Source organism: Nonomuraea sp. NPDC049637 (assembly GCF_040675235.1).
In the GTDB taxonomy this organism is placed as follows: Bacteria; Actinomycetota; Actinomycetes; order Streptosporangiales; family Streptosporangiaceae; genus Nonomuraea.
Genome location: NZ_JBFAOM010000053.1, coordinates 1 through 57,531, shown reverse-complemented (window position 1 = coordinate 57,531; position 57,531 = coordinate 1). Strand labels below are relative to the sequence as shown.

At 73.0% G+C, this 57,531-nt stretch carries 47 protein-coding genes (1 of these 47 only partly in view); 25 read left to right on the top strand and 22 right to left on the bottom strand.

Annotated features, from left to right (window positions below):
• From AB0J71_RS42850 to AB0J71_RS42825, 6 genes are all read left to right on the top strand, one after another.
• Positions 1–2,829, top strand: partial view of a LamG-like jellyroll fold domain-containing protein gene (locus AB0J71_RS42850; protein WP_364419872.1) — the 3' portion only. Its footprint begins 1,602 nt before the window's first position; 2,829 of the gene's 4,431 nt are visible here — the last part of the coding sequence; its start codon lies off the left edge, out of view; its stop codon occupies positions 2,827–2,829.
• Between the two features lie 76 nt (positions 2,830–2,905).
• Positions 2,906–9,763 (top strand): polymorphic toxin-type HINT domain-containing protein, encoded by a 6,858-nt coding sequence (locus tag AB0J71_RS42845; RefSeq protein WP_364419870.1) that lies wholly within the window; start codon positions 2,906–2,908, stop codon positions 9,761–9,763.
• Entirely contained in the window at positions 9,763–10,068 is a 306-nt protein-coding gene (locus AB0J71_RS42840) for a hypothetical protein (RefSeq protein ID WP_364419868.1), read from the top strand. Before AB0J71_RS42845 ends, AB0J71_RS42840 begins: the two co-directional genes overlap by 1 nt.
• A gap of 270 nt (positions 10,069–10,338) precedes the next feature.
• Positions 10,339–12,012 (top strand): BTAD domain-containing putative transcriptional regulator, encoded by a 1,674-nt coding sequence (locus AB0J71_RS42835; protein ID WP_352328102.1) that lies wholly within the window; start codon positions 10,339–10,341, stop codon positions 12,010–12,012.
• Between the two features lie 129 nt (positions 12,013–12,141).
• Positions 12,142–14,574 (top strand): S8 family serine peptidase, encoded by a 2,433-nt coding sequence (locus AB0J71_RS42830; protein ID WP_364419866.1) that lies wholly within the window; start codon positions 12,142–12,144, stop codon positions 14,572–14,574.
• A 56-nt stretch (positions 14,575–14,630) separates the two neighbouring features.
• Positions 14,631–15,719 (top strand): helix-turn-helix transcriptional regulator, encoded by a 1,089-nt coding sequence (locus AB0J71_RS42825; protein WP_352328104.1) that lies wholly within the window; start codon positions 14,631–14,633, stop codon positions 15,717–15,719.
• A gap of 43 nt (positions 15,720–15,762) precedes the next feature.
• Here the strand turns inward: AB0J71_RS42825 and AB0J71_RS42820 are convergent, their stop codons facing one another.
• On the bottom strand, positions 15,763–16,731 hold the full coding sequence (locus AB0J71_RS42820) for an NAD(P)-dependent oxidoreductase (RefSeq protein ID WP_364419864.1): 969 nt from the start codon (positions 16,729–16,731) through the stop codon (positions 15,763–15,765).
• 193 nt (positions 16,732–16,924) lie between these two features.
• Here AB0J71_RS42820 and AB0J71_RS42815 point away from each other — a divergent pair, with 193 nt between their 5' ends.
• On the top strand, positions 16,925–18,658 hold the full coding sequence (locus tag AB0J71_RS42815) for a hypothetical protein (RefSeq protein ID WP_364419862.1): 1,734 nt from the start codon (positions 16,925–16,927) through the stop codon (positions 18,656–18,658).
• Between the two features lie 60 nt (positions 18,659–18,718).
• On the opposite strand, the gene AB0J71_RS42810 is transcribed toward AB0J71_RS42815, so the two are convergent.
• Entirely contained in the window at positions 18,719–19,321 is a 603-nt protein-coding gene (locus AB0J71_RS42810; RefSeq protein ID WP_364419860.1) for a hypothetical protein, read from the bottom strand.
• A 236-nt stretch (positions 19,322–19,557) separates the two neighbouring features.
• On the opposite strand from AB0J71_RS42810, the gene AB0J71_RS42805 reads away from it, so the two are divergent.
• Positions 19,558–21,147, top strand: coding sequence for a lectin (locus tag AB0J71_RS42805; RefSeq protein WP_364419858.1), 1,590 nt, complete (start codon positions 19,558–19,560; stop codon positions 21,145–21,147).
• 76 nt (positions 21,148–21,223) lie between these two features.
• On the opposite strand, the gene AB0J71_RS42800 is transcribed toward AB0J71_RS42805, so the two are convergent.
• Positions 21,224–22,186, bottom strand: coding sequence for an NADP-dependent oxidoreductase (locus AB0J71_RS42800; protein ID WP_352331018.1), 963 nt, complete (start codon positions 22,184–22,186; stop codon positions 21,224–21,226).
• 99 nt (positions 22,187–22,285) lie between these two features.
• Here AB0J71_RS42800 and AB0J71_RS42795 point away from each other — a divergent pair, with 99 nt between their 5' ends.
• Positions 22,286–22,897, top strand: a complete 612-nt coding sequence (locus AB0J71_RS42795; protein WP_364419856.1) for a helix-turn-helix domain-containing protein — start codon at positions 22,286–22,288, stop codon at positions 22,895–22,897.
• Here the strand turns inward: AB0J71_RS42795 and AB0J71_RS42790 are convergent.
• The 4 genes from AB0J71_RS42790 to AB0J71_RS42775 all read right to left on the bottom strand — a co-directional run bounded on the left by AB0J71_RS42790 (position 22,860) and on the right by AB0J71_RS42775 (position 26,507).
• Positions 22,860–23,714 (bottom strand): dioxygenase, encoded by an 855-nt coding sequence (locus AB0J71_RS42790; protein ID WP_364419854.1) that lies wholly within the window; start codon positions 23,712–23,714, stop codon positions 22,860–22,862. The two genes, AB0J71_RS42795 and AB0J71_RS42790, sit on opposite strands and share 38 nt — an antisense overlap.
• A 107-nt stretch (positions 23,715–23,821) precedes the next feature.
• Positions 23,822–24,835 carry an NAD(P)/FAD-dependent oxidoreductase gene (locus AB0J71_RS42785; protein ID WP_352327315.1) on the bottom strand — a complete coding sequence of 338 codons (1,014 nt, stop codon included), beginning with the start codon at positions 24,833–24,835 and terminating at the stop codon, positions 23,822–23,824.
• A gap of 45 nt (positions 24,836–24,880) precedes the next feature.
• Positions 24,881–25,402, bottom strand: a complete 522-nt coding sequence (locus AB0J71_RS42780; protein ID WP_352327316.1) for an isoprenylcysteine carboxylmethyltransferase family protein — start codon at positions 25,400–25,402, stop codon at positions 24,881–24,883.
• A gap of 34 nt (positions 25,403–25,436) precedes the next feature.
• A complete protein-coding gene (locus tag AB0J71_RS42775; RefSeq protein ID WP_352327317.1) occupies positions 25,437–26,507 on the bottom strand; it encodes a type III polyketide synthase in 1,071 nt (356 codons plus the stop codon).
• Positions 26,508–26,633: 126 nt separating this feature from the next.
• Between AB0J71_RS42775 and AB0J71_RS42770 the strand changes: the two genes are divergently transcribed.
• The gene (locus tag AB0J71_RS42770; RefSeq protein WP_364419852.1) at positions 26,634–27,506 is read left to right on the top strand and encodes a UbiA family prenyltransferase; all 873 of its coding nucleotides are present in this window, start codon (positions 26,634–26,636) and stop codon (positions 27,504–27,506) included.
• A 59-nt stretch (positions 27,507–27,565) separates the two neighbouring features.
• On the opposite strand, the gene AB0J71_RS42765 is transcribed toward AB0J71_RS42770, so the two are convergent.
• The 3 genes from AB0J71_RS42765 to AB0J71_RS42755 all read right to left on the bottom strand — a co-directional run bounded on the left by AB0J71_RS42765 (position 27,566) and on the right by AB0J71_RS42755 (position 31,315).
• Positions 27,566–28,735 (bottom strand): NAD(P)/FAD-dependent oxidoreductase, encoded by a 1,170-nt coding sequence (locus AB0J71_RS42765; protein ID WP_352327319.1) that lies wholly within the window; start codon positions 28,733–28,735, stop codon positions 27,566–27,568.
• Positions 28,736–28,866: 131 nt separating this feature from the next.
• Positions 28,867–30,636 (bottom strand): glycoside hydrolase family 15 protein, encoded by a 1,770-nt coding sequence (locus AB0J71_RS42760; RefSeq protein WP_352327320.1) that lies wholly within the window; start codon positions 30,634–30,636, stop codon positions 28,867–28,869.
• A gap of 76 nt (positions 30,637–30,712) precedes the next feature.
• Positions 30,713–31,315: a hypothetical protein gene (locus AB0J71_RS42755; RefSeq protein ID WP_352327321.1), complete on the bottom strand. Its 603-nt coding sequence runs from the start codon at positions 31,313–31,315 to the stop codon at positions 30,713–30,715.
• Between the two features lie 63 nt (positions 31,316–31,378).
• Here AB0J71_RS42755 and AB0J71_RS42750 point away from each other — a divergent pair, with 63 nt between their 5' ends.
• Positions 31,379–32,809: a PLP-dependent aminotransferase family protein gene (locus AB0J71_RS42750; RefSeq protein WP_352327322.1), complete on the top strand. Its 1,431-nt coding sequence runs from the start codon at positions 31,379–31,381 to the stop codon at positions 32,807–32,809.
• Positions 32,810–32,836: 27 nt separating this feature from the next.
• Here AB0J71_RS42750 and AB0J71_RS42745 read toward each other — a convergent pair whose 3' ends face one another.
• Both AB0J71_RS42745 and AB0J71_RS42740 read right to left on the bottom strand, forming a co-directional pair.
• Positions 32,837–33,451, bottom strand: a complete 615-nt coding sequence (locus tag AB0J71_RS42745; protein ID WP_352327323.1) for a trimeric intracellular cation channel family protein — start codon at positions 33,449–33,451, stop codon at positions 32,837–32,839.
• Positions 33,452–33,462: 11 nt separating this feature from the next.
• Positions 33,463–34,953, bottom strand: a complete 1,491-nt coding sequence (locus AB0J71_RS42740; protein ID WP_364392921.1) for an oligopeptide:H+ symporter — start codon at positions 34,951–34,953, stop codon at positions 33,463–33,465.
• 148 nt (positions 34,954–35,101) lie between these two features.
• Between AB0J71_RS42740 and AB0J71_RS42735 the strand changes: the two genes are divergently transcribed.
• The 3 genes from AB0J71_RS42735 (at position 35,102) to AB0J71_RS42725 (ending at position 38,821) form a co-directional block, all read left to right on the top strand.
• Complete coding sequence (locus AB0J71_RS42735; RefSeq protein WP_352330866.1) at positions 35,102–36,946, top strand: AMP-dependent synthetase/ligase; 1,845 nt, start codon at positions 35,102–35,104, stop codon at positions 36,944–36,946.
• Between the two features lie 89 nt (positions 36,947–37,035).
• Positions 37,036–38,172: a hypothetical protein gene (locus tag AB0J71_RS42730; protein ID WP_364419850.1), complete on the top strand. Its 1,137-nt coding sequence runs from the start codon at positions 37,036–37,038 to the stop codon at positions 38,170–38,172.
• A 154-nt stretch (positions 38,173–38,326) separates the two neighbouring features.
• Positions 38,327–38,821 carry a hypothetical protein gene (locus AB0J71_RS42725; RefSeq protein WP_352331503.1) on the top strand — a complete coding sequence of 165 codons (495 nt, stop codon included), beginning with the start codon at positions 38,327–38,329 and terminating at the stop codon, positions 38,819–38,821.
• Positions 38,822–38,967: 146 nt separating this feature from the next.
• Here the strand turns inward: AB0J71_RS42725 and AB0J71_RS42720 are convergent, their stop codons facing one another.
• Positions 38,968–39,621 (bottom strand): NAD(P)H-binding protein, encoded by a 654-nt coding sequence (locus AB0J71_RS42720; RefSeq protein ID WP_364419848.1) that lies wholly within the window; start codon positions 39,619–39,621, stop codon positions 38,968–38,970.
• 111 nt (positions 39,622–39,732) lie between these two features.
• Between AB0J71_RS42720 and AB0J71_RS42715 the strand changes: the two genes are divergently transcribed.
• The 3 genes from AB0J71_RS42715 to AB0J71_RS42705 all read left to right on the top strand — a co-directional run bounded on the left by AB0J71_RS42715 (position 39,733) and on the right by AB0J71_RS42705 (position 42,034).
• Positions 39,733–40,098 carry a helix-turn-helix domain-containing protein gene (locus AB0J71_RS42715; protein ID WP_352330878.1) on the top strand — a complete coding sequence of 122 codons (366 nt, stop codon included), beginning with the start codon at positions 39,733–39,735 and terminating at the stop codon, positions 40,096–40,098.
• A gap of 126 nt (positions 40,099–40,224) precedes the next feature.
• Entirely contained in the window at positions 40,225–41,214 is a 990-nt protein-coding gene (gene moaA, locus AB0J71_RS42710) for a GTP 3',8-cyclase MoaA (protein ID WP_352330876.1), read from the top strand.
• 1 nt (position 41,215) lies between these two features.
• Positions 41,216–42,034, top strand: coding sequence for an NTP transferase domain-containing protein (locus AB0J71_RS42705; protein ID WP_364392914.1), 819 nt, complete (start codon positions 41,216–41,218; stop codon positions 42,032–42,034).
• Positions 42,035–42,348: 314 nt separating this feature from the next.
• On the opposite strand, the gene AB0J71_RS42700 is transcribed toward AB0J71_RS42705, so the two are convergent.
• A complete protein-coding gene (locus AB0J71_RS42700) occupies positions 42,349–42,663 on the bottom strand; it encodes a DUF3099 domain-containing protein (RefSeq protein ID WP_352331545.1) in 315 nt (104 codons plus the stop codon).
• A gap of 99 nt (positions 42,664–42,762) precedes the next feature.
• On the opposite strand from AB0J71_RS42700, the gene AB0J71_RS42695 reads away from it, so the two are divergent.
• The gene (locus AB0J71_RS42695; RefSeq protein WP_125642491.1) at positions 42,763–42,975 is read left to right on the top strand and encodes a dodecin; all 213 of its coding nucleotides are present in this window, start codon (positions 42,763–42,765) and stop codon (positions 42,973–42,975) included.
• Between the two features lie 197 nt (positions 42,976–43,172).
• Here the strand turns inward: AB0J71_RS42695 and AB0J71_RS42690 are convergent, their stop codons facing one another.
• Positions 43,173–44,531, bottom strand: a complete 1,359-nt coding sequence (locus tag AB0J71_RS42690) for a metallopeptidase TldD-related protein (RefSeq protein ID WP_352327884.1) — start codon at positions 44,529–44,531, stop codon at positions 43,173–43,175.
• Positions 44,532–44,545: 14 nt separating this feature from the next.
• Positions 44,546–46,039 (bottom strand): TldD/PmbA family protein, encoded by a 1,494-nt coding sequence (locus tag AB0J71_RS42685; protein WP_352327883.1) that lies wholly within the window; start codon positions 46,037–46,039, stop codon positions 44,546–44,548.
• Positions 46,040–46,116: 77 nt separating this feature from the next.
• Here AB0J71_RS42685 and AB0J71_RS42680 point away from each other — a divergent pair, with 77 nt between their 5' ends.
• The gene (locus AB0J71_RS42680) at positions 46,117–46,812 is read left to right on the top strand and encodes a beta-ketoacyl-ACP reductase (protein ID WP_352327882.1); all 696 of its coding nucleotides are present in this window, start codon (positions 46,117–46,119) and stop codon (positions 46,810–46,812) included.
• Position 46,813: 1 nt separating this feature from the next.
• Positions 46,814–47,578 (top strand): enoyl-ACP reductase FabI, encoded by a 765-nt coding sequence (gene fabI / locus AB0J71_RS42675; RefSeq protein ID WP_352327881.1) that lies wholly within the window; start codon positions 46,814–46,816, stop codon positions 47,576–47,578.
• A 7-nt stretch (positions 47,579–47,585) separates the two neighbouring features.
• On the opposite strand, the gene AB0J71_RS42670 is transcribed toward fabI, so the two are convergent.
• Together AB0J71_RS42670 and AB0J71_RS42665 are read right to left on the bottom strand one after the other, a co-directional pair.
• Positions 47,586–48,473, bottom strand: a complete 888-nt coding sequence (locus AB0J71_RS42670) for a hypothetical protein (RefSeq protein WP_364419846.1) — start codon at positions 48,471–48,473, stop codon at positions 47,586–47,588.
• Positions 48,474–48,600: 127 nt separating this feature from the next.
• The gene (locus AB0J71_RS42665; RefSeq protein ID WP_352327879.1) at positions 48,601–49,548 is read right to left on the bottom strand and encodes an aldo/keto reductase; all 948 of its coding nucleotides are present in this window, start codon (positions 49,546–49,548) and stop codon (positions 48,601–48,603) included.
• 146 nt (positions 49,549–49,694) lie between these two features.
• Here AB0J71_RS42665 and AB0J71_RS42660 point away from each other — a divergent pair, with 146 nt between their 5' ends.
• Genes AB0J71_RS42660 through mshC form a run of 5 tightly spaced genes read left to right on the top strand, consistent with a single transcriptional unit; the run spans position 49,695 to position 53,602 of the window.
• The gene (locus AB0J71_RS42660; protein WP_352327878.1) at positions 49,695–50,381 is read left to right on the top strand and encodes a histidine phosphatase family protein; all 687 of its coding nucleotides are present in this window, start codon (positions 49,695–49,697) and stop codon (positions 50,379–50,381) included.
• 9 nt (positions 50,382–50,390) lie between these two features.
• Complete coding sequence (locus AB0J71_RS42655) at positions 50,391–50,939, top strand: DUF3090 domain-containing protein (protein WP_352363409.1); 549 nt, start codon at positions 50,391–50,393, stop codon at positions 50,937–50,939.
• Positions 50,936–51,700 carry an SCO1664 family protein gene (locus AB0J71_RS42650; RefSeq protein ID WP_352327876.1) on the top strand — a complete coding sequence of 255 codons (765 nt, stop codon included), beginning with the start codon at positions 50,936–50,938 and terminating at the stop codon, positions 51,698–51,700. Before AB0J71_RS42655 ends, AB0J71_RS42650 begins: the two co-directional genes overlap by 4 nt.
• 31 nt (positions 51,701–51,731) lie before the next feature.
• Positions 51,732–52,388 carry an NRDE family protein gene (locus tag AB0J71_RS42645; RefSeq protein ID WP_352327875.1) on the top strand — a complete coding sequence of 219 codons (657 nt, stop codon included), beginning with the start codon at positions 51,732–51,734 and terminating at the stop codon, positions 52,386–52,388.
• Entirely contained in the window at positions 52,385–53,602 is a 1,218-nt protein-coding gene (gene mshC / locus AB0J71_RS42640) for a cysteine--1-D-myo-inosityl 2-amino-2-deoxy-alpha-D-glucopyranoside ligase (protein WP_364392907.1), read from the top strand. Before AB0J71_RS42645 ends, mshC begins: the two co-directional genes overlap by 4 nt.
• Before the next feature lie 222 nt (positions 53,603–53,824).
• On the opposite strand, the gene AB0J71_RS42635 is transcribed toward mshC, so the two are convergent.
• The 4 genes from AB0J71_RS42635 to AB0J71_RS42620 form a co-directional block, all read right to left on the bottom strand.
• Positions 53,825–54,787, bottom strand: coding sequence for a UDP-glucuronic acid decarboxylase family protein (locus tag AB0J71_RS42635; RefSeq protein WP_364392904.1), 963 nt, complete (start codon positions 54,785–54,787; stop codon positions 53,825–53,827).
• Positions 54,784–55,656: a glycosyltransferase family 9 protein gene (locus AB0J71_RS42630; protein WP_364419844.1), complete on the bottom strand. Its 873-nt coding sequence runs from the start codon at positions 55,654–55,656 to the stop codon at positions 54,784–54,786. The genes AB0J71_RS42635 and AB0J71_RS42630 overlap by 4 nt, the downstream gene beginning before the upstream one ends.
• Positions 55,647–56,321, bottom strand: a complete 675-nt coding sequence (locus AB0J71_RS42625; protein WP_352325665.1) for an SDR family oxidoreductase — start codon at positions 56,319–56,321, stop codon at positions 55,647–55,649. Before AB0J71_RS42625 ends, AB0J71_RS42630 begins: the two co-directional genes overlap by 10 nt.
• Positions 56,318–57,531 (bottom strand): PfkB family carbohydrate kinase (locus AB0J71_RS42620; protein ID WP_364419842.1); only part of this gene is annotated, 1,214 nt, incomplete at its 5' end. The genes AB0J71_RS42620 and AB0J71_RS42625, both read right to left, overlap by 4 nt.

Here is a 57,531-nt window from a genome sequence, read left to right as displayed (position 1 = left end):
GCGGGCACGGGCATGGTGGGCGAGGACGGCCCCGTCGACCCGCCGACCACCTACGCCACGGACGGCGCCCCCGGCGACGCGTCGAAGATCGCCACGATCGGCACCGAACTGGGCCAGGGACAGCTCACGCTGACCCCCGACCCGGCCATGCTGGCCGCGGCCGACACGACGTTCCCCGTCTACATCGACCCGATGTACCGCACGCCGATGAGCTCGGCGAACCTCATGGTGGCCAGCAGCGGGTTCGAGATCTACAACTTCACCAAGGACCAGGGCATGGGCCGATGCCCGATCGGCCTGCCCTCCAGCGGCAAGAGCTGCGGCTCCCCGCACAAGAAGCGGCTGTTCTACCGCGTCCCCACCGGCTGGCTGGCCGGCAAGCAGGTCCTGTCCGCCGAGTTCCACGTACGGGAGGTGTGGGCCGCCTCGGGCAGCAAGCGGCCGGTCAACATCCACCTGGCCAAGGCGTTCGGCAAGCACTCCACCTGGAACTCCACCTCCGACAACTGGCTGCGCAAGCTGGACAGCCGCAACGTGGCCAAGGGGTGGTCGGGCTGCGCCGCCAAGTCCTGCCCGGCCGGTGACGTGCTGTTCAACGTGACCTCGGGCGTCAAGGAGGCGGCGCAGAAGGGCTGGCGGGACACCACGTTCGGCCTGCGCGCCGCCGACGAGGGCGACCAGCTCGGCTGGAAGCGGTTCGAGTCGCGCGCCTACCTGCGGGTGCACTACAACCGGCCGCCGCTGCAGCCGAAGATGAGCCAGCTGGAGATGGAGCCGGGCGGCCCGTGCAAGGGGCCGGGCAACCCGTCGGTGTTCAACTGGTCCACGCCGAAGCTGATCGCCAAGAACCTCCGCGACCCCGACACCTACAACCGCACGGCCGACAAGGTGCAGGCCGAGTTCCTGGTGTCGTGGAAGAACGCCGCCGGCCAGAACAAGGAATGGCGGTACCTCACGCCGGCCAAGAGCGCCAGGTCCGGCAAGGCGGGCAACAGCTTCATGGCGCAGGTGCCGCGCGGGCTGCTGCCGGAGAACACCGTCGTCAACTGGCAGGTCCGCGCCCAGGACAGCCGCAAGGGCAAGGGGCCGTGGAGCTCGGCCGGGGCGGCGACCGCCTGCTACTTCGTCTTCGACACCAAGGCGCCGCCGCTGCCGGTGATCACCTCGTCCGGCGCCGACGGGTACGTCGCGGAGAACCCCCTCGACCCGGCGCAGACGCCGCAGGACGGCATGGGCCGCTACGGCCGGTTCGTCATCACCTTCGACCCGTCGGTGACCGAGTGGGCCTACGCGGTCAACGACGACCCCGCCCAGTTCCGCAAGAGGACCGCCGGCAGCGCCACCGAGACGGTGCAGATCCTGCCCAAGGTCGTCGGCAGCAACAGCCTCTACGTCCGCGTCAAGGACCAGGCGGGCAACTACTCCAAGGGCTCGGCCGTCTACCGGTTCCGGGTCGCGCCCGGCCGCGGGCCGAAGGCCCACTGGAAGCTCAACGACCCGGCCGGCGCCACCACCCTGGCGGAGACCGGCGGCCGCTACCCGGCCCGTACCGCGGGCACGCCGCAGCTCGGCGTGGCCGGTTCCCGCGGCACGGCGATGGCCGGCAACGGCACCACCGCCTACGCCCGTACCGACGCCGCGGTGCTGGACACCACCAAGAGCTTCACGGTGACGGCGTGGGCGAAGCTGCCGGACGTCCTGCCCTCGTCCTACGCCACCGTGCTGGCCCAGGACGGCGGCAACGTGTCCGGCTTCTGCCTGCGCTACGACGCGCCGAACCGCAAATGGGTGTTCTGGCGCATGAACGCCGACTCGACCTCGGCGGCCTCGGCCAGCGCGTGGTCGGCGAAACAGGCCAGACCCGGCGAATGGACGCACCTGATGGGCGTCTTCGACTCGGTGGCCAAGAAGGTGCGCATCTACGTCAACGGCGAGCCCGGCACCGAGATGGACTACACCAGCGCCTGGGCGGCCAACGGCCCGCTCACCATCGGCCGGGTCCTGTGGGGCGCCCAGCCGCTCGACCACTTCCCCGGCAAGATCGACGACGTCCGCGTCTACGACCGGGTCGTCAGCGTCGAGGAGGCGGCGGCGCTGTCCAAGGAGATGCTGACGGTGACGCACAAGTGGCACCTCAACAACGTCCCCGACGACAGCGGCGAGGCGCCCAGAACCCCCGTCAAGCTGTACGGCGCGGCCCGCTTCGTGGCCAGGACCCCCATGAGCAACAGCGTCGTGCCCGGCTCCCTGCGCCTGCCGGGCGCGACCGGCGACTACGCGGCCGTCGAGTCGGCCGTGCTCGATCCGCGGGAGAGCTTCACACTCTCGGCCTGGGTGGAGACCAGCGGCCAGGCGCGCAAGGCGATGACCCTGCTGAACCTGCCCATGGCCACCGGCAGCGCGCTGACGGTGAAGTTCGACCCCGCCCGCGGCGACCCGGACATGGGCGAGACCGGCCGGTACGTCGTGGAGATCCCCGGCGGCGCCGCCGTGGAACACCCCGCCTTCCACACCGGGTTCGGCGACTGGGACCACCTGGCGATCGTCTACCGGGCCCGGGAGAAGACGCTGGAGTTCTGGGTGAACGGCACCCTCGAAGCGGCTCCGGAGGCCGAGGTCAAGTCCTACCGCAACGACGTCGCCCTGTCGGGCCCCATCACCTCGGCCCAGCTCGGCCGTGGCGGGACGGGCCTGAACTGGTCGGGCCACGTCGACGACGTGTGGGTGCTGCGCGGCCCCGCCGACGAGAGCCTGATCGACCTGCTGGCCCTGTGGTCGGAGATGTCGGTCGTCTCCGAGGACGCGCTCAACGACAACACCCCCGACTGACCCGGTGCGGGGGCGCCGCGCCGGCGCCCCCGCCGTCCCTGCTGCCGCTTCCGCTCTCTTCCCTGGGAGGTACGGCATGCGCGTCCATGCCGCACGCCGACGTCGCTCTTCCTGGTCCCGGCTGCTCCGCGCGGCCCTCACGCTGCTGCTCACGGTCGGCCTGATGGTCGTGCCCGCGACGCTCCCCTCCGCGAGCGCCGCCGCCGAGCGAAACCGGCCCAAGCCCGTCGACCGGGAACGGGTCGTGCCCGGCCGGCCCGCCGCGGTGAAACCACGCATCACCGAGCCGAAGGCCCCCGACCCCGTGGCGGCCTGGCCCGCGCCCGGCACGGCCGAGGTGGACCTGGCCGCCGCCACAGCGTCCGCCCCGCCCGCCGCACCCGCCGGAAAGGCGGGCGCGCTGTCCGCGACGCCCGCCGACGCCGCCTCCGCCGCCGGGCGGGTGCGCATCCAGACCCACGACCGCGCGGCCTCGCAGCGCGCGGGGGTCGGCGGCCCGATCTTCACCGCGGCCCGCACGTCGGGACCGCCGGGCAAGGTCACGATGAAGGTGGACTACGCCCCCTTCGCCGAAGCCTACGGAGGCGGCTTCGGTTCCCGGGTGCGCCTGGCGGCCCTGCCCGCATGTGCCCTGACCAGCCCGGACAAGGCCGAGTGCCGCCGGGCCGTGCCGCTGAAGGGCCGCAACGACACCGCGACCAGGACGCTCAGCGCCGACGTCGACCTCGCTGCCGAGCCGATGGTGCTGGCCGTCACCTCCGGGACGTCGGGGGACAAGGGCGACTTCGGCGTCACCTCGCTGTCGCCGTCGGCGACCTGGCAGGTCAGCCCGCAGACGGGCGACTTCACCTGGTCCTACCCGCTGCGGGTGCCCCCGGTGCCGGGCGGGCTGGTGCCGAACCTGGTGGTCAACTACTCCGCGGCCTCCATCGACGGGCGCACCGCGACCACCAACAACCAGGCGTCCTGGCTCGGCGACGGCTTCGAGCTGTCGCCCGGGTACATCGAGCGCAAGTACAAGTCCTGCAAGGACGACGGCGTCCCCAAGGACCCGACCTACCAGGTCGAGCCGATGGACCAGTGCTGGGCCTACGACAACGCCACGCTCGCCCTCGGCGGATCGGGCGGCGAGCTCGTCCCGACCGGCCCCGACACCTGGGTCCTGGCCAGGGACGACGGCACCCGGGTCCAGCGCCTCACCGGCACCGCCGCCGACACCGCCAACGGCGACGAGGACAACGAATACTGGCGCGTGACCACCGCCGACGGCACCCAGTACTACTTCGGCAAGAACCGCCTGCCGGGCTGGACCTCCGGCAAACCCCAGACGAACTCCGCCTGGGACGTCCCGGTGTTCGGCGACGACGCCGGCGAACCGTGCCACAAGGACGCCTTCAAGGACTCCTGGTGCCGTCAGACCTGGCGGTGGAACCTCGACTACATCGAGGACACCCACGGCAACGCGGTGACCTTCTACTACGCCAAGGAGCAGAACCGCTACGGCCGCAACCTGCGCGCCGCCGACGACACCGCCTACGACCGCGGCGGCTACCTCACCTCCATCCAGTACGGCCTGCGCACCGGCGACCTGTTCCCGGCCACGCCGCCCGCCCGGGTCGACTTCACCAACGCCGAGCGCTGCCTGCTGACCGCGGCCGAGTGCGCCGACATCTCCGCCCATCCGGTCCGCTGGCCGGACGTGCCCTGGGACATGAACTGCGACGAGGGCACCGAGTGCAAGGACGGCAAGGGCACGGCCTCGCCGAGCTTCTGGACCCGCAAGCGCCTGACGAAGGTCACCACCAAGGTCGTCAACGCGGCGGGCACCGGCCACCGCGACGTGGACTCCTGGGAGTTCAAGCACCTGTGGGGCGTGGCCGACGTGGACCGGCAGCTCAAGCTCACCGACATCGTCCACACCGGGCACGCCGGTGCGGCGCCGGTCACCATGCCGCCGGTGAGCTTCGTCTACCAGCAGCTGGCCAACCGGGTGGACAAGCTCGGCGACGACGTCGGCCCGTTCGTCAAGGAGCGGGTGGCCTCGATCCAGAACGAGACCGGCGGCAAGCTCGACGTCACGTACTCGGAGATGGACTGCAGCCCCTCCGACGTGCCGCAACCGGCGAGCAACCGGCGGCTGTGCTTCCCGACGTTCTGGCAGAACTCCAACGGCGGCGCCGACCCGAGCCTGGACTGGTTCCACAAGTACGTCGTCCGCGAGCTGATCCAGACCGACCTGACCGGCGGCGGCTCGGACATGGTCACCCGCTACGACTACAGCATCGGCAAGCCCGCCTGGCACTACGCCGACGACGACGGCATCACGCCGGAGAAGTTCAAGACCTGGTCGAACTGGCGCGGCTTCGACAAGGTCCGGGTGATCGGCGGGGCCACCAGCGCGGCCAGCGGCGGCACGCCGTCCCAGACCGACTACTGGTACTTCCAGGGCATGAACGGCGACCGCGCGTCGGTCTCCGGCGGCACCAAGACCGTCACCGTGGACGACGGCGAGGGCGGCACGTACACCGACCACGAGTCCCTGCACGGCACCACCCTGCGCACCGTGACCTACGACAAGGCCGGCGGCGTGCCGGTGAGCAAGTCGATCAGCACGCCGTGGTACCACCAGACGGCCTCCAGGTCCCGCCCGTGGGGCACGATCACCGCCAACCTGACCGGCACCAGGTCCACCCGCACCTTCGGCCTGGTCGGCCTGTCCTGGCAGCAGACCCGCTCGACCGTGACCGAGTTCGACCTGACCACCGGCGCCGCGCTCACCACCGACGACGAGGGCGAGGTGGGCGTCGCCGGCGACGAGGAGTGCACCAGGACCGAGCTGACCGCCGACGGGGCGCGGGTGCTGCGCCTGCCGGCCCGGGTGACCACGGTGGCCCGCCGCTGCGCCGACACGCCGAACCTGCTCACCGACCTGATCGCCGACGCGCGCACCTACTACGACGACAAGGCGTTCAAGGCCGCGCCCGTGCACGGCGACGTGACCAGGACCGAACGCGGGAACGCCGCCTCGGCGACCGCGATCACCGGCTACCAGGTGATCGCCCGGTCGACCTACGACGACCTGGGACGCCCCAAGACCGTCGCCGACGCCGCCGGGCTGACCACCTCCACCGACTACACCGAGGCGCACGGCGTCACCACGCAGGTGGTCACCACCACCCCGCGGGCCCGCGCCGACGACCCCGACTCGGCCATGGTCACGACCCGGGTGCTCGACCCGGCGTGGGGCCTGGCGACGCGGGAGACCAACGCGGCCGGAAAGGTGACCGTCGCGCAGCGGGACGCGCTGGGCCGCACCTCGAAGGTCTGGGGGCCGGGCCGCACGACCAGCATGACGCCCGACAACGAGTACCAGTACCTCGTCAACGCCGGCGCTATCGTGGCCGTGGGCGCGAAGACGCTGACCGGCGAAGGCGGCCAGCAGACGTCGTACACGCTGTTCGACGGGTGGCTGCGGCCCAGGCAGTCGCAGGCCCCCGGCAAGAACGGCGACACCAGGGGCCGGATCGTCTCCGACAGCGTCTACAACGGGGCCGGGCAGGTGCACTACACCTTCGCGCCCTACTACGCCGACGGCGACCCCGAGCCCAAGCGGTTCGGGGTGGCCACCGTGGGCGCGGTGGAGTCGCAGCTGTGGAACACCTACGACGGCCGCGGGCGGCTGCTCGCCGAACGGCTGCTGTCCGGCAACAGCGACGGCGACGTCAACGAGCTGTGGAACACCCGTTACGAGTACGGCGGCGACTGGACCAAGGTCGTGCCCCCGTCCGGCGGCACCCCGGTCACCACCTACACCGACGTGCACGGGCGTACCCGTGAGATCCAGCAGCAGACGGCCGCCGGGCCGGTCGTCACCAAGTTCGCCTACAACCACCGCGGCCAGCAGGAGTCGGTGACCGGCCCCGGCAACCAGGTCTGGTCCTACAGCTACGACCTGCTCGGCCGCCGGGTGCAGTCGAACGACCCCGACCGCGGCGTCGAGAAGACCGCCTACGACAACCTCGACCGGCCGGTCCTGACGACCGACGCCCGCAACCAGAAGATCGGCATCGAGTACGACGGGCTCGACCGCATGGTCGCCAAGTACGACGCCACCACGTCGTCGCCCGGCACCAAGATCGCCGAGTGGGTGTACGACACCGTCCGCAAGGGCCAGCTCACCAGCTCCACCCGCATCGTCGGCACCGACCGGTACACCACGCAGGTGGAGGCGTACGACAACCTGGACCGCCCGCAGCGCAGCCGGGTGGTCCTGCCCGCCGTCGAGGGCGGCCTGGCGCCCGCCCAGGGGTACGTCTTCGACACCAGCTACAACCTCGACGGCAGCGTCGCCGCGAGCAGCAGCCCCGCCGTCGGCGGGCTGCCCGCCGAGAACATCGCCTACACCTACGACGACCTCGGCCGCCTGGTCTCCACCAAGTCCCAGCTGTCGACGTACCTCGTCGGCACCGACTACACCAAGACCGGCCGGGTCATCGGCCTGCGCATGCAGTCCGGCGGCGACGGCAAGCAGATCGACCAGACCTTCGACTACGAGTTCGGCACCGGCCGCCTGGCCAAGGCCACCACCTGGCACTTCGGCATGGCCGGCACCGACCGCAGCACCCAGTACGCCTACCAGCCCGCCGGGAACATCACCCAGATCAAGGACACCTCCCGCGACGGCGTCGACAACCAGTGCTTCCGCTACGACGAGCTGTCCCGCCTGTCGGAGGCCTGGACCCAGGACGGCGACGCGGCCTGCGCCGCCACCGGCGCGAACGCCACCGTCGGCGGCCCGGCCCCCTACCGCGCCGCCTACACCTACGACGACACGGGCAACCGCCGCAGCGAGTCCCTCTACGGCGCCGGCCCGGCGGGCGGCGTCCAGCAGTCGGACCGGACCTACGTCTACGACCCGGCCAAGGCCCACCGCCTCACGACGGTCCCCGGCGCCGCCTCCTTCGCCTACGACGCCTCCGGCAACACCGTCGAGCGCCGCACCCAGGCGAGCAACCAGACGCTGACCTGGGACGCCGAAGGCGAGCTCGTCAAGGTCAACGACGACAAGAAGGGCGAGACCCGCTTCCTCTACACCGCCGACGGCGAGCGGCTCATCCGGCGCGACAAGGACGGCACCACCCTGTACCTGCCCGGCCTGGAGGTGCACCTGGTCAAGGGGGCCACCAGCCCCACGGCCAGGCGCTTCGTCGGCAACGCCATGCGGACCACCACCGGGGTCACCTACGTCCTCGGCGACCACCACGGCACCGCCGAACTGGCCATCAACGCCGAGACCGGCGCCCTCAGCCAGCGCCGCTACACCCCCTTCGGCGCCCTGCGCGGCAGCCAGGGCGCCTGGCCCCAGGACCACCAGCGCGGATTCGTCGGCGGCATCAACGACACCAGCACCGACCTGACCACGCTCGGGGCCCGCAGCTACGACCCGCTCACCGGCCGCTTCATCTCCGTCGACCCCCTCATCCAGATGGGCGACTCCCAGCAGATGAACGGCTACAACTACGCCAACAACAATCCCCCCACCCTGGCCGACCCCACGGGCCGGAAACCCTGCTGCACCGGCGTCGGCTGCTTCCACTCCATCGCGCCGCCCTGCGCGCCCGGGGACTACGACAACCCCGAATGCGAGGGCCCCTGCGATCCGGGCGGAGCCAGGAAGAATCTCGGCAACGCCCGCGACTCGCAACAGAACGAGCGGCAGCAACAACAGCAGATCGCCAAACGGAACGCGGTGCTCGAAGCCTTGAAGGCCGCAGGCATCGGATTCATCAAAGATTTCCTGAAAATAGATGACATAAAAGGCTGTTTAGGCGGCAGCGTCGGCAGTTGCGTCAGCCTGATCCTGGAATTCGTGCCGGCCAAGAAGATCGGCGGCCTGATCTGGAAACTGGCCACCAGGGTCCGGATGGGCATCAAGATCTACAAAAAGGTCCAGGGCATCATCACGGCGGCCCGCCGCGCCATCGAGGCCATCGACGCCAAGATCGACGACATCAACAAGAAGATCGCCGCCCTGGACGGGCTCCTCGCCCGCGTGGCTAAACGCAGCAAGAATCCGTCGGCGGGCGGCTCCTGTCCCTTGTCCAACAGTTTCGTCCCGGGAACCAAGGTCCTGCTCGCCGGCGGCCTGACCAAACGCATCGACCAGCTGAAACCCGGCGACAAGGTCATGGCCACCGACCCTGAGACCGGTCGTACCGAGGCCAAGGAGATCACCGCCACCATCGCCGGTGAGGGCCCCAAGAACCTGGTCACCGTCACCGTGGACAGTGGCGGCGGCAACACCCGTGACATCATCGCCACCGACGGCCACCCCTTCTGGGTGGCGGACGCGGGCAGCTGGCGCGAGGCCAAGGATTTACGTCCCGGCCAACTCCTCCGTACGGCCGCCGGCACCTACGTCCAGATCAAGGCGGTCAGGGCATGGACAGCCCAAGCCCGCGTCCACAACCTCACCGTCGCCGACCTCCACACGTACTATGTGGTGACCGGGGACACCTCGGTCCTCGTTCACAACTGCGGAATCATCGCCGACAACGACCTCATGGTGAAGGCGATGGGGGGCCACACACAGGCGTTGGCCGAGATCCAGAACGCCTCGACGGTGTACATCACGCCGAACCAGCGGCACGAATTCCTCAATGTCACCAATGGGCTGAACGCGAGGCGTCGTTTCCTCGAGGAGAACAACATCCAGACGATCACCGGTCAGCAGGCCGAGGCGTGGGCCTCCTCCGCGGAGTTCCGGGCGGCCTTCAATGCCGTGGTAGGAGCGAAGGGACGGGGTGACGCCGCGTTGGTGGGCTTCGCGGCCGCCAGCGGTATGACAGCAGTGACGATGGAGCGAAACCTGACCAACTTCGTCACCCAGACCCTCCGGCTCCCGGGGGTGCCCCTCCGTAGGGTGATGCCCTAGTGAGCAGCTACAACCTGCTGTCCTTCACGGAGACGTGCCCCAGGTGCGGACATACCGGCGAGGCCGAGGCGGAATTCCAGTTCGGGCTCCTCGAACTGCGGCCTTACCGGGTGGGAGACCGTGTCGAGTGGGGGGCGAAGGGCCTGCGTTTTCCCTCGGCGCGCCCCGAAGGGGGCTACTTCGAAGGCGCCGGCTATGTCGAGTGCGAGAACTGCCGGAAGGATTACTGGGTCGTCATATCCGTCGAGGCGGACATCATCTCCGCAGTGCGCATCGACCATGGCAGAAAGGGCTACGTGGATTAGTGCCCGCCCAGTACGCCGGAGAGACCGGCTTCACCCCCGTGAAGCCGGTCTCGGGTACCGGGAATCGTCTTCTGGATGGGTCCGTGACGTGCTTTTATGTTTGAGTAGGCGTTACGGAATGCGACTTGCCTCATACCTGAACGCTTATTTGTCTCGTTCGCATATCGGCCGAGCCTCGGTGGGGCCAAGATTTTCGCCGGAAACAGCGGGATTTGTCTCGGTTGAATATCGGTTGACCGTGGGCTTCGACAGTCGGTCAATCATGGGGACGTGATCAATTCACCGTACGACGGCGTTCGGGTGCTGGGGGCGGTCGAGTTCCGGTGGGCGGGCGCGCCGGTGGTGTTGCGCAGGCGGCAGCAGCGGCTGCTGCTCGGCGTGCTGGCTCTGTCGGCCGGCCGGGTCGTCCCGCTCCAGCGCCTGGTCCAGGTGCTCTGGCCCGAAGGGGCGCCGCAGGGCGCGCGCAGGCAGGTCCAGGTGCTCGTGTCGCGGCTGCGCGGCCTGCTCGCCGGCGTGGCCGGAAGCGACGTGGAGGTCTTCGCCACCGGCTCCGGCTACGGGTTGCGCATCGATCCCATGGCCGTGGACGCGCACCGGTTCGCCGTGCTGAAGGAGCGGGCCGGGGCCAGTGACGACGACGAGGAGAAGGCCGGGCTGCTGCGGCAGGCGCTGGAGTTGTGGCGTGGCCCGGTGCTCGACGAGGCGGCCGTCGGCGCCGCCCGCGACACGCTGTGCGTCCGGCTGGAGGAGGCGCGGCGCGAGGCGATCGAGGAGCACGCCGAGGCGTCGTTGCGGCTCGGCCGGCACCGGCAGGTCCTCGGCGCGCTGGCCGAGGAGGTGGCGACCGCGCCCACCCGGGAACGGCTGGCCGGCCTGCTGATGCTCGCGCTCTACCGCTCCGGCCGCATCGCCGAGGCCCTGGACGTCTTCGAACGGTCACGCGCGCACCTGAACGAGGAACTGGGGCTCGATCCCGGCCCCGCCCTGGTACGGCTGCGCCTGGACATCCTGCGCGGCGACCCCCGCCTCGGCGGCCGGGCCGGGCCGGGCGGCGTCGGCGGCCCCGAGACCGTCAGGAGGTCCGGCGACCTGGAGGGGGAGGGGCTGGTGATGCTCGGCCTGGGCCGGATCCGCTTCGCCCAGGACCGCTTCGCCGAGTCCGTCGCCGCCTACGAGGAGGCCCGGCGGGCCTTCCAGCGGCTCGGCGACCGGCGGCACCTGGCGGCCGCCCTGTCCGGGCTGGGCACCGTGCGGGCCGAGGGCGGCTGGTTCGCCGAGGGGGAGACCGACCTGCTGGAGGCGGCCTCGCTCTTCTCCGCCCTCGGTGACCAGGCCGGGCACGCCCACGCCATCTACATGCTGGGCTTCGTGGAACGCGAACGCGGCGACGACGAACTGGCGTTGTGGCTGCTCAGCCGCGCGCTGCGGACGTACCAGAAGATCGGTGACCTGCGCTGCCAGGCGCTGCTGCAACGCAGCATCGGCCTGGTGCACCGGGCGAGGGGCGAGTACGGGCACGCCGCGACCAGGACCCGCGAGTCCCGCCGCCTGTTCGCCGCCCTGTCCGACCCGCACGGGACGGCCTACGCGGACCAGTCGCTGGCCAAGATCCGGATCCGCGTGGGGGACCTGCCGCAGGCCGAGCGGGCGCTCCAGGCGAGCCTGCGCGTCTTCACCCGCCAGGACGACCGCTTCGGCCGCGCGCTCGGCCTGCGGACGCTCGGCGAGCTGCGCCTGGAGCAGGGCGCGGCGGCCGAGTCCAGGGCCGCGCTGTCCGCCTCGCTCGACCTGTGGGACACGCTGGAGCTGCCGCTGTGGCGCGCCCGCACGCTCTCCGTGCTGGCCCGCCTGGAGTCGCGCAACGGCGAGGCCGCGCACGCCGGCGCCGCCCGCCAGGAGTCGACCGCCATCTTCAGCCGCATCGGCAGCCGCGAAGGCCGCTGACGTCCCCGGCTTCCGTCGGATATCCCCGGCATTCCCGACGCGAGGGCGCTGACGTCGCTGGCAAACGGGTGGCAACAGGGGCCGCGTACATTGCGCGGGCATCTTCCTCCCGCGCCGAAGGAGAGCCTCATGAGGCGATCTTCCACCGTCACGGTGGCCATCCACCGGGTGCTCGTCCTCACGGCGATCCTGCTCTCCTCGCTCGCCGTCGCGACCGGCTCGCCGGCTGCCGCGGCGGGGCAGCCGGCGGACGCCGGGCAGCGAGGGAACGGCCCGTGGGTGGAGCCCGGGCTGGCCCGCAAGCTCGACTCCGGAGGCAGGATCCGGGTCAACGTCGTGACCAGGGATCGCGACGAGCTGGCCGCCGTCTCCGGCTCCGGCGCCGGCCAGGTGCTCCAGACGCTGTCACGCCTGCCCGTGGTCACCTTGCGGACCGACCATGCGGGCCTCCAGCGGCTCGCCGCCCGGCCGGGTGTGCTCAGCGTGTCCGAGGACCGGCCGGTGCCGCCGGCCCTCGGGCAGAGCGTCCCGCTGATCGGCGGCGACCGCACCAGGGCGGCCGGGCTGACCGGCGCGGGCACCGCCGTGGCCGTGCTGGACACCGGCGTCGCCACCGGCCACCCCTTCCTCGGCGGCCGCGTGCTGGCCGAGGCGTGCTTCTCGCCCGCCGACCCCGACTACTCCGCCACCAGCCTGTGCCCGGACGGCGCCCCCAGGCAGGACGGCCCCGGCTCGGCCGACGCCGAGAGCGGCGGCTGCTCGGACGAGCTGCTGGACTGCTCCCACGGCACGCACGTGGCCGGGATCATCGCCGGCGACGGCGAGGGGATCGACGGCGACGGCGGGAGCGGGGTCGCGCCGGGCGCCGGCCTCGTGGCCATCCAGATCTTCAGCAGGTTCGACTCCGACGACTTCTGCGGCTCCGGCGGCGCGCCGTGCCTGCTCAGCTTCTCCAGCGCCCAGCTGGCCGCGCTGGAGAAGGTCCAGACGCTGAAGGCGACCCTGCCCATCGTGGCGGTCAACCTGAGCCTGGGCAGCGGCATGCACACCGCGGCCTGCGACACCGACCCGCGCAAGGCCGCCATCGACGCCCTGCTGGCGGCCGGGGTCGCCACCGTCGTCGCGGCCGGCAACGACGCCTACCCGAACGCGGTGGCCGCCCCCGCCTGCATCTCGTCGGCCGTCGCCGTGGGCAGCACCACCGACGCCGACGTCCTGTCCTCCTTCAGCAACCGCGGCCCGCTCCTGGACCTGCTGGCCCCCGGCAGCGACATCGTCTCCTCCGTGCCCGGCGACCGCTGGGCGTCGATGAGCGGCACGTCCATGGCCGCGCCGCACGTCGCGGGGGCGCTCGCGGTGCTGAGCCAGGCGTTCCCCGGGGCCGGCCCCGCGGCGCTGGAGGCCAAGCTCAAGGAGACCGGGCGCCCGATCGCCTACACGGGCGCCACCACGCCCCGCATCCAGCTCGACGCCGCCGCCCTGGACGCGACGCCCCGGCCGGGGCCCGACCAGTACTTCCACTCGCGGGGCAGGATCCTGGACAACGTCCGGATCAGCGCCAACTCCACCATGGCCGTGCAGGTGGCGGGCGTGGCGGGGCTGCCCGCGCAGGGCGTGCGGTCCGTCGCGCTCAACGTCAGCGCCAAGGGCGACTTCTTCAACACCGGGACGATCACCGTGCACGCCTCCGACGAGCAGGAACCGGACGGCAAGGTGCTCGCCTACGACACCTCCCGCTACGCCTCCACCATGATCATCGCCAGGGTCGGCGCGGACGGGAAGGTCAAGGTGGTCAACCGCGGGACGGGACCCGTCAAGGTGACGCTCGACGCGCACGGCCACACCCTCGACAGGGCGGCCGCCGCCGTGGGCGGCACCTACTTCCCCGTCACGCCCGCCCGGGTGGCCGACCACACCGTCATCCCCGCGCTGGGCAACTACGAGCTGTCCGTCGCCGGCATGAACGGCCTGCCCGCCGCCGGCGTCGCCCAGGTCGCCCTCACCGTGGTGCTGAAGAGCCCGTCGACCGGCACCGTACGCGTGTACGCCGCCGGCGAGGCCTACCCCGTGGACGCCAACATCGACTACCCGGCGAACCTCACCACGCAGTTCCACACGATCGTCAAACCGGGCCAGGACGGCAAGATCAACGTGCACAACCTCGGCTACGACAACGTCGAGATCTCCGTGGACGTCACCGGCTACTTCTCCGCCGAGCGGCGCGGCGGGCTGGTCAAGGCCGTCCGCCCCACGTCCGCGGGACGGGCCCTGGCGATCCCGGCGGGCGGCACCAAGGCCGTGCGCTTCACCGGCCTGCCCGCCTCCGGCGTCACCGCGGTCGCGCTGACCGTGGCCGCGCGGGGGGCGGCCGCCGGGACCGTCTCGGTGCTGCCGCAGAGCGGGCCCTCGACCGCCCGCGTCGTCTCCTACCCGGCGGGCAAGGACGCCGTCGGGTCCGCCATCGCCGCCGTACGCCCCGACGGGTCGGTGGTGCTGAAGAACGAGGGAACCGGGCAGGTGAGCGTCGACGTCGACCTGTACGCCTACTTCGCGAACGCCTGACCCCCGGTCACCCGCGCCTGGAACGTCCTGCGAACCCCGGAAAAGGAGGCGGGCGGATGAGCCCCGCAGTGGTGAACGGCATCCACGCCCGCATGCTCGCGGCCGAACTCAGCCTGCTCAAGGCCGCCTCCGGTCTCGGGCTGGTGCAGCTGGCCGGGCACACGCACTGCAGCAAGTCCTCGCTCCAGCGCTACCTCAGCGGCAAGCTGCTGCCGTCCCGCCAGGCCGTCGAGGCCATCAGCAAGGCATGCTGCGGCGACACCGCGCGCCTGGTGGCGCTGTGGGAGCTGGCCGTGGCCGGTCCTCCCGAGCGGCCGCGTCCGGCGCAGCTCCCGCACGACGTGCCGGGCTTCACCGGCCGCTCCGCCGAGCTCGCCCGCCTCGCGGGCCTGATGCCGGACTCCGGCAACGCCATCGCGATCGCGGTGATCGACGGCGTCGCCGGAGTCGGCAAGAGCGCGCTCGCCGTGCACTTCGCGCACCGCGTGGCCGGCCTTTTCCCGGACGGCCAGCTCCACCTCGACCTGCGCGGCTCCGACGCCGAACGGGGGCCGCTGCCGCCCGCCGAGGCGCTGGCCCAGCTCGTCCGGGCCCTCGCCCCGGACCTGCGGCGCCTGCCCGGCGACGTGGGGGAGCGGGCGGCCCTGTTCCGCAGCCTGATCGGCGGCCGGCGCATGCTCGTCCTGCTGGACGACGGCGCCTCCACGGACCAGGTCCGCGCGCTGCTGCCCGGCAACCCCGGCTGCCTGGTGCTGGTGACCAGCCGCCACCGGCTGGGCGGGCTGGTCGCCCGGGACGGCGCCCACCACATCGCCCTGGGCGCCCTGACCGCCGCCGAGTCCGCCGAGCTGCTGGCCGCCGCCGCCGGCGCGGAACGCGTGGCCGCCGAGCCCTGGGCCGTCGCCGGCATGACGCGGTTGTGCGGATATCTCCCGCTGGCGCTGCGCATCGTGGCCGAGCACCTGGTGGTGAACCCGTCGCTCACCATGACCGACCTCGTCGGTGACCTGGCCGCCGAACAAGGAGGCGCCGACCGGCCCGCCGCCGTACGGACGGTGTTCCCCGGGTCCTACCGCGCCCTGCCGCCGCCGGCCGCGCGGGCGTTCCGGCTGCTGGGCAGGCAGGGCTGCCTGGACCGGCGCTGAGCAGCCGCCGGGTGCCACGTGCGCCCCGTGCGGCCGGGCGCGGTCAGCGGGCGTGTCCCGCGCGCAGCCAGGAGACGTAGTCGGCGATCCCGGAGCCGGTGTCGTAGGCGGGCTCGAAGCCGGTGTCCTCGCGCAGCCGGGTGATGTCGAGGCACAGGTCGCGGCCGGGGCCGGCGGGGTCGCGGCCCTCCCGCAGCTCGACGTCCGCGCCGGGCACGGCCCGCCGGATCGCCGCGGCGACCTCGCCGTTGGTGGTCATCCGGCCGGTGGCGACGTTGTACGTGCGGTGGCGCAGCCGCTCGGCCGTCTGGAGCAGGGCGATGGCCCGCCCGCAGTCCTTGACGTAGCACAGGTCGCCGCCGTCCCCGGCGTACGCGCCCCACGCGGGGCTGGCCAGGTCCGGCGCGACTCCCTGGACGGCGGCGTGCACGAGCTGCGGCAGGAGGAAGAACGGCGAACGCGCGTGGCCGAGCGGCCCCCAGATCGCGCCGATGCGGAGGTTGACCACCTCCAGCCCGGCGGTCTCGGCCAGATGGCCGGCCATCAGCTCGCCGATCTTCTTGAACGTCGGGATCGGGTGGCCGGCCGACATCGTCAGCGGCAGGTCCTCGGCCAGCGGGCCCGGGGCCTCGACGCCGCCGTAGACGCCGATGGTGCTGGCCAGGCCGAGCCGGGACACCTGCCATTCGGTGGCGGCGTGGAAGACGTTGAGCAGGCTCGCGACGGACTTCTCGACCCCCTCGACCGGCTCGTAGGCGTCCACCGGCCAGGGCATCGAGCCCGCCAGGTGCACGATTCCGGTGATCTTGTGCCGGTCGCCCAGGGCGAGCAGCGCCGCCCGGTCGGTCAGGTCGGCCCGCTCGACGACGAGCCGTCCCTCGGCCTCGCCGGCCAGCGGCGCGGGCACCTCGGGGGCCCGGCGCTGGACGAGCACCACGGACTCGCCGAGGTCGAGCAGCGCTCGCGCGGTGTGTATGCCGATGAAACCGAGCCCGCCCGTGATGAGGATCATTACCGCAACTCCTTGTCATCAGTGCCACTGATCGTCAGTGACACTGATGATTAACGTAGTGCGAGGACCCGGCGGCTGTCCAGCGCGGGGCTCGCACGCCCGACGGCGAGGTGAACCTGGGGGCGGCGGATCCTCATTCATCCCGCTAAAGTTCATGATTCGGTACCGCTGCTGTCCCAGGAGTCACCGCCTCATGCCGAACGCCGAGCCCTTACGTCCTGGCGATCCCACGTCCTTGGGGGCCCACCGGATCACCGGATGGCTGGCCTCCGGCGGGCAGGGGGTCGTCTACCTCGGCCAGGGGCCGGACGGGCGGCCCGTGGCCGTCAAGGTCCTGCACGGGATCGTGGCCGGTGAGCGGTTCGCCGCCCTGACGGAGGCGGCCCGCCGGGTGGACTCGCCGGGCGTCGCGCGGGTGCTCGACGCGGCCTGGGGGCGGCTGTCGTACATCGTGAGCGAGTACGTGGAGGGGCCGTCGCTGGCCGAGGTGGGCCGGCTCGGCGGCGGCAACCTGCGGCACCTGGCGGTGGGCACGGCCGCGGGGCTGGCCGCGGTGCACCGGGCGGGGCTCACGCACGGCGACCTCAAGCCGTCCAGCGTGCTGCTCGGCCGGGACGGCGCGCGCCTGGTCGGCTTCGGCACCGCGGGAACCGGCCCGGGCTCCGGCCGCGCCGGCGCGGGCACCGGGCCCGGCCACGGCTCCGACGGCGGCGCGGTGGCGTACATGGCGCCGGAGCAACTGGACGGACGCGCGTCGGTGGCAGCGGCGGGGACGACGTCGGTGGCAGCGTCGGGAGCGGCGTCGGGAGCGGCGTCGGGAGCGGCGTCGGGAGCGGCGTCGGGAGCGGCGTCGGGAGCGGCGTCGGGAGCGGCGGCGGACGTCTTCGCCTGGGCGTCGGTGATGGTGTTCGCCGCAACGGGCCGGCCGCCGTTCGGCGACGACGCCCCGCCCGCGGTCGCCGGCCGCATCCTGCGCGGCGAGCCCCAGCTCGGCGACCTGCCCGAGCCGCTGCGCGACATCGTCCGCGCCTGCCTGGCCAAGGATCCGCAGGCGCGCCCGCCCATGGCGGCGGTCCTGCCGCTCGTCCTGGGCGAGCCCCGCCCCGCCCCGCCGGAGCCCTCTGAGGGCCGTCGGGGCGCTCCCGCGGTGACGGTCGCGCCTCCTGGGGACCATGGGGGCTCTCCCGCGGTGACGGCCGCGCCTCCTGGGGATCGCCGGGGCGCTTCCGCGGTGACGGCCGGGGAGCTTCCCAGGGATCACCGAGACGCTCCGGCGGTGACGGCCGACGGTCCGGTCGCCTCGCCGGTGGGCCGGTCCAGGTGGGCGGTGGGACGGCGGTCGCCGGTGCTGGCGCTGGCGGCCGGGGCGGTGGCCGTGTCGGTGGCGGCCGGCGTCGTGGTGTGGAACTCCGGCAAGCGGCAGGCGGACGCCGAGGTGCGCTCCGCCCATGAGCCCGTGCGCACGTCCGCCTCGGCGGGACCGTCCCGGCACGGCACGGCCGCGTCGAGGCCCACGAGGACGCCGCAGCGCCGCGCGACGCGCCCCACCCCCTCCGCCACGGGCCCGTCGGAACGCTCCACGACGCCGCCCGCCACCACCGGGAGGGCCGCGTTCGCCCTGGCGTACGTGCGGGTCCAGGGCTCCTCGACGATCAACTCCGCCGGGGTCACCTGCTACACCGGCGCGGTGAACTTCGCCGCCGGAGTGAACGCCACCCGCCCCGGCGCCGCCTACACCTACCAGTGGCTCTACGACGGCAGGGTCATCGAGCGCGGCTCGTCCCGCTTCCCCGCGAACAGCCGCAGCGGCTACGTCAGCTCCCGGAGGCTCGTCACCCCCTCGGCCGGCAGGCACACCGTCGCCTACCGGATCCTGACCCCGTCGCCCAGGACGAAGGCGGTCAGGTTCACCATGTGCGCGCCGTAGGCGGGCACGAGAAGGGCGGGCCCGCGTGGTGCGGACCCGCCCTGATGGCAGCCACGGGCATCACAGCCCGTAGCTGACCACCCAGTATCCGTTGTACCGTCCGCCGTAGCAGGCCAGCCTGGTCGGGCTGTGCCAGCTACGTACGACGGCGCCACCGCCGAGACGGCAGCGCAGCGAGGTCACGTACCGGTAGTTGTAGCCCCAGTCGCGGTCGCCGTCCCGGTAGCGGTCGTCGTCGTCGCGCTCCTCGTTCCGGTAACGGTCGTCGTCGCCGTCCTCGTCGCGGTAGCGGTCGTCGTCCTTGTACCGGTCGTCGTCGTCCTTGCAGTGGTCGTCGTCCTTGTCGCCGTCCCAGCGGTTGTCGTCCCAGCGGTGGTCGCCGTGGTGCCGGTCGTCGTCGTCCTTGCAGCGGTCGTCGTCCTTGTCGCGGTCGCCGTCCCAGGGGCGGTCGCCGTCCCACTGGTGGTCGCCGTGGTGCCGGTTGTGGTGGTGGCCGTGCCACCACGGGTCGTCGGCGCCGATGTACGGACCCCTGATGTCGTACTCCGGAGCCACGTACGAGAACGGCTCGGGACGCGGGTCGGCGGCAGCCGGACCGGCGGTGACGAGCGGAAGGGCGCCGGCGGTGGCGCAAGAGACAAGTGTTGCGATGAGTCGTCGCATCACACCGATCCAATCACTGTCGATGATCTAACCGTTACAGATAGTAACCGCAGGTCAGCGACTTGAAACGCGGGCCGGAGGGCTCCGGGACACCCCGTCGGCAGCCCTTTGCGCGCCGAACGACAGGCAACAGAATCCCTCAAGACCCCTTGACTCCGCACGCAAATCGACGGACGATCCTGTTCGATTCGGTCGGATCATGTTGGGTCCTCACCCCTCGGTGTTGAAGGAGTCCCATGCGTGCGATCCTTCGGTCAACCCTCGCCCTGGCCCTCACCGCGACCTGCCTGACCGCCGTCGCCGGCCTCGCGCCACCCGCCGTCGCCCTGGACAACGGTCTGGCCAGAACGCCCCAGATGGGGTGGAACGACTGGAACAGCTTCGGCTGCTCGGTCAGCGACACCCTCGTCAGGCAGACGGCCGACGCCATGGTCGCCTCCGGCATGGCCGCGGCCGGCTACGCCTACGTCAACATCGACGACTGCTGGTCCACCAGGACCCGCAACGCGGCCGGCGACCTCGTCCCCGACCCGCAGAAGTTCCCCGGCGGCGTCAAGGCCGTCGCCGACTACGTGCACGGCAAGGGGCTCAAGCTCGGCATCTACTCCTCGGCCGGAACCACGACCTGCGCCGGCTACCCGGCCAGCCTCGGCAACGAGCGCAGGGACGCGGCCCTGTGGGCGTCCTGGGGCGTGGACTACCTCAAGTACGACAACTGCGGCGACCACCTCGGGCAGAGCGCGCAGCAGCGCTACACCGCCATGCGCGACGCGCTGGCCGCCACCGGCCGGCCCATCCTCTACAGCCTGTGCAACTGGGGCCAGGACAACGTCTGGACCTGGGGCATGCCGGTCGGCAACTCCTGGCGCACCACGGGCGACATCCAGGCGAACTGGGGCTCGGTCATGGGCATCCTGGACAGCCAGGCGGGCCTCGCGGCGTACTCGGGGCCGGGCGGCTGGAACGACCCCGACATGCTGGAGGTCGGCAACGCCGGGCTCACGGCCACCGAGTCGCGGGCCCACTTCAGCCTCTGGGCGCTGCTCAACGCGCCGCTCGTCGCGGGCAACGACCTGCGCTCGATGAGCGCCGACACGCGGGCGATCCTGACCAACGGCGAGGTCATCGCCGTCGACCAGGACTGGGGCGGCCGGCAGGGGCACAAGATCGCCGACAGCGGCGACCTGGAGGTCTGGCGCAAGCCGATGGCCGCGACCGGCACGGGCACGGGCTCGGTCGCCGTCGTGCTGCTCAACCGGGGCGGCGCCGCGGCCACCGTCTCCACCACCGCCTCCGCGCTCGGCCTCGGCGCCGCCGCCGGCTACTCCGTACGCGACCTGTGGGCCCACACGACCGGCTCGTCGGCGGGCACGATCAGCGCCTCCGTCCCGGCCCACGGAGCCGCCATGTACGTCGTCACCGGCGGCGGCACGCCCCCCGCGGCCACCGCGCTCAAGGGCGCCGGCTCCGGCAGGTGCCTGGACGTGCCGGGCGCGTCCCAGACCGGCGGCACCCAGGTCCAGATCTGGGACTGCAACGGCGGCGCCAACCAGCAGTGGACCCCCACCACCGCGGGCGAGCTGCGCGTCTACGGCGGCAAGTGCCTCGACGTGTACGACCGCGGCACCGCCGACGGCACCCGCGTGATCATCTGGGACTGCAACGGCCAGAGCAACCAGCAGTGGCGGCTCGGCGCCGACGGGACGGTCACGGCCGTCGGCGCGAACAAGTGCCTCGACGTGCCGGGCAACGCCACCGCCAACGGCACCCGGCTCGTCATCTGGACCTGCCACGGCGGCGCCAACCAGCGGTGGACCCGGGCCTGACCCACGCGGGCCGCGCCGCGGGCAGGCCCACCTCAGGCCCCCCTCAGGCCCCCCTCAGGCCCCCCTCAGGCCCCCCTCAGGCCACGCGCAGGACGATCTTCCCCTGGATGTGGCCCCGCTCGGCGCGTTCGTGCGCCTTCGGGGCCTCCTCCAGCGGGAAGACGCTGTCGACGCCGACGCGCAGCCGCCCGGCGTCGATCAGCTCGGCCAGCGCGGCCATCTGGGCCCCGTCGGAGTGCACCTGGCCGCCGCGGCGCTCGATGCCGCGCCGGGCGAGCTCCTCGTCGTGGTAGTCGCCGAAGAAGACCGGGCTGAGCGTGCCGCCGTCCTTGAGCGCGGGTAGCAGCGTGTGGCCGCCGGGGCCGCCCACGGTGTCGATCAGGCAGTCAACGTCGCGCACCGCGTCCTGCGGCCGGACCCGGGTGTAGTCGACGAACTCGGCCACGCCCAGGTCCTTCAGGAACGCCTCGTGCCGCCCGGAGGCGACGCCGATGACGTGCGCGCCCAGGTCCGCGGCGAGCTGGACGGCGAAGTGTCCGACGCCGCCGGCCGCGCCGTTGACCAGCACCCGGCTGCCGGGCCGCAGCCCGATGATGTCGTGGACGTACTGGTAGGCGGTGAGCCCGGCCATCGGCACCGCGGCGGCGGTGACGTGGTCCACCGAGGCGGGCTTGCGGGCCAGGTGGCCGGCCGGGGCGGTGGTGTACTCGGCGTACCCCCTGCCGCCCTCGTCGCCGACGCGCGGGAAGCGGACGAGGCCGTACACCTCGTCGCCCTCCCGCCACTCGGTGACGCCGGGGCCGACGGCCGTCACGACGCCCGACACGTCCGAGCCGGGGGTGAAGGGCAGCGGGATCTCCGGCCGCATCGACGGCGGAATGTCGGCGAACCCCCGGCGGGCGTACCAGTCGGGCGGGTTGAGCGCGGCGGCGCGCACCCGCACCAGGACCTCGCCCGGCTGCGGCACGGGCCGGGGCACCTCCTCCAGGCGCAGGACCTCGGGGCCGCCGGTCTCGTGCACGCGGATGGCCTTCATCATCGATTCTCCTCGGGGAGACGGGCGCCGCTATGATGCGGAGCAGTGTTCCGGATCATAACCGGAGCACTGCTCCGCTTGTCAATCGCCGGAAGGTATCGGATGACCTCCACACCCCGGAACCAGCGCGCCGACGCCCAGCGCAACCGGGAGCGCATCCTGGCCGTGGCCGCCGCCGTCATCGAGGAGCAGGGCACGGAGGCGTCCCTGCGCGACGTCGCGCGCCGCGCCGAGGTCGGCCTCGGCACGCTCTACCGGCACTTCCCGACCAGGGAGGCGCTGCTGGAGGCGCTGCTGCGGCAGCGCTTCGACCTGCTCGCCGAACGCGCCAGGGCGCTGGCCGGCGCCGCCGCGCCGCACGAGGCGCTGGTGGAGTGGCTGCGCTCGTTCGTCGAGAGCGCGGGCGCCTACCGGGGGCTGGCCGCCTCGATGATGGCCACGATCAACGACGAGGGCTCGCCGCTGCACGCCTCCTGCCACGCCATGCGCCAGGCGGGCGGACGGCTCCTGGAACGCGCCCAGGCGACCGGCGAGGTGCGCGCCGACGTGACCGGGCTCGACCTGTTCGCGCTGGCCAGCGCGGTGAGCTGGATCGCCGACCAGGCACCCTCGCTGGCCGCCCGCGGCGACCACCTGTTCGGCCTGATCATGGACGGCCTGCGCCCCCAGGAGCGGCTCACCGGCCCGGCGCCCACCCCAGCGGCACCAGCCTGACGTCGAACTCGACCTCCTCGTACGGCCCCTCCATCCCCCAGCCGCCGGCACCCGGCACCGGCCGCCGCACCAGCTCGTCCTTGACCGCGAACGCGGCGTCGGAGCCCAGGTAGGGGTCGCCGGCCAGGAACACGTGCGTGGTCAGCGGCCGGTGGCCGGGCGCGGCGACCTGGTAGTGCAGGTGGGCCGAGCGCATCGGGTGCCGCCCGATCGCGGCCAGCAGCCGGCCGGCGGTGCCGTCGGTCGGCACCGGGTAGCTGCTCGGGCGGACCGTGCGGAACCAGTAGCGGCCCTCCGCGCCGGCGGTGAACAGGCCGCGCAGGTTGCCGGGCCGCTGGGCGTCGTCCTGGCTGTCGTAGAGGCCGTTGTCGGCCGCCTGCCACACGTCCACGGTCGCGCCGGGCAGCGGCGTGCCGTCGCAGGACAGCACCCGTCCGTGCACGACCATCGGCGTCCCGCGACCGCGCTCGGGGCCCTCGCTGATCCACGCGCCGGGCTCGCGCTCCGGGGCGGGGGAGTGGAAGGGGCCCTCGACCGAGGAGGGCGTCATGTTGTCCGGGCCGGCGTGGTTGACGTCGTCCACGGCGGAGGTGAGGCCGAGCATGTCCGACAGCAGCACGAACTCGTCGCGGTCCGGCGTGCACCACCGGCCGGTCTCGGCGAGGAAGGCGAGCCCGGCCCGCCACTCGGCCTCGGTGGGACGCACCTCGTCCACGAACGCGTGCAGGTGGGCGATCAGCGCGGAGACGATCTCGCCGACCCGCGGGTCGGGGGCGTCCACCTGGTCGAGCACCTGCCGCACGAGCTTGTCTGTCATGGCGACCGTCCTTGGCGGGGACCGTGGGGTTCATTATCGGCCTCCGGCCGGGGCCCGGGGAAGGCTCAGGCCAGCCCGGGGAAGGCTCAGGCCAGCCCGGAAAAGGCTCAGGCCAGCACGCGGACCACGCCGGCGAACAGGCGGGGCAGCCGGCGCGCCGCCGGGACCACCAGGCGGGCCGTGCCGGGGCGGCGGGCGGCCTGCACCAGCGCCGCCGTCAGCAGCCGGTGCGTGCGCGACAGGCGCAGCCACGCGCCGTCGTAGTCCTGCGGACGGTCCGCCGCCAGGCACCCGACCAGCAGCTCCGCCGAGCGCACGGCCAGCGAGACGCCCTCGCCGGTGAGCGCGTCCACGTAACCGGCGGCGTCGCCCACCAGCAACACGCGGCCGGCGCGGCGGGAGCGCACCGCCTGGCGCAGCGGGCCCGCGCCGCGCACCGGGGTGACGGCCGGCCCGCTCAGGCGGCGGGCCAGCCCGGGGAAGCCGCGCAGGTGCTCCTCGAAGCCGCGCCGCGCCGAGCTGAGCACCGCGACGCCCACCAGGTCGTCGCCGACCGGCGTGACGTACGCCTCGCCCGCCCCCGACCAGTGGACCTCGACGAAGTCGCTCCACGGCTCGATCCGGTAGTGCCTGCGCAGGCCGTACCGGCGGGGGCCGCGTGCCGGCAGGTCGAGGCCGAGCGAGCGGCGCAGCGGCGAGTGCAGGCCGTCGGCGGCCACCAGCCAGCGGGCCCGCAGCCCAATCGCGCTCACGCCGTCGCGGTCCTGGTCGGCGCGGGTGATCCGGCCGGTGACCGTCTTGACGCCCAGCTCGGCGGCCCGCTGCCAGAGCGCGGCGTGCAGGCTCGTGCGCCGGACGCCGAGCCCAGGCCCGGCGGCGAACGCGGCCCGCGCCTCCCGCCGCCCGTCGAGGTAGTGGATGCCGCGGAAGCCGCGGCCCTCGACCGGCGCGCCCATCGCCGCCAGCGCGGCCACCCCGCCCGGCATGACGCCCTCGCCGCACGCCTTGTCCACCGGCGCGGCGCGCGGCTCGACGACGACCGCCTCCATCCCGGCCAGCGCCGCGTGGATCGCCGTGGCCAGCCCCGCCGGCCCACCACCCGCCACCAGCACGTCGATCACCGGCCCGCCTCCCGGCCGTCCGCCGCCAGCACGTCGATCACCGGTTCACGCCTTGGTCGCGAGGGTGAGCGCGGCGTTCTCGCAGCGGATGCGCACCACCATCAGCGCGGCGTTGAGCAGCGTGAACGCCAGCGCCGTCAGCCACGCCGTGTGCACCAGCGGCAGCGCCAGCCCCTCGGCCGCCACCGCCACGTAGTTGGGGTGCCGCAACCACGCCAGCCGGTACGGCCCCCGCCGCACCAGCGGCAGCCCCGGCACCACGATCACCTGCGTGTTCCACCGCGGCCCGAGCGCGGTGATGCACCACCACCGCAGCCCCTGGGCCGCCACGACCACCGCCAGCATCGGCCAGCCGAGCGCGGGCACGAACGGCCGCCCGGCCAGGGCCACCTCCAGCGGCGCGCACACCAGCAGCCCGGTGTGCAGGGCCACCATCCACGGATAGTGCCCCCGCCCGGTCACCACGCCGCCGCGCGCCATGCTCCACGCGGCGTTCCGCCTGGCGACGACCAGCTCGGCCAGACGTTCCAGGCCGACGAGCACGATGAGCACCAGATACCAGGTCACAGGCCAACCACCAGCCGATCGCAGGGACGGGGGACTACCAGCGCAGCAGCACGAGCTCGGAGCAGAAACCGGGGCCCATCGCGATGACCAGCCCCCAGCTCCCCGGCGCGGGCGGCTCCCCGGCCAGGGTCTCGCCGAGCACGTGCAGGACCGAGGACGACGACAGGTTGCCGTTGGCCGCCAGCGAGCGCCACGTCACGTCGAGCGCGCCCACGGGCAGCTCCAGCACCTCCGACACCGCCTCCAGCACCTTCGGCCCGCCCGGATGGCACACCCACGCCGTCACCTCCCCGGCGGTGATCCCGTGCTCGGCCAGGAACCCGTGCACGTCGTCGGCCAGGTAGCGGCGCACCACGGCGGGGACGCTGGCGTCCAGCATGACGCGGAACCCGGTGTCGCCCACCTGCCAGCCCATGACGTGCTCGGAGCCGGGATACAGGTGGCTGCGGGTGGCGACGACCGTAGGCCCGGCGGGCCCGGCGGGCCCGGACGTGCCCCGCCCGCCGCCGCTGGCGACCACGGCCGCCGCGCCGTCGCCGAACAGCGCGCTGGCGACCAGGTTCGCGGGCGAGGAGTCGCCGCGCTGCAGGGTCAGCGAGCACAGCTCCACCGACAGCAGCACGGCCACGTGGTCCGGCCAGCCGCGCAGGTAGTCGTGCAGCCTGGCGATGCCCGCCGCGCCCGCCACGCAGCCCAGGCCGAAGACGGGCACCCGCTTGACGTCGGGACGCAGCCCGAGCCCGGCGGCCAGCCGGGCGTCCACGGACGGCGCGGCGATGCCGGTCACCGACGTGAACATGATCAGGTCGACGTCGGTCGGCTCCAGCTCGGCGGCGTCCAGGGCGGCCTTCACGCTCTCCAGTCCCAGCTCGACCGCGACGGAGACGAAGGCGTCGTTGGCCGCGCCGAAGCCGTTCAGCTTCTCGTAGCGGTCGATGGGTAGGGCGAGGTTGCGGTGCTCCACGCGGGCGCTGCGGTGCAGACGGTCGAGCAGGCGGCGGTCGGCGCCTTCGGGCAGGCACAGGCGGGCGGCCATGTCGGTGAGCTCGGACTGCGGGTAGCGGTGGGGAGGGAACGCACAACGGACTGCGGAGATTCGGGTCATGCAGTGCTCCCTCGACAGGTCGCCCACAACATCCACTCCCCGCACGCTTCCCGCAAGGATGGTCATTTAAGCCATGGGCGGCGCGTGGGAATTCTCGTCCGGGATCTCCCGGTCTACGATCACCGTGTGACCGACCCGGATCCCGCGGCCGCCGCCGTCGTGCGCGGCGGGCCGGTCCGCACGGCCGTCGCGCTGGCGCTGGCCTGCCATCCGGGCCCGACCGTGGCGGTGACCGCCCTGGTCACCGCGCTGGCCGTGGCGGCGGGCCGGGATCCGGCCGGCTGCGTCCTGGTGGCCGCCGCGGTGCTGGCCGGGCAGTTGTCGATCGGCTGGTGCAACGACGTGCTCGACGCCGGGCGCGACGCCGCCGCCGGTCGCACGGGCAAACCGGCCGCCGACGGCACGGTGAGCGTGACGGCCGTTCGGGTGGCCGCGCTGACGGCCCTCGCCCTGTGCGTGCCGCTCTCCCTGGCCTCGGGCCGTACGGCGGGGCTGGCGCACCTGGCGGGCGTGCTGGGGGCCTGGGGGTACGACTTCGGCCTGAAGGCCACCGTCCTGTCGTGGGCGCCGTACGCCGTCGGGTTCGGGGTGCTGCCGGCGTTCGTGACGCTGGGCCTGCCCGGGCAGCCGTGGCCGGCGTGGTGGGCGGTCGCCGCGGCGGCGCTGCTGGGCGTGGGCGCGCATCTGGCCAACGTGCTGCCCGACATCGAGGGCGACCTGGCGACCGGCGTGCGCGGGTGGCCGCAGCGGCTGGGGGCGGCGCGCGTACGGCTGCTGGCGCCGGTGCCGCTGCTGGCCGCCACCTGCCTGCTCGTCCTCGGGCCCGCGGGCGGCCCGGGGGTGGTGGGGTGGGCGGCCATGGCGGCCGCGGTGCTGCTCACGGCCGGGGGAGCGCTGCTGGCCGGCCGGTCCGCGCGGGCGCCGTTCGTCACCGCCGTCGCCGTGGCGGCCGTGGACGTGCTCCTGCTGCTCGCCAACGGCGCCACCTTGACAGCCTGAGCCACGGCGCGGCCCTGACGGCCTGAGCCACGGCGCCGCCCTGACGGCCCGAGCCTTGGTCAACCGTGGCGGGGCAGGCGTGCCGCGCCGCGCAGCCAGCGCAGGCCCACCGCCAGGGCCAGCGGCGCGGGCACCGTCCCGGCGCCGAGCCCGACCTCCACCAGCAGGTCGAACACCTCCTTGCGGCGCGCGGCGGTCGCGATCGCCGCGTCGATGAACCCAGGCGACTGGGCCAGCCGGGCCAGCACGTCGGTCGTGCGCAGGTGCCGCCCCAGCGCGCCGCGCAGCTTGGCCCGGTACCGCGCCAAGGGGTCGCCCGGCGTCTCGGCCGCCGCCTCGACGACGGCCTCGGCCGCCAGCCGTCCCGACAGCAGCGCGTAGTAGATGCCCTCGCCGGTCAGCGGGTTGACCAGCCCCGCCGCGTCCCCGGCGAGCAGCACCCGCCCGGCGCCCGGCGCGGGCCGCCCGGTCGACAGCGGCAGGTGATGGGCGCGCAGGTCGCGCGCGGGCCGGTCGGGCAGCAGCTCGGCCAGCCTGCCGTGCAGCACCTGGCGGCCCGGCGCCCCCGCCGCCCGCAGCCGGGGCAGCAGCATGCCGAACCCGACGTTCGCGGTGCCGTCGCCGATCGGGAACGACCACGCGTAGGCCGGCCAGCCCGCCCGCTGCATCGCGATGAGCTGCACGTCGTCGGCCTCGGGCACGTCGGCGTAGCCGCGCACGGCCAGGGCGGTGTGCCGCTCGCCCGCCGCGGGCAGCCCGATCAGCCGGCGCACCGCCGAGTAGGCCCCGTCGGCCGCCACCACCGCGCGGGCCCGCAGCCGCCCGTCCAGCACGACCCAGGACCCGTCCTGGGCCAGCTCCCTGACGCGGTGGCGGCGCACCTCGACGCCCCTGGCCCCGGCCGCCGCCACCAGCCGCGCGTCGAACACCCGGCGCGGCACCACGTGGTTGGGCCGGGCCGCCTCGGCCGAGACGCGGAGCCCGCCCGGCGAGACCACGGTCAGCCGGGGCGTGGGCCGGTAGTCGTCGATGAGGTCCGGCAGGCCCAGCCGGGCCAGCTCGTCGCGCCCGTGCGCGGCGATGCCGTCGCCGCACGGCTTGTCGCGGGGGAAGCCGGCCCGGTCGAGCAGCACCACCCGCAGGTCCGGCCGCAGCTGGACGGCCCGCAGCGCCGCCGCCGAGCCCGCCGGTCCCGCGCCCACGACCGCCAGGTCCCATTCCTCACCCATGCGAGGTCTAGTCCCACCCGGCACGGTGAAGGAAACCCGTTCCCGCCGGTGTCCCATCCGGCGCGGCGGGGGAAACCCGTTCCCGCCGGCGTCCCATCCGGCTCGGTGGGGGAGACCCGTTCCCCGCCGGGTCAGGCCCGCGACAGCGCGCGGGCGGCGTGGATCAGGGGCACGTGGCTGAACGCCTGCGGGAAGTTGCCCACCAGGCGCCCGTAGCGCGGGTCGTACTCCTCGGCCAGCAGCCCGACGTCGTTGCGCAGCTCCAGCAGGCGTTCGAACAGCTCCCGCGCCTCCTCCTTGCGGCCCTGCATCGCCATCACCTCCACCAGCCAGAAGCTGCACGCCAGGAACGCGCCCTCACCGCCGGGCAGGCCGTCGACGTCGTTGTCGGCGGCCAGCGGATAACGCAGGACGAACCCGTCGGACATGAGCTCCTTCTCGATCGCCGCCACCGTGCCGGTCACGCGGGGGTCGTCGGGCGGCAGGAAGCCCACCACCGGGATCATCAGCAGCGCCGCGTCCAGCTCCGACGACCCGTACGACTGGGTGAAGGTGTTGCGGTGGGGGTCGAAGCCCTTGTCGCAGATCTCGGCGTGGATCGCGTCGCGCAGCGTGCGCCACCTGTCGATCGGGCCGGTGCGGCCGAAGCTCTCGACGTACTTGACGGCCCGGTCGAGGGCGACCCAGCACATCACCTTGGAGTGCACGAAGTGCCGGCGCGGGCCGCGCACCTCCCACAGGCCCTCGTCGGGCTCGTCCCAGTGCTCCTCCACGTAGTCGAGGAGCTGGCGCTGGATCGACCAGGCGCGCTCGTCGGCGGCCAGGCCGCGGGTGCGGGAGACGTACAGGCAGTTCATCACCTCGCCGTAGACGTCGAGCTGGAGCTGCTGGACCGCCTCGTTGCCGATGCGGACCGGGCGGGAGCCCTCGTAGCCGTCCAGCCAGTCGAGGCGCAGCTCGGGCAGGCGGCGCTCGCCGGCGACGCCGTACATGATCTGCAGGTCCTGGGGACGCCCGGCGATGGTGCGCAGCAGCCAGGACCGCCAGTCGGCGGCCTCGTCGAGGTAGCCCGAGCTGATCAGCGCGTCGAGCGTCATCGTGGCGTCGCGCAGCCAGCAGAACCGGTAGTCCCAGTTGCGCACGCCGCCGATGTCCTCGGGCAGGGACGTGGTGGGCGCGGCCACGATGCCGCCGGTCGGCGCGTACGTCAGCCCCTTCAGCGTGATCAGCGACCGGGTCACCGCCTCCCGGTAGGGGCCCTGGTAGGCGCACTTGCCGACCCACTCGGTCCACATGGTCTCGGTCTCGGCGAGCTGCTCCTCGGCGTCGATGCGCGGCGGCATCGGCTCGTGGGAGGGGTGCCAGGTGAACACGAACGGCAGCCGGTCGCCCGCGTTGACGGTGAAGGTGGCCCGGTGGGCGTAGTCGCCGCCCTTGAGCGGGACGGGGGAGTGCAGCCACACCGAGTCGGGGCCGCCGACGGCCTGCAGGTGGCCGTTCGTCCGGCGCACCCACGGCACGATGCGCCCGTAGTCGAAGCGCACGCGCAGCTGGGTGGAGACCTCGACGCTGCCCGAGACCCCCTCGACGATGCGCACGACGTCGGGGTTCCGGTCGCGCGGGGGCATGAAGTCGATCACCCGGACGGTGCCGGTCGGGGTGTCCCACTCGCTCTCCAGGATGAGCGTGTCGGGCCGGTAGCGGCGCCGGGTGGCCGGCCGCCGGGCCGCCGGGCCCGCCGGCCCCAGCCACCAGTGGCCGTTGCGCTCGCTGCCCAGCAGGGCCGCGAAGCACGAGGGGGAGTCGAACCTGGGCAGGCAGAGCCAGTCGATGGAACCGTCCCTCGCCACCAGTGCGGCCGACTGCATGTCTCCGATCAGCGCGTAGTCCTCAATCCGCATGCCGAAGACGCTACTCGCGCGCGGGTGATCCCGCGCCGGGTCGGGCCTGTCGCGTCAGGACGGCCCCGGCGCGGGATCACGACAAGGGGAACCAGCGGGTGAACAGCTGGGTCAGCGGGCCGATGGCGAGGGCGAAGACCAGCGTCCCGACGCCGACGCTGCCGCCGAGCAGCCAGCCCACGGCCAGCACGGTCAGCTCGATGAGGAAGCGGGCCAGCCGGACGGACAGCCCGAGCCGCACCAGTCCGGTCATGACGCCGTCGCGCGGCCCCGGGCCCAGGCCCGCCCCGATGTAGAGCACGGTGGCCAGCGCGATCGCGACCACGCCGAGCGCCACGTACAGCGCCTGGACGGCCAGGTGGGACGGCGTGGGCAGCAGCAGGATCGCCGCGTCGGCGAACAGGCCGAGGAACACCACGTTGCTGATCGTGCCCAGGCCGGGCCGCTGGCGCAGCGGGATCCACAGCAGCATCACCAGGGCGCCGACGCCGATGATGACGGTGCCGATGGACACGTCCAGCCGCAGGGCCAGGCCCTGGTGGAAGACGTCCCAGGGGTCGTTGCCGAGGCCCGACTCCACCTGCAGCCCGATGCCGGCGCCGTACAGGGCCAGGCCGCCGTAGAGGCGCAGGAGGCGGGAGGGGAGGGAACTCAGGCGGGGGACGGTTGCTTCGCTCATGATGGCCTCATGGTGGCAGGCCACCTGGTTGCCAAAACAGGGCCAATCAGCGAAAGTGGCCTTATGAGGCATTTGTCGGCTGTGCAGGTGGCCCGGCTGGTCGACGTCGATCCGGCCGCGCGCCCGTACTACCGCGCCCTGGCCGACGGCGTGCGCGCGCTCATCATGGACGGCCAGATCCCCGTACGCGTGCGCATGCCAGCCGAGCGCCACCTGGCCGAGACCCTGGGCGTCAGCCGCACCACCGTCACCTCCGCCTACGACCTGCTGCGCGAGCGCGGTTACCTGGACAGCAGGCAGGGCTCGGGAAGCTGGACCACCCTGCCCGACCCGGCCACCACCCGCGAGAACCCCTGGTTGTCCACCGGCGACGACGGCCTGATCCAGCTCCACTGCGCCGCCCCGCCCGCGCCGTCCGCGTTGCGCGAGGCCATGGCCGAGGCCCTGGACGACCTGCCCAGGTACGGCATGGGCAACGGCTACGACCCCATGGGCCTGCCGGTCCTGCGCGAGCGCGTCGCCGCCCGCTACACCGAGCGCGGCCTGGCCACCCGGCCGGACCAGATCGTCGTCACCACCGGCTCCCAGCACGCCATCCAGCTCGTGGCCGGGCTGCTGATCGGCCCCGGCGACCCCGTCATGGTCGAGTCGCCGACCTACCCGCACGCCATCGACGTGGCCCGCCAGCACGGCGCCCGCATCGTGCCCTTCGGCATCTCGCACGAGGGCTGGCAGCCCGACCTGATGGCCGCCACGATGCGGCAGTCGGCCGCCCGCCTGGCCTACCTCATGCCCGACTTCCACAACCCCACCGGCGCCCTCATGGACGACGCCACCCGCGCCGCCGTCGCCGGCGCGGCCCGCCGCAACGACGTCGTCCTGCTAGTCGACGAGACCTGGAGCGAGCTGGCCCTGGACGACGTGCCGCGCACCGCGCCGATGGCCGCCTTCGACACCGACAGCCGGGTGATCAGCATCGGGTCGGCGTCCAAGTTGTGGTGGGGCGGCCTGCGCATCGGCTGGATCCGCACCACGGCCGCGCTGGCCCGCCGGCTGGCCCGGCACCGCGCGGTCGTCGACATCTCCAGCCCCGTCATGGAGCAACTGGTCACCGCCCGCCTGTTCGAGCGGATGGCGCAGACCCGGGCCGAACGCCTGCGCGGCCTGCGCGCCTCGCGGGACGCGCTGACCGCCGCGCTGGCCCGGCACCTGCCGGAGTGGACGTACACGCTGCCCGGCGGCGGCGGCACGCTGTGGGTGCGGCTCAACGGCGACACCTCCACCACGCTCGCCGACGCGGCCTTCTCCCACGGCGTGCGCCTGGCCCCCGGGCCGTGGTTCGGCCTGGAAGGCACGCTGGAGGGCTACCTGCGGCTGCCGTTCACCCTGCCGCCCGAGACCGTGGCCGACGCCGTCGCCCGCATCGCCCGCGCCCGTGCCCAGGGCCCCACCGGCGCCCGCCGCCACCCCGACTCGCTCGTGCCGATGGTGTGAGCGACTCGCCCGCGCGTGGTGCGGGGGCTAGGAGTGCTCCTCGGCGCCCTTGGCCAGGGGAGCCCGCCAGTTGCGGCGCATCGCGGTGATGCGCAGGCCGAAGGCCAGCAGCGCGGCGGCGAGCGTGGCCGGCCAGCCGTGCATCCCGGCCGTGGACAGGCCCGCCATCACGGCCGAGCCCAGCAGGGCGGGCACCGCGTAGAGCTGGCGGTCGTACAGCAGCGTGGGGATCTCGCCGGCCAGCACGTCGCGGATCACGCCGCCGCCGACGGCCGTCGTGACGCCGAGGATGGTGGCGTGCAGCGGGCTGAGTCCGTACTCCAGGGCCTTCTCGGTGCCGACGGCCGCGAACAGGCCGAGGCCGGCCGCGTCGAGCACCATGATGACCGGCATCACCCGGGCCACGTGCGGATGCCAGAAGAAGACGATCACCGTGGCGGCCACCGGCACCAGCACGTATCCCAGGCTCTGGAAGGCGGCCGGCCGCACGTTGAGAATGAGATCGCGGACCAGGCCGCCGCCGAGCGCCGTCATCTCGGCCAGGACGCCCATCCCGACCACGTCGAGCCGCTTGCGCACACCCATGAGCGCACCGGTCAGTGCGAAGACAAAAATACCGACAAGGTCGAGAATTTCAGACACGTTGGATGTTTTTACCGGATCGGCGGCATGGCCGCGGCATGGTAGTGCTCGGCCATGAGCACCCGCAGTTTCCGCGTGAACAGGAACAGCGCCGCCCCGGCCGCGATCGCCATGATCGCCAGGACCAGGTAGTACATCGGGTCGGACAGGTAACGGGTGAGCCGCCCCGTCTGGCCGCCGACCGCGTCGCCCACCGACACCGCGATGAACCAGATCCCCAGCATCTGCCCCTTGAACGCCTCCGGCGCCAGCTTCGTCGTCACCGACAGCCCGACCGGGCTCAGCGACAGCTCGCCGAACACCTGGATCAGGTAGACCAGCACCAGCCACCACACCGACACCCGCCCGCCGGTCGCCAGCCCGGCGGCGATCGCCATCACCACGAAGCTCAGCCCCACCATGACCAGCGCGAACCCGAACTTCTGCGGCGTGCTCACCCGCACCCCGAGCTTCACCCACAACGCCGCGAACACCGGCACGAAGATCATGATGAACAGCGGGTTGAACGACTGCGTCGTCGCCGCCTGGATCGGCACCCCGAACAGCTCCAGCCGGGTGTGGTCGGCGGCGAAGAACAGCAGCTTGCTCGGCGCCAGGTCGTAGATCATCCAGAAGATCGCCGCCGCCACGAACAGCCAGATGTAGGCCTTCATCCGGCTGCGCTCCTCGTCGGTGAGGCTGTGGCTGCCCAGCAGGATGTAGGCGAAGTAGACCACCGGCACGATCAGGATGACGATCGTGATCGCCAGCGCCAGGCGGTCGATGGTGAGCGTGCCCGTGGCCGCCCACGCGCCGAGCGCGACGGCGGTCACCGCCACGCCCGCCGCGGTCGCCCGGCCGAACCGGCGGCGCTCGGGCGGCGTCAGCCGCACGCCGGGACGCTCCCCGACGCCGCGCAGGTTCCGGCCGCCCCAGACGTACTGCAGCAGGCCGAGGGCCATGCCGACGGCGGCGGCGCTGAAGCCCAGGTGCCAGCGGTCGCCGTCGGCCAGCCAGCCGACGACGAGCGGCGCGAAGAAGGCGCCCAGGTTGATGCCCAGGTAGAACAGGGAGAAGCCGGCGTCGCGGCGGCCGTCCTCGTCCTCGCCGTACAGGCGGCCGACCATGACCGAGATGTTCGGCTTGAGCAGGCCCGTGCCGCTGATGATGAGCAGCAGCCCCAGCCAGACGAAGAACGACGTCGTCACCGGGATCGCCATGCTGATGTGGCCCAGCATGATGACGAACCCGCCCCAGAACACCGACCTGCGCGCCCCGAGCACGCGGTCGGCGATCCAGCCGCCGGGCAGCGCCACCAGGTAGATCAGCGCCCCGTAGACGCCGACCACCGCCTGCGCGGTCTCCTGCGACATGCCGAGGCCCTTGTGGGCGGGCGAGGCCGCCATGAACGTGGCCAGGATCGCCCGCAGGCCGTACCAGCTGAAGCGTTCCCACATCTCCGTGGAGAACAGGGTCGCCAGCCCCCACGGATGCCCGAAGAAGGTCCTTCCGCCCTTGCTCATGCCCGTCCCCCCGAGACACGTACGGCACCTGAACGATCACTCTACGTGACCGGGCCGACTGTTTCCCGCGGGGGTCTTGCCGCTGCCCAGAGGGTGTGGTGCGATGCATGCCACCTGTGCAAGTGATTACTGACTGGAGGCGGGTGCCATGGCCGAAGTCCTCGACGTACGGGCCGACATCGAGCGGGAGATCGCCGGTCGCACCGTCTGCGAACAGCTCAGGCAGGTCGCCGCCGAGCACCCCGACGCACCCGCGTACTCCGACCCCGAGGGCTCCGGCGGCTGGACCACGGTGACCTACGGCCAGGCGCGGCGGCGCATCCTGGAGATCGCGGCCGCCTTCGCCGCGCTCGGCCTGGAGCGCGGCGAGTCCGTCGCGATCATGATGGTCAACCGCAGCGAGCACGTGCTGGCCGACCTCGGCGCCGTGCACGCCGGCGGCGTGGGCTGCACCGTCTACTCCACCTTCGCGCCCGACCAGATCGCGTTCGTGGCCGCCGACGTGGGCGCCCGCTTCGCCGTGCTGGGCGGCCCCGCCGAGCTGGCCCGCTGGCGGCCGGTGCTCGACCGGCTCGACGGCCTGCGCCGGATCATCATGCTCGACGGCGCCCCCGACGACGAGCGGTTCCTGTCCTGGGCCGACTTCCTCGACCTGGGCCGCGCCCGCCTGGCCGAGGACGAGGCCGCCGTCGAGGCCCGCGCCCGCGAGGTGGCCGCCGGCGACGTCGTCACCGTGCTCTACACCTCGGGCACCACCGGCATGCCCAAGGGCGTGCCGCTCACCCACACCAACGTCTTCTACGAGGCCGCCGCCACCGACCGCATCACCTCGCTGCCGACGCACGGCACCCAGATCTCCTACCTCACCTACGCCCACATCGCCGAGCGCATCCTCAGCCTCTACCTCCCGCTGGTCAAGATCTCGCACGTGCACTTCTGCACCGACCTGGCCAACCTCGGCGCCACGCTCGGCCAGGTCAGGCCGATGATGTTCTTCGGCGTGCCGCGCGTGTGGGAGAAGATGATGGCCCGGCTGCTGGCCGTGCTCGCCACCCAGCCGCCCGAGCAGCAGGCCGCCGTACGCGAGGCCATGGCGGCCGGCGCCGCCTACGTCGAGGCCGGCCAGTACGGCGGCATGATCACCCCCGAGATCCAGGCCGCCTACGACAAGGCCGACGCGGCCCTGCTGTCCGTCGTCCGCGGCATGATCGGCTTCGACCGCGCCGAGTGGACCGCGACCGGCGCCGCCCCCCTGCCCGCCGAGGTCCAGCACTTCTACGCCGGCCTCGGCCTCAAGGTCATCGACGTCTACGGCATGACCGAGACCACCGGCGCCTTCACCGGCAACAGCCCCACCTGCTACCGCCTGGGCACCGTCGGCAGGGCCGAGCCCGGCGTCGAGGTCCGCATCGCCGAGGACGGCGAGATCCTCACCCGCAGCCCGCTCAACACCGGCGGCTACCTCAACCGCCCCGAGGCCACCGCCGAGCTGCTCGACGACGACGGCTGGCTGCACACCGGCGACATCGGCACGGTCGACGACGACGGCTTCTACCGCGTCGTCGACCGCAAGAAGGAGCTCATCATCACCGCCGGCGGCGAGAACGTCTCGCCCGCCGAGATCGAGAACCACCTCAAGGAGCACCTGCTCATCGGCCAGGCCCTGGCCTACGGCGACAACCGGCCGCACCCGGTGGCCGTCCTGACCCTCGACGGCGAGACCGCGCCGGGCTGGGCGCAGGCCCGCGGCATCGCCTTCACCTCCCTGGCCGAGCTGGCCGAGCACCCCGACGTCCTGAAGGAGGTCGCCGCCGCCGTCGAGGCCGCCAACGCCAGGCTGGCCAGGGTGCAGCAGGTCAAGCGGTGGGCGCTGCTCGGCACCGAGTGGACCGCCGAGACCGAGGAGCTCACGCCGAGCCTGAAGCTGAAGCGGCGCGTCATCCACGCCAAGTACGCCGACGTCATCGAGTCCCTCTACGGCGAGGCGGGCTGACCCGCGGCCCCGGCGGCCCTGTCGGCTTTGCCATAAGGGGTGCGTGTCGCGGTCCTGGTCATGACCGGGCGGTTCCTAGCGTCTCGCTCATGACCAGAAGCCTCCTTCTCGTCTCGCTCGCGGCGGGGTCGCTCACGGCGCCCGTGCCTGCGTATCCCGCCGCGACCGAGCTCGCCATCCGCGCCATCACCGTACGGCCCGCGAACCCGGTCGTGGGGGCCCACGACTCGGTGAGCCTGGTGATCGACGTGATCGCGCGGGGCGCGCGCGGCAAGAACGGCGTCACCGTCAAGGTCGAGCCCGGCGCCCCGCCCGGCCCGCTGCTGTCGGCCAAGCCCCCGGTGGAGGACGCCTCCGACCTCCCGCCCGCCGCCGAACCCGGCCTCCAGCCGCCGGTCGTTTCCTGGCCCGAGTCGTCCTCCTCGCCCTCGGGGCCCGGGTCGTCGTCGGCGCCCGCCGAACCCGCCGAATCCGCCGAACCCGCCGAATCCGCCGGGTCCGCAGAGCCAGCCGGGTCCGCAGAGTCAGCCGGGCCCGCGGGGCCGTCCGGATCGTCGGCGTCGCCGGCCGGCCCGGCCGCCGCCGCGCCGGGGAGCGCGTACGCGAACCCGGCCTCCGGCGGCCCGGTCGAGGGGCTGCGGGCCCTGATGCCGCTGCCCCTGACGGTCGCCGCCGAGCCCGGCATCGACCTGCAGAAGGCCCCCTCCACCGGCGCGCCGCCGCCCCGGCTGGTGTGGCGCCAGGGGGCGGTTCCGCCGGCCCGGATGGCGGCCGACTGGCAGACCTGGCGTTTCCTGCCCGACAAGAAGCTGAACCGCTTCTACCCGACCGGCACCTGGACGATCAGCGCCACCGCCAGGGACGCCGACGGCGCCACGGTCACCGAATACGCCTCCTTCGAGCTCAGGAGGGCGACCAGGCTGTCGTCCGTCCGGGTGGAGAGGTCGCCGAAGTCCGCCGGGGGTGTGCGCCTGCGCGGCTCGCTGACCAGGATCGACCCGCGCGGCTTCACCGACTTCGGGCCGTACGCCAAACAGCGGCTGCGCCTCCAGTGGCGTGGGGAGGGCTCGCCGGCCTGGGAGGACGTGGCCGAGACGACGACCGACGCGGCCGGGGCCTTCGTGCAGACGGTGCCGCCCAGGAGAGGCGGCCTGTGGCGCGTGCACTTCCCAGGAAACCCCCACTACGCGCCATACACCACTAAACCCCGACAAATCGCCAGTTAGCGTAATAAAACACGCGCAAAAAAGCTGCCGGGGTATTTGTCGTTATCCAATTGTGATGTGTCTTATCGCAACTTTTCTTTACCCTTCAGCGTCATTAGGCGTTGACGTGTCCCGTCCCTGGGGCGCGTCCGAGACGGGGAAGGATTTGTTTTTGATGATGCGACGTCTAGCCGCCGGACTGGCCGCGGCAGCCCTGGGCGCCACGATGGTGGCCACGGCCGCCGCGCCCGCCCTGGCGGACCCGGACCCCGATCCCGACTTCGCGGGTGGGAGCACGAGCCTCCAGCTCGACGTCAACCCCGAGCCGGCGCGGCGCGGCAGGGCCCTCGACATCCAGGGCAAGCTGTCGGTGTCCTGCGACGAGGACTACATCAGCGGGTTCGTCGCGGTGCACCACGCCGACTACTGCAAGGACAGCGAGCGCTGGCACCGTCTGGCGTGGAAGCGGGTCGTGATCCTCTTCCAGGCCGACGGCAGCGGCGAGTGGGACTACGTCGAGACGGTGCGGACGAACCGGGACGGTTCCTTCCGCACCAGCGAGCGGGCCTACACCTCGGGCACCTGGCGTGCCGTCTTCGAGGGCTCCAGGTACCTGGCCCCCTCCGAGGGCAAGGACTGGGTGAAGGTCTACGGCGGCCGCCGCCACTAGCGACACCAGGCGCAAGCCGCCACTGGCGACACCAGGCGGAAGCCCGGCCTCGCGGCCGGGCTTCCGGCATGTCCGGGGCGGTTCCCGGGCCTGCCGTTGCCGGGCGGCGGGAAGCTGCGGGCGGCGCGTGCCCTGGCGGCGCCAGTTCAGTAACCCACGGCGACCTGAACCCGGTGGTGCCGCGGGTCCTCGATCTCCGCCACCACCGCCGCCGCCAGATCGGCGTAGGAGAACACCGGCCCGCCCTCCTCGGCGGCCATGACCTGGTCCCCGCCGAACCGGTGCCGTCCGCTGTGCTCCGCCCGGTCGTCCAGCACCACCGGCGGCGGCGCGATCACCACCCAGTCCAGCGCCCCGCCCTCCTCGCGGAACACCTCCAGCTCGGCGGCGTGCCCGAGGGAGAACGTCCGGGCGTCCTCGGGGAAGCCGGGGGTGTCTACCAGCCGCGTGCCCGGCGCGACCTCCAGCAGGGTGCCGATGCCCACCGCCACCAGCCGGGGCACGCCCGCCGCGGCCAGCCCGCCGGTCAGCGCCCGCGCCGCCGCCGTGTAGAACTCCGCGGACGGCACGTCCAGCCGGACACTCGCCTGCACCGCCACGTCGTGCCCCGCCGCGACCGCCGCCACGCTCTCCCGGTCGGTCACGTCACCGGCGACCACGCGCACGCCGTCGCCGGACGGCCCCGCGTACCGGGCCGGGTCGCGGACCACGGCCGTCACCTCGTGCCCGCGCTCCAACGCCTGCCCGACCACCCGCGCGCCGGTCCGTCCACCGCCGCCGAAAACCACGATCCTGCTCATCGTCCACCATTCCGTCCAGCGGCCGGCACACCCGGCCGCCCGGCAGACGGTAGACGCCCGACGGTCACTTCCCGCAACGATAGTGAGCCTGCGCCGCCTAGCATGGACGCCATGGCCGAACCCCTTGACCCCGACATGTTCGCCGCCTGTACCCACGTCGCCCCCGTCCGCGTCGGCGACAAGTGGACCGCCAAGATCATCCGCTGTCTGGAGCAGGGCCCGAGACGCTTCACCGAGCTGCAGGTCCCGCTGCGCGGCATCACCCCGAAGGTCCTCACCGCGTCCCTGCGCGCCATGGAACGCGACGGCCTGCTCACCCGCACGGCCTACCCCGAGATCCCGCCCCGCGTCGAGTACGCGCTGACCCCCCTCGGCCGCAGCCTGCTCGCGCCCATGGCGGCCGGCTGCGAGTGGTCCAGGCGGCACCTGTCGGAGCTCATCGACGCCCGCGAGTCCTGGCACGCCGCCCACCCCTGACGGCCCCCGCGGAATCGATCACCGGCGCGGCGCGTTGCCCGCCAGGGACGGGCGGGCGGTTTTGAGCGCCGCGCGACACCCGTCGTAGTCTGGCTCTCTGGCGAAACGGACAGGAGGTGACGCCCCATGTTGCGAGACTCGTTCGGACGGGTGGCCACGGATCTGCGGGTGTCCCTCACGGACAAGTGCAATCTGCGCTGCACGTACTGCATGCCGCCCGAAGGGCTCGACTGGCTGCCCAACGCCCAGCTGCTGACGGCCGACGAGATCGTCCGGCTGGTGCGCGTCGGCGTCGAGCGGCTGGGCATCACCGAGGTGCGCTACACCGGCGGCGAGCCGCTGCTGCGGCGCGAGCTGGTCGACATCGTCGCCCGCACCACCGCCCTCGGCCCGCGTCCCCAGGTGCTGCTGACCACCAACGGCATCGGCCTGGCCCGCCTGGCCGAGCCGCTGGCGAAGGCCGGCCTCGACCGGGTCAACGTCTCCCTCGACACGCTCGACCCGGCCACGTTCAAGCGGCTCGCCCACCGCGACCGGCACGCCGACGTCATCGCCGGGATGGCCGCCGCCGACGCGGCGGGTCTGCGCCCGGTCAAGGTCAACGCGGTGCTCATGCGCGGCGTCAACGACCACGAGGCCGTGCCGCTGCTGCGCTTCTGCCTGGAGCGCGGCTACGAGCTGCGCTTCATCGAGCAGATGCCGCTCGACGCCCAGCACGGCTGGACCCGCGAGGGCATGATCACCGCCGACGAGATCCTCGAACGCCTCTCGGCCGCCTTCGACCTGACGCCCGACGACACGGAGCAGCGCGGCAGCGCCCCGGCCGAGCGGTTCCTGGTCGACGGCGGCCCGGCCCGGGTCGGCGTGATCGGCTCGGTGACGCGCCCGTTCTGCGGCGCCTGCGACCGCGTCCGGCTCACCGCCGACGGCCAGGTGCGCAACTGCCTGTTCGCCACCGAGGAGTCCGACCTCAAGACCGCCATGCGCGCCGGCGCCTCCGACGACGACCTGGCCGCCCGCTGGGTCGCCGCGGTCGCCCGCAAGCGCGCCGGGCACGGCATCGACGACCCGTCCTTCCTCCAGCCGTCCAGGCCGATGTCGGCCATCGGCGGCTGACGTGCCCTTCGACCCCCTCGCCCCCCTCGACTTCTTCGACGCGGTCGTCCTGGCCGGGGGAGCGGCCCGCCGGCTGGGCGGCGCGGACAAGCCCGGCCTGGCCGTCGGCGGGCGTCCGCTGGTCGAGCGGGTGGTCGCGGCGGCGTCCGGCGCGCGCCGCACAGTCGTCGTCGGGCCGCGCCGGGAGCTGCCCGGGGTCGTGTTCACCCGGGAGGACCCGCCGGGCGGCGGGCCCGTCCCCGCGCTGGCCGCCGGGCTGCGCGAGGTCGACGCGCCGTGGCTGGTGCTGCTCGCTGGCGACCTGCCGTTCCTGACGGCCGCGCACGTGCGGGAGCTGCTGGCGGCGGCCCGTCCCGGCGCGGGAGCGGTCATGGTCGACGACGACGGCCGCGAGCAGTGGCTCGTCGGCGCCTGGCCGGTTGCGGAGCTGCGGGCGGCGCTCGCCGCCTACACCGGGCGTTCCCTCAAGGGCCTGCTGGGCCCCCTGACCGGAACGCGGCTGGCCTCGCCGGGCCGGCCGTGGTTCGACTGCGACACGATGGACGACCTGAAGGAGGCTCGCATGAACGTACTCGCCGAGTGGACGGCGCTGGTGTGCAAGGAGCTGGGCGTCGACCCCGCCCGGGTGGACCGCGACCTGGTCCTCGACCTGACCAAGGAGGTCGCCCACGGGGTGGCCAGGCCCGCCGCGCCGCTCACCGCCTACCTGCTCGGGCTGGCCCAGGGCGCGGGAAGCGCCCCCGAGGACGCCGTCGCCAGACTGATCACATTGGCGAAGAACTGGGAGCAGGCGACCACCGAGACGCTGACTGACGGCTGACACTCGAACGAACTCTTGAAGTCAAGCCGACCGCTTCCTCCAGATTTCCTGTGAATTGCGAGGAGGAGGCCGTTGTAAACGATTTCGGGAAAGCGGTCCTATCGGACTCCGGCCGGCGCGGGGGACTGATCGTCCAATGCAAAGGGCTGGCCAGGAAAAGGGCGACGCCGGGTGGTTACGGGGGCAAACCACCCGGCGTCGCTTCATCGGCGTTCCGACGGGGGCCCGGAACGCCGGCACCAGCACTCCGACGGGGGACCGGAGCGCTTGCCTAAAGCGTACACCTACAACCCATGGGATGCGTCAAGACTTAGTCACGACCCGATCTCGCGTCGATGCAGCGGTATCTCGGTTTGGTTAGCCTCGGGGGACTGAAAGTCGGGCGGCGGCGCGCCCTCGCTGCGCTCATTGGCCCCGATTACGGCAATGTATGGCAAAAACACTGCCCCGGCGATGAACAGCAGCCGGTAGGGCCACGGCACCGGCACCACGACCGCCAGGATCAGGCAGATCGTCCGGATGCCCATCTTGATCAGGTAGGCGACCTCACGCTTGCGGATGTCGGCCGTCAGCGAGGGTCTGGCGTCGGTGACCTGGTGGACGTCCGGCTTCTTGCGCCACCCCTTCATACCTTCCACGGTAGACCTCGTACGGGCAGGGCGCGACGGCGCGGCCGGGCGATGAGGAGGGTCATGCGATCATGGCCTTCGAGTAAGGAGGATGGGGAGATGACGGATCGAACGTATCGGGTCACTGAGATAGTCGGCACGTCGGGGGAGAGCCTTGACCAGGCCATCCGCAACGGCCTCCAGCGGGCCTCGCAGACCCTGCGCCACCTGGACTGGTTCGAGGTCACCGAGATCCGCGGCCACCTCGACGGCGGCGAGATCGCGCACTACCAGGTGGGCATGAAGGTGGGCTTCCGCCTGGAGGACTCCTGACCGTCCCCGGACGGCCCGGGGCCGGCGCCCCGGCCCGCTGACAGCCGTCCCGGCCCCGGCCCGCCCTCCGGCCCGCTGGGAGCCTCACGGACGGCCGCCGGCACGACGACGCCCGCCGCCCCGCTCGATTCGCGGGACGGCGGGCGCGTACGGCCGGGATGGACGGCCGTGATGGACGGCCGTGATGCGGGCGAGGGTCAGCTCGCCTGGCTGACCGTCGACATGTTGAAGTCCGGCACCCGCACCGGCGGCATCACCGTGCGCTGGAAGTAGTCGTTCCACTCGCGGGGCAGCGTGCGCTCGGCCGCCCCCACCTCCGTGACGCGCCCCAGCAGGTCGACCGGGCTCTCGTTGAACCGGAAGTTGTTCACCTCGCCGACGACCTCGCCGTGCTCCACCAGGTAGACGCCGTCGCGGGTGAGGCCCGTGACCAGCAGCGTCTGCGGATCGACCGCCCGGATGTACCACAGGCAGGTGACGAGCAGCCCGCGCCGGGTGGAGGCGATCATCTCCTCCAGCGAACGGGCGCCCTCCGCCGGGCCGGACATGACCAGGTTGTCGATGCCGGGCGTCACCGGCAGCCCGCTCAGCTCGGCCGAGTAGCGGGTCTGGAGCAGCGACTCCAGCCGGCCGTCCCGGATCCAGTCGGTCGGGCCCAGCGGCAGGCCGTTGTCGAACACCGAGGCGTCGCGGCTGGAGGCGTGCGCGGTGACGAACGGCGCGCACGAGATGCCCGCGGCCCGTGGATCGCTGGACAGCGTGATCGGCAGCGTGGCGAGCTGCTCGCCCACCCGCGTGCCGCCGCCCGGCCCGGAGAACACCGAGCGGCCGTCGAGCGCGTCCCTGGCGCCCGCCGACCAGTACAGGTAGATCATCAGGTCGGCCACCGCGCTCGGCGGCAGCAGCGTCTCGTAGCGGCCCGCGGGCAGGTCGACCCGGTTCTTGGCCCACTCCAGGCGCTGGGCCAGCGAGGCGTCGAGCGCGGCCACGTCGACGTCGGCGAAGTCCTCGGTGAACACGCCGGTCCAGGCCGACCGCTTCAGGTCGCCGGACTTGGCGTTGAGCTCCAGGCGGCCGGTCGGCTGGTCGTGCCGCAGCCGCACGCCGGTGGAGGTGCCGAGGAAGGTCGAGGTGAGGGAGTGCTCGGCGAAGCCGTAGAGCTTCCTGTCGCCGGACTCGGCGGCCGAGAACGCCTCGCCCAGCGCGGGCGCGAACCGCTCGAACACCCCGATGTCGGTCGGCCGCACCTCGTCGTCCCAGCCGGGGGCGGCCGGGCCGCCCTCGACCAGCGGGCGGGCGTCCTCGGCCGGCCGGGCCTCGCGGGCCGCCCGGTCGGCCGCCGCGACCACGTCGGGCAGCTGGTCGGCGCGCACGGCCGAGCGCGAGACCACGCCCACGCCCTGCCCGGCCACCGAGATCACGGTCAGCCGGGACGACCGGGCCACGCCGTTGGTGGTCAGCGTGTTGCCCGCGAAGCGCAGGTTGGCCGTGGAGCCCTCGTCCACCAGCACCACGCAGCCGTCGTTCGCGGAGAGCTCCAGAGCCCTCTCCACCATCTCCTGCGGAGTAGTCACTTGCCGCCCTCCTGCACCGTGTTGAGCACGCGCACGCCCCTGAACAGCGCCGACGGGCATCCGTGGCTGACCGGCGCGACCTGCCCCGGCTGGCCCTTGCCGCAGTTGAAGGCGCCGCCCAGCACGTACGTGCCCGGCCCGCCGACGCCGTCCATCGACTGCCAGAAATCGGTCGTGGTGGCCTGGTAGGCGAAGTCTCTGACCTGCCCGGCCAGCTTCCCGTGCGAGATCCGGTACGCCCGTTGCCCGGTGAACTGGAAGTTGTAGCGCTGCATGTCGATCGACCAGCTCTTGTCGCCCACGATGTACAGGCCGCGCTCCACGCCCGCGATCAGCTCCTCGGTGGAGGGCCCGCCGGGCGCGGCGGCCAGCGACACGTTCGCCATGCGCTGGATCGGCATGTGGCCGGGGGAGTCGGCGAAGGCGCACCCGTTGGAGCGCCCGAACCCCTTCATCAGCGCCATCCGCCGGTCGAGCTGGTAGCCCACCAGCACGCCGTCCTTGACGATGTCGAAGCTCTGCCCGCGCACGCCCTCGTCGTCGTAGCCGACCGTGGCCAGGCCGTGGGTGACCGTGCGGTCGCCGGTGACGTTCATCAGCGGCGAGCCGTAGACCAGCTCGCCGAGCTGGTCGAAGGTGGCGAAGCTGGTGCCGGCGTAGGCGGCCTCGTAGCCCAGCGCGCGGTCGAGCTCGGTGGCGTGGCCGATCGACTCGTGGATCGTCAGCCACAGGTTGGACGGGTCGATCACCAGGTCGTAGTCGCCCGCCTCGACCGAGGGCGCGGCCAGCTTCTCGGCCAGCAGCTCGGGCAGCCGGCCCAGCTCGGCCGGCCAGTCCCAGCCCGTGCCGGTCAGGTACTCGTAGCCGCGGCCGACCGGCGGCGCGATGGTCGACATGTCGTCGAAGCCGCCCTCGTGCGCCTTCATCGCGTTGAGCGACGGATGCACCCGCACGCGCTGCTGCGTGGTCACGGTGCCCGCGGTGTCGGCGTAGAACTTCTGCTCCTTGACCTGCAGCAGCCGCGCCGAGACGTGGTCGGCGCCCTTGAGCAGCCCGGCCGACCAGTCGGCCAGCAGCCCCACCTTGTCGGCGGAGGGCACCTCGAACGGGTCGACGTCGTAGTCGGAGACCCACACCGCGTCGGCGTGCACCGGCTCGGGCGCCAGCTCGATGGGCTCCCGGTTGACCGGCGCGCTCACCTCGGCCACCCGCACCGCCTGCTCGGCCACGGCCGCGGCGGCCTGCGGGGTCAGGTGGATGCCGGCCGCGAACCCCCATGTGCCACCCTTGACGACACGGACCGCGTAACCGAGGTCGTCGGCGTCGAGCGCGCCTTCGAGGCGGGCGTCGTACAGGCGCAGCGTCTCGGCCCTGACGCGTTCGAGCCGGAAGTCGGCGTGCTCGGCGCCGAGGTCGCGGGCGCGTTGCAGGGCCGCGTCCGCGAGCTGCCGCAGCGGCAGTTCCAGGAAGTCGGGATCGATCTGGCGCATGTCCACGATCCTAACCCTGTGATCTTGTACCACCCGGACAAGCGGATACCCGCAAGTAAGAGATAGCGTCAGATGCCATGGCACGCTCTGTACTCGTCACCGGAGGCAATCGCGGCATCGGCCTCGCGATCGCCCGTGAACTCGCCGCGGCCGGCGACGCCGTCGCGGTCACCTACCGATCGGGGGAGCCGCCGGAGGGTCTGTTCGGCGTCCGCTGCGACGTCACCAGCACGGCCGAGGTCGAGGCCGCCTTCGACAAGGTCGAGGCCGAGCAGGGGCCGGTCGAGGTCCTCGTCTCCAACGCGGGCATCACCCAGGACACCCTGCTGGCGATGATGAAGGAGGAGACCTTCACCGACGTCATCGACGCCAACCTGACCGGGGCCTACCGCGTGGCCAAGCGCGCCATCAGGCCCATGATGAAGATGAAGCGCGGCCGCATCATCCTGATCTCCTCCGTGGTCGGCCTGTCCGGTCAGGCGGGCCAGGCCAACTACGCCGCCTCCAAGGCCGGCCTGGTCGGCTTCGCCCGCTCCCTGGCCCGCGAGTACGGCTCGCGCAACATCACCGTCAACGTGGTCGCGCCCGGCTTCGTGGCCACCGACATGACGGCCGGCCTCGACCAGGAGGCCATCGTCAAGAACATCCCGCTCGGGCGGCAGGCCGCCCCCGCGGAGATCGCGCGCGTCGTCCGCTTCCTGGCCGGCGACGACGCCTCGTACATCACCGGGGCCGTGATCCCGGTCGACGGCGGACTCGGAATGGGGCACTGACGTGGGAATTCTCGAAGGCAAGCGGATCCTCGTGACCGGCGTGCTCACCGACGCCTCCATCGCCTTCTCGGTGGCCAAGCTGGCCCAGGAGGAGGGCGCCACGGTGGTGCTCACCGGGTTCGGCCGGCTGAGCCTGGTCGAGCGCATCGCCAAGCGGCTGCCCCAGACCCCGCCGGTGCTGGAGCTCGACGTCCAGGACACCGACCAGCTCGACACGCTGGCCGCCCGCGTGGGCGAGCACGTCGACGGGCTCGACGGCGTCGTGCACTCCATCGGGTTCGCGCCGCAGAGCGCCCTCGGCGGCAACTTCCTCAACACGCCGTGGGAGGACGTCGCCACCGCCCTGCAGGTCTCCACGTACTCGTTCAAGTCGCTGGCCGTGGCCTGCCTGCCGCTGATGAAGGAGGGCGGCGCGGTCGTCGGCCTCGACTTCGACGCCTCCAAGGCCTGGCCGGTCTACGACTGGATGGGCGTGGCCAAGGCCGGCCTCGAGTCGTGCAGCCGCTACCTCGCCCGCGACCTGGGCAAGCACAACATCCGGGTCAACCTGGTCTCGGCGGGGCCGCTGCGCACGATGGCCGCCAAGTCGATCCCGGGCTTCAAGGAGTTCGAGGAGAGCTGGCCGGAGCGCTCGCCGCTGGGCTGGGACCTCACCGACACCGTCCCGGCCGCCAAGGCGTGCGTGGCGCTCATGTCCGACTGGTTCCCCGCCACCACCGGCGAGATCGTGCACGTCGACGGCGGCGCGCACGCCATCGGCGGCTGAGCGCGCCTCACGCCAGGCGGTGCCTGCCGCTGCCCGCCGGGGCCGGCTCGAACGGGATCGACTCGCTCGGCTCGGCCCGGTGCCGCCGCTGCTGCACGATCCGGGTGGCCAGCACCGCCGACCCCAGCAGCACGATCGTCAGCACGGTGCCCAGCACGTCGTGAGCCGGCGGGCTGGGCCGCACCACCCGCTGGTCGCGCAGCGGCACGGCCAGCTCGCGCCCGAACGGGTTGGGCCACAGCAGCTCCACCCGCGAGTCGTCGGGATCGGCGGTCGGCTCCTCGGCGGTGACCGGCCGCTCGTCGTCCAGCGTGTACGGGGTGGGCCGCGGCTGCGCGGAGGGCGGCGTGGGCGGCCGGGTCGGCAGCGGCGCGGTGGCCTCGTCGGTCTCGCGCTCGCGCGGCCGGTCGCCCCGGCGGTGCCCGGCCTCGGTCTCGGGCCCGGTGTCGGTCTCGATCCCGGTCGAGGCCGTCGGGGTGGATCGGGGTGTCAGCGACCGGAGCACGCCCTGGTCGCCGCAGGCCAGCACCGGCAGGCACACGTCCTTCAGCGTCTCGGGCACCAGGTCGGGGCGGCTGGGGCTGGGGGAGGGGCGGTCCGATCGGGACGGTTTACCGGGCCTGCCGGTCGGCACGGCGTCGCCGACGGTGCCGAGCACCTCGCCGGTGGTCTTGTCGACGCCCTTGGTCACCGGGTCGGCCTTGCCGCCGGTCACGTCGTCGACCGTGCCCGTGAGCGCGCCGACGACGTCGCACAGCGTGTCGGTGACCCCCGAGAGCAGGCCCCCCTCGCCCGGGCAGCCCTGGACGGCGGCGGAAGCGGCCGGCGCCCCCACCGGGATCGCCCCCAGCGCCACCGCGAGCACTCCGGCCGAGATCGCGGTCCTGCTCCCCATCCGTCCCCTCCTGTATCGCTTCAGGAGGAAATCCTTATGGACAAGGCCCGTCAGACGCAGGCTTTTTCCCGGTAAAGTTGCGATTCGGTATCGACTAGTGATACGCGAGTTGCACTCTCGTTCGTCGTCAGTCGAGCGAGGACACGTCATCGAGCGCCTCCCGGATCTCGATCGGGAGCACGACGTCCTCGGCCGACAGTATCCCTTTGAGCTGCGTGTGGGTGCGGGCGCCGACGATCGCCGAGGCCACCCCCGGCTGGTCGCGCACCCACGACAGCGCCACCGCCAGCGGCGAGACGCCGAGCCCGTCGGCGGCGGTGGTGACCGACTCGACCACGCTGCGGCCGCGCTCGTCGAGATAGGGCCGGACGAAGTCGGCGAAGTGCGGCGTCGCGGCGCGGGAGTCGGCCGGGATGCCGGTGCGGTACTTGCCGGTCAGCACCCCCCGGCCGAGCGGCGACCAGGCCAGCACGCCGACGTCGAGGTGGGCGGCGGCGGGCAGCAGCTCGCGCTCGGGCTCGCGGGCCAGCAACGAGTACTCGACCTGGGCCGAGGTGATCGGGATGCGGCCGGGGACCGACTTCTGGGTGACCGCGGCGGCGGCGAGCTGCCAGCCCGCGTAGTCGCACACGCCGGCGTAGACGGCCCGGCCGGAGGAGACGATCGCGTCGAGGGCGGCCAGGGTCTCCTCCAGCGGCACCTCGGCGTCGTAGGTGTGCAGCTGCCACAGGTCGACGTAGTCGAGGCCGAGCCGGTTGAGCGACTCGTCGACGGCGGCGATCAGGTGGCGCCTGGAGGCGTCGCGCGGCCGGCGGCCGGTCGGGGTGACCACGGCCTTGGTGGAGATCACCAGTTCCGAGCGCGGCACGGAGTCGCGCAGCATGCGGCCGAGCAGCCGCTCGGAGTCGCCGCCGGTGTAGACGTCGGCGGTGTCGACGAGGGTGCCGCCCGCGTCGAGGAACGAACGGAGCTGGGCGGCCGCCTCCTCCGGGTCGGTGTCACGGCCCCAGGTCATCGTGCCGAGCCCCAGCCGGGACACCGACAGGCCGCTGCGGCCGACATAGCGCTGCTCCATGATCCCGCCAGGTTACCAAGAACGGGCCCGCCCGCCAGTCCGCCGCTCCAATGTCCTGCCTGGTGAGGAGCGTGGCGGCGGGTGGATGCGAAGTTTTCTCGCAGGTGCGTGAAACATGGTGATCCGCGCCTGCGACACTTGCTGGTGTGACCACCCTTCTGCTGGCCCGCCACGGGCTGACCGACCTCACCGGGCCGGTGCTGGCCGGGCGCACCCCGGGGGTGCACCTGAGCGAGGCCGGGCGGGCGCAGGCCGAGGCGCTGGCCGGCCGCATCGCCGGGGTCCGGCTCGACGCCGTCGTCTCCAGCCCGCTCGAACGCTGCCGGGAGACCGCCGAGGCCGTCGCCAAGGGCCGCGGGGCGGACGTGCTCGTCGACGAGCGGCTGATCGAGTGCGGCTACGGCACCTGGACGGGCCGCCCGCTCAAGGAGCTCGCGCAGGAGCCGCTCTGGCAGACCGTGCAGGCGCATCCCAGTGCGGTGACATTTCCGGAAGGGGAGTCGCTGGCCGATATGCAACATCGGGCGGTCGCCGCGGTCCGGGAGTGGAATCGACGCCTCGGGTTGAAGGGTGTCTACCTGGCGTGCACCCACGGAGACGTCATCAAGGCAATCGTGGCGGACGCTCTGGGGCTGCACCTCGATCATTTTCAGCGGATAACAGCCGATCCTGCGGCCCTCACCGTGATTCGCTATGCCCCCTTGCGTCCCTTTGTTCTCAGGATTAACGATATGGGGGAATTGCGGTTGCCCGAGGATTCGGAGGAGAAAGACGGGGGAGAAAACATCACCGGGAGCGATGCCGCCGTCGGCGGTGGACCCGGGACCACGTAAGGTCAGGCTATGCCGGTCTTCGACTACGACCCACCGGAGAGGTTCGTCGCCGGCGCCCTGGGGCAGCCGGGCGCGCGGGTCTTTTTTCTGCAGGCCAGGGCCGAGGGCAGACTGACCACCGTGGCGCTGGAGAAGCTGCAGGTGGCTGCGCTCGCGGGCAGGCTCGACGAGCTGCTCGACGAGGTTCTGCGGCTGAGCGGGGGCACCGCGCACGTGCCCGCGCTGGCTCCGGCCGACCTGGCCGACGACGCCCCCCTCGACGTGCCGGTCGCGGAGGACTTCCGAGTCGGCACCATGGCGCTGGCCTGGGACGACGACAAGTCCCAGGTGGTGATCGAGGCCCAGGAGGTCATCGACGAGGAGGACCTCGACGGCCCCGACCCCGCCGTGCTGCGGGTGCGGATCAGCGCCGGCGCCGCACGGGCCTTCACCCGCAGGGCGCTCCAGATCGTGGCGGCGGGCCGGCCTCCCTGTCCCCTGTGCGGGCAGCCGCTCGACGCCGAAGGCCATGTCTGCGTCCGACTCAACGGCTACCGCGGGGGTGAGGCGGCTTCATGACCGCTCCTGAGAGCGAACCGGCCGTCAAGCCACCACAGGGGCCGATCATGCAGGAGGAGGAGGCGCTCACGCTGCTGCGCGACGGGCGCCTGGAGGTGGCCGGCCGCCTGGTCGAGGCCACCAACATGACCCTCTACTGCTCGATCAAGCTGGGCGGCCGCAGCGCCGCCTGCGTCTACAAGCCCGTGCGCGGCGAGCGCCCCCTGTGGGACTTCCCCGACGGCACCCTCGCCGCCCGCGAGGTGGCCGCCTACGAGGTCTCCCAGGCGACCGGCTGGCGCATCGTGCCGCCGACCGTCTACCGCGAGGGCCCGTTCGGGCCCGGCATGTGCCAGCTGTGGATCGACACCGAGCGCGAGATCGACCTGATGCGGCTGGTCAAGAGCCGCAACCCGGTGGTGCGCCGGATGGCGGTGTTCGACGCGGTGGTCAACAACGCCGACCGCAAGGGCGGTCACCTGCTGCCGCTGCCCACCGGGCACGTCTACGGCGTCGACCACGGCGTCTGCTTCTCGGTCGAGGACAAACTGCGTACCGTGCTGTGGCAGTGGCGGGGCAAGCCGCTGGCGCGGGAGGCGGTGGCGGTGCTGGCCAAGCTGGAGCGCGATCTGGAGTCGGGCTCGCTGGGGCGGCGGCTGCGCGAGCTGCTCACGCTGGCCGAGGTGGAGGCCACCTGGCGGCGGGTCAGGCGGCTGCTGGACACCGGCGTGCATCCGTACCCGTCGGAAGGGTGGCCGGCCGTTCCCTGGCCCCCCATCTGAGAACTGGCGCGGGTTTTATACCCTTTGCCGCATGTGCACGCTGATCGTGAGAACCGGGGAGCCGCTGACCCTCATGGGCGTGCGGGACGAGCTCACCGACCGCCCCTGGGAGGCGCCCGGGGAGCACTGGCCCGAGCATCCCGGGGTGATCGGCGGCCGTGACCTCAAGGGCGGCGGCACCTGGATGGCCGTCTCCCCGTCCGCCTGCCGCGCCGCCGCCCTCCTCAACGGCCACGGCAGGCAGGCCCCCGAGACCACCCGGGTCTCCCGCGGCGACCTGGCCCTGCTCGCGGTCTCCACGGGCGGCGTCCCGGACGTCGACCTGACCCGCTACGACCCCTTCCACCTCGTGCTCGCCGACCTGTCCCAGGTGCGGCTGTTCAGCTGGGACGGCGACCGCCTCACCGCCTCCGCCCTGCCCGAGGGCACCAGCATGGTCGTCAACACCGGCCTCGACCCGGACGCCGGCCGCGTACGGGCCCACCTGCCGCGCTTCGCGAGCGCGCCCGACTGGGCCGAGCTGATCACCGGCGCGCACTCCGACCGGCCGGACGCCCTCCTGGTGCGCAACACGCTGCCCGACGGCCGCGTCTACGCCTCGCTGTCGGTGATGCGGGTCACCCTGGGCCAGGACGACACCGCCTACGAGTTCACGGACCTTACGGCACGGATAGGCTCAAAGGCATGAGATCGTGGTCTGCCCAGAACATCCCCAAGCTCCCAGGTGAGAGCATTCCGCTGCGTCTCTACGACACGACGACGAGGCAGGTGCGGCAGACCGATCCCGGCCCCACCGCCCGGATGTACGTCTGCGGCATCACCCCCTACGACGCCACCCACCTCGGCCACGCCAACACCTACCACGCCTTCGACCTGGTGGGCCGGATGTGGCGGGACGCCGGGCACGAGGTCCACTACACCCAGAACGCCACCGACGTGGACGACCCGCTGCTGGAGCGGGCCGCCCAGACCGGCATCGACTGGCAGGAACTGGCCGAGCGCGAGATCGAGCTGTTCCGCACCGACATGGAGGCCCTGCGCATCCTGCCGCCGCGCGAGTACGTCGGCGTCACCGAGGTCGTGGGCCACGTCGCCGACCTGATCACCGAGCTGGCCGCCAAGGGCTGCACCTACGACCTCGACGGCGACGTCTACTTCAAGGTGGCCGACGCCCCCAAGTTCGGCCAGGTGTCCGGCTACGACGAGGCCGAGATGCTGGCCCTGTCCGCCGAGCGCGGCGGCGACCCCGACCGGCCGGGCAAGCGGCACCCACTCGACTGGCTGCTGTGGCGGGCCGAGCGGCCCGGCGAGCCGGCCTGGGAGAGCAGCCTGGGCCGGGGGCGTCCCGGCTGGCACATCGAGTGCACCGCGATCGCGCTGCGCAACCTGGGCCCCGGCTACGACGTGGCGGGCGGCGGCTCCGACCTGATCTTCCCGCACCACGAGTGCGGCGCCTCCGAGGGGCACGCGGCCACGGGGGAGTGGCCGTTCGCCAAGTTCTACACGCACGCGGGCATGGTGGCGCTCGACGGCGAGAAGATGTCGAAGTCCAGGGGCAACCTGGTGTTCGTCAGCCGGCTGCGGCAGCAGCACGACCCGATGGCCGTGCGGCTCGTCCTGCTGGCCCACCACTACCGGGAGGACTGGGAGTACACGCCCGGCCAGCTCGCCGCCGCCGAGCGCCGGCTCGCGCTGTGGCGCTCGGCCGTCGCCCTGCAGGGCGCGCCGCGCGCGGAGGAACTGCTGGCCACGGTCCGCGAGCGGATGGCCGACGACCTCGACTCGCCGGGCGCGCTGGCCGCGATCGACGCCTGGGCCGAGCGGGCGCTGGCCGAGGGCGGGCCGCAGCAGCCCGGCCTGGTCAAGGACCTGACCGACGCCCTGCTCGGCATCGCCCTCTGACGAACCGCCTTCCGCACGACCGCCTTCCGCACGACCGCCTTCCGTACGACCGCCTTCCGTACGACCGCCTTCCGTACGACCGCCTTCCGTACGACCGCCTTCCGTACGACCGCCGCCCGCTCACGCCGGGCCGCGCGCACCGGCAGGGCACGGTCGTGGGCCGGGGCTTTCGCGCCCGGCCCACGACCTCCCGTGGAGTCGCCGATCCCTCGGCGTTCTCCGTCACACACGCAGCTCCTCGAACCTGTCGTTCGCGGCGAGCTCCGCGGTGAACCACTCGATCGTGCGCCGCAGCCCCTCCTTGGCGGGCACCTCCGCCCGCCAGCCCAGCCGCTCGGCGGCCAGGGTGGTGTCGGGCCGGCGCACCTTCGGATCGTCGGCGGGGCGGTCGATGAACTCGATCTCCGAGGCCGAACCGGTCAGGTCGCGGATGAGGCCGGCCAGCTCCAGCATGGTCAGCTCGTCCGGGTTGCCGATGTTGACCGGGCCGGTGAAGTCGCTGCGGGCCATGGCCAGGATGCCCGAGACGGTGTCGTCCACGTAGCAGATCGACCTGGTCTGGGAGCCGTCGCCGGTGATGGTCAGCGGCTCGCCCTTCAGCGACTGGCGGATGAACGTCGGGATCGCCCGGCCGTCGAACGGGCGCATGCGCGGGCCGTAGGTGTTGAAGATGCGCACGATCCCGGTGTCGGTGCCGCGCGAGTGCCGGTAGGCGGTGGTCAGCGACTCGGCGAAGCGTTTGGCCTCGTCGTACACGCTGCGCGGGCCGACCGGGTTGACGTTCCCCCAGTACGTCTCCTTCTGCGGGTGCTCCAGCGGGTCGCCGTACACCTCGCTGGTGGACGCCAGGACGAACCGGGCGCCCTTCTCCCTGGCCAGCCCGAGCGCGTGCAGGGTGCCCACGCTGCCCACCCGCAACGTCTCGATCGGGTAGCGCAGGTAGTCGGCCGGCGAGGCGGCCGAGGCGAAGTGCAGCACCAGGTCCACCCGGCCCGGGACGTGCACGTACCCGGTCAGGTCGCTCTCGATGAGCCGGAAGGCCGGGTTGTCCAGCAGGTGCTCGACGTTGCGCGGGCCGCCGGTCAGGAAACTGTCCATGCAGATGACCTCGGCGCCCTCCTCCAGCAGGCGTTCGCACAGGTAGGAACCGAGGAAGCCGGCTCCGCCGGTGACCAGAGCCCTCATGACGTGACCTCCAGAGCTGCGTCGACCACTTCCGACACCTCGATCCTGAGCAGGCCGGGATCGGGGCGCAGGCCGTGCGGGTCGCCCTTGCGACCGGCCCACAGGGCCACGTGCCGCCAGCCGGGCGGCGGCCCCCACTCCGACGGCGGCACCGGGCCGAACAGCACCACCGACGGCACGCAGAACGCCGTCGCCAGGTGCGCGACCCCGGTGTCGCCGCAGACCACCAGCCGGGCCCGGCTGACCAGGTCGATCAGGTCGGCCAGCCGGGTACGGCCGGCCAGCATGCGCTCCGGCGGCAGCCCGGCCAGCTCGGCGACCTTGCTGGCGATCGGCACCTCTTCGGCGTTGCCGGTGACGACCACGTCGTCCAGCGCCGCCGCGACCTCGGCGAACCGCTCGGGCGGCCAGCGCCGCGCCGGGTAGGCGGCCCCCGGATGCACGATCACCGGGCCCGTCCGGTCGGAGATGCCGAGCGTCAGGTCCTCCGGGTCGGCGGGGATGCCGTGCCACTCCAGCAGGCCGCACCAGCGCCGCACCTCGTGCACGCCGTCCTGCCACGGCGGGCCGACGCCGAAGCTGATCAGCCGCCCCGGGTCGGTGGCCCGCAGCGCCTCGATGCTCTGCGGCCCCTTGCCGTGCAGGTTGACCGCGATGTCGGGCCGCCGGAACGGCACCGGGCCCGGCCCGGACACGTCCACCTGGGCGTCCACCGCGCCGATCAGCGGCAGCAGGGCCTCCAGGGACTTCGGCGCGGCCAGCGTGATCCGGTGCCCGGGAAACGACTGCCGCAGCGCCCGCAGCGCGGGGACGGCCGTGAGCAGGTCGCCCAGGCCGAGCCCGCGCAACGCCAGCAGTTCTAGGGCCATGACGTCTCCGTGGAGGGGCAGACGACCAGCTCTCTGACCTCGCACCCGGCCGGCTGCCGGAGCGCGAACACGACGGTCTGGGCGACGTGGGCCGGGTCGTTCAGCCCCGCCTCCGGGCCCGGCTTGTACTGCTCGGGACGCCCGTCGAAGAAGCTCGTCCGCATGCCGCCCGGGATCAGCAGGGTCACCCCCACCTCGCCGCGCAGCTCGACCGCCAGCCCCCTGGTGAAGCCGACGACGCCGAACTTCGAGGCCGAGTACGCCGAGGCGTCGCTCAGCGGGCGCAGCCCGAGCGTCGAGGCGCAGGTCACCACCTTGCCGCGGGTGCGCTTCAGGTACGGCAGCGCCGCCCGGACGACGGCGGCCGTGCCGAGCAGGTTGACCTGGATCACCCGCTCCCAGTCGTCGGCGGGCACGTCCTCCAGGCGTCCGCAGGCGTCGATGCCGGCCGCGGTCACCACGCCGTCCAGGCCGCCGGCCCGCTCGGCGAGCTCGTGCACGGCCCGTTCGGCCTGCCCGCGGTCGGCCAGGTCGGCCGTGACGTGGTCGAAGCGCTGGTCCGGCTCGCGCACGTCCACGACGAGCGCCCGCCAGCCCTCCTTCTCGACCGCTTCGGCGGTGGCCAGGCCGAGACCGGAGGCGCCCCCGGTGATCAAAATATTCACTGGATCTCCCTGATCAGATTGCTGGTCGAACGTCCCGGCAGCGTGCTGAGCGCGACGAACTCGGCGCCGAGCCGCTCCAGGACCTCTGACTCGGGCAGGACTTCCCCCTCGTAGTCCCCGCCCTTCACCCACACGTCGGGCCGCAGCAGCTCGATGGACTCGGCCGGGGTGTCCTCCTCGAACACCAGGACCGCGTCCACGCAGCTCAGCGCCCGCAGCACCTCGACCCGGTCACGCGCGTCGACGACGGGCCTGGACGGCCCCTTCAGCCTGCGCACCGAGTCGTCGGAGTTGACGCAGACGACGAGAGCGTCGCCCAGCGCCCTGGCCCGCCGCAGGAGGCTCACGTGCCCCGCGTGCAACAGGTCGAAACAGCCGCCGGTGGCGATCAGCCGGCCGCCCTGCGCGCGGGTGAGCCTGGCCACCTCCAGCGCGGTGCGCGGCCGGTCGCCGAGCCGCTGTTCCTGGGTCCTGACGGTGGCGGCCCCGCCGCGCTCGACGAAGCGCGAGGCCTCGCCGACGCCGATGGTGACCGCCTCCTCGACGTCCGCGCCGTCCCGCAGCGCGAGCGCCGCGGCGCCGGCGAGCCGGTCGCCCGCGCCGCACGCGTCCTGCCCGGCCGCCGTCACCGGCGGCGGCACCCGCGTCAGCGGGCCGCCCTGGACGGCCAGCGTGGCGCCGTTGCCGCCGGTGGTGACCGCCACGGCTGCCGCGCGCAGCTCCCGCACCAGGCGGCGGGCCGCGTGGTCGGGGCCGCGGTAACCGTCCGGGCACAACATCCGGGCCTCCGCCTCGCTCGGCGTCACCAGCGTGCAGCCCGGCATGGGCGGCCCGCCTCGGGGGTGCGGGTCCCACACGACCGGTACGCGGGCCCCGCGCAGCAACTCCCGGGCCAGGCCGGCCACGCCCCTGCCGTAGTCGGAGACCAGCACGGCGCCGGCGCGGGCCAGCACGGCCGTGATCTCCTCGGGGATCTCGCCGGGCGGGTCGGACCGGGCGACGCCGTCGCCGCTGTCGAGCCGGAGCATGGTCTGGCCCCTCGACCTGACCCTGGTCTTGCGCACGGTCCCGCCGTTCAGCGGCAGGCGTACCAGCTCGACCTCCTCCGACAGCAGCGCGCACAGGCGGTGACCGTCGGTGTCGTCGCCGATCGCGGTGATCAGCACCACCTCCGCGCCGTCCCGCGCGGCCAGCAGCGCGGCCAGCCCGG

Coding starts and splice junctions, on each gene's coding strand:
- AB0J71_RS42635 (WP_364392904.1), bottom strand. CDS start 54,787: ATGAGGGCTCTGGTCACCGGCGGAGCCGGCTTCCTCGGTTCCTACCTG.
- AB0J71_RS42760 (WP_352327320.1), bottom strand. CDS start 30,636: ATGCGGATTGAGGACTACGCGCTGATCGGAGACATGCAGTCGGCCGCA.
- AB0J71_RS42845 (WP_364419870.1), top strand. CDS start 2,906: ATGCGCGTCCATGCCGCACGCCGACGTCGCTCTTCCTGGTCCCGGCTG.
- moaA (WP_352330876.1), top strand. CDS start 40,225: ATGTTGCGAGACTCGTTCGGACGGGTGGCCACGGATCTGCGGGTGTCC.
- AB0J71_RS42740 (WP_364392921.1), bottom strand. CDS start 34,953: ATGAGCAAGGGCGGAAGGACCTTCTTCGGGCATCCGTGGGGGCTGGCG.
- AB0J71_RS42730 (WP_364419850.1), top strand. CDS start 37,036: ATGACCAGAAGCCTCCTTCTCGTCTCGCTCGCGGCGGGGTCGCTCACG.
- AB0J71_RS42820 (WP_364419864.1), bottom strand. CDS start 16,731: ATGATCCTCATCACGGGCGGGCTCGGTTTCATCGGCATACACACCGCG.
- AB0J71_RS42765 (WP_352327319.1), bottom strand. CDS start 28,735: ATGGGTGAGGAATGGGACCTGGCGGTCGTGGGCGCGGGACCGGCGGGC.
- AB0J71_RS42670 (WP_364419846.1), bottom strand. CDS start 48,473: ATGGGGAGCAGGACCGCGATCTCGGCCGGAGTGCTCGCGGTGGCGCTG.
- AB0J71_RS42680 (WP_352327882.1), top strand. CDS start 46,117: ATGGCACGCTCTGTACTCGTCACCGGAGGCAATCGCGGCATCGGCCTC.
- AB0J71_RS42695 (WP_125642491.1), top strand. CDS start 42,763: ATGACGGATCGAACGTATCGGGTCACTGAGATAGTCGGCACGTCGGGG.
- AB0J71_RS42750 (WP_352327322.1), top strand. CDS start 31,379: ATGAGGCATTTGTCGGCTGTGCAGGTGGCCCGGCTGGTCGACGTCGAT.
- AB0J71_RS42720 (WP_364419848.1), bottom strand. CDS start 39,621: ATGAGCAGGATCGTGGTTTTCGGCGGCGGTGGACGGACCGGCGCGCGG.
- AB0J71_RS42715 (WP_352330878.1), top strand. CDS start 39,733: ATGGCCGAACCCCTTGACCCCGACATGTTCGCCGCCTGTACCCACGTC.
- AB0J71_RS42645 (WP_352327875.1), top strand. CDS start 51,732: ATGTGCACGCTGATCGTGAGAACCGGGGAGCCGCTGACCCTCATGGGC.
- AB0J71_RS42665 (WP_352327879.1), bottom strand. CDS start 49,548: ATGGAGCAGCGCTATGTCGGCCGCAGCGGCCTGTCGGTGTCCCGGCTG.
- AB0J71_RS42815 (WP_364419862.1), top strand. CDS start 16,925: ATGCCGAACGCCGAGCCCTTACGTCCTGGCGATCCCACGTCCTTGGGG.
- AB0J71_RS42775 (WP_352327317.1), bottom strand. CDS start 26,507: ATGACCCGAATCTCCGCAGTCCGTTGTGCGTTCCCTCCCCACCGCTAC.
- AB0J71_RS42805 (WP_364419858.1), top strand. CDS start 19,558: ATGCGTGCGATCCTTCGGTCAACCCTCGCCCTGGCCCTCACCGCGACC.
- AB0J71_RS42700 (WP_352331545.1), bottom strand. CDS start 42,663: ATGAAGGGGTGGCGCAAGAAGCCGGACGTCCACCAGGTCACCGACGCC.
- AB0J71_RS42810 (WP_364419860.1), bottom strand. CDS start 19,321: ATGCGACGACTCATCGCAACACTTGTCTCTTGCGCCACCGCCGGCGCC.
- AB0J71_RS42755 (WP_352327321.1), bottom strand. CDS start 31,315: ATGAGCGAAGCAACCGTCCCCCGCCTGAGTTCCCTCCCCTCCCGCCTC.
- AB0J71_RS42630 (WP_364419844.1), bottom strand. CDS start 55,656: ATGGCCCTAGAACTGCTGGCGTTGCGCGGGCTCGGCCTGGGCGACCTG.
- AB0J71_RS42685 (WP_352327883.1), bottom strand. CDS start 46,039: ATGCGCCAGATCGATCCCGACTTCCTGGAACTGCCGCTGCGGCAGCTC.
- AB0J71_RS42690 (WP_352327884.1), bottom strand. CDS start 44,531: ATGGTGGAGAGGGCTCTGGAGCTCTCCGCGAACGACGGCTGCGTGGTG.
- AB0J71_RS42735 (WP_352330866.1), top strand. CDS start 35,102: ATGGCCGAAGTCCTCGACGTACGGGCCGACATCGAGCGGGAGATCGCC.
- AB0J71_RS42725 (WP_352331503.1), top strand. CDS start 38,327: ATGATGCGACGTCTAGCCGCCGGACTGGCCGCGGCAGCCCTGGGCGCC.
- AB0J71_RS42790 (WP_364419854.1), bottom strand. CDS start 23,714: ATGACAGACAAGCTCGTGCGGCAGGTGCTCGACCAGGTGGACGCCCCC.
- AB0J71_RS42800 (WP_352331018.1), bottom strand. CDS start 22,186: ATGATGAAGGCCATCCGCGTGCACGAGACCGGCGGCCCCGAGGTCCTG.
- AB0J71_RS42655 (WP_352363409.1), top strand. CDS start 50,391: ATGCCGGTCTTCGACTACGACCCACCGGAGAGGTTCGTCGCCGGCGCC.
- AB0J71_RS42795 (WP_364419856.1), top strand. CDS start 22,286: ATGACCTCCACACCCCGGAACCAGCGCGCCGACGCCCAGCGCAACCGG.
- mshC (WP_364392907.1), top strand. CDS start 52,385: ATGAGATCGTGGTCTGCCCAGAACATCCCCAAGCTCCCAGGTGAGAGC.
- AB0J71_RS42650 (WP_352327876.1), top strand. CDS start 50,936: ATGACCGCTCCTGAGAGCGAACCGGCCGTCAAGCCACCACAGGGGCCG.
- AB0J71_RS42830 (WP_364419866.1), top strand. CDS start 12,142: ATGAGGCGATCTTCCACCGTCACGGTGGCCATCCACCGGGTGCTCGTC.
- AB0J71_RS42825 (WP_352328104.1), top strand. CDS start 14,631: ATGAGCCCCGCAGTGGTGAACGGCATCCACGCCCGCATGCTCGCGGCC.